The sequence below is a fragment of the Streptomyces bambusae genome (genome assembly GCF_019400985.1).
GTDB lineage: Bacteria > Actinomycetota > Actinomycetes > Streptomycetales > Streptomycetaceae > Streptomyces > Streptomyces bambusae_A.
The window spans coordinates 1-49752 of record NZ_WTFF01000015.1 but is presented as its reverse complement, the minus strand read 5'-3'; the positions used below and the strand labels follow the sequence as shown (position 1 = coordinate 49752).

Here is a 49752-nt window from a genome sequence, read left to right as displayed (position 1 = left end):
CGCTCGGACTGTGGCGGGGCGCGGCGCTCGCCGACGTCCTCGACGCCCCGTTCGCCGGGCCCGTCGCGGCCCGGCTCGACGACCTGCGGACGGCGGCGGCCGAGGACCGCTGCGATGCGGAGCTGCGGCTCGGCCGGTACGGCGAGGTGCTCGCCGACCTCGAAACCGCCGGCGCCGAGCGCCCGTTGAGTGAGCGGGTCGCCGGCCTGCGGATGCGCGCGCTGTCCGCGGCCGGACGGCAGTCCGACGCCCTCGCGGTGTACGAGGCGGTACGCGAGCGGCTCGACGACGAGCTCGGCGTCCTGCCGTCGGCCGAGCTGCGGGAGATCCACCTGGCCCTGCTGCGAGGCGAGCTGGAGACGCCCGTCGAGCGGGCCGAGGCCGCCGCGAGCCGCCTCCCGGCCAGGCTGACCAGCTTCGTCGGCCGCGACGACGAGCTGAGCCGGCTCGGCCGCCAGCTGGAGCGCGGCAGGCTCGTCACCATCGTCGGCCCCGGTGGTGCGGGCAAGACCCGGCTCTCCCTGGAAGCGGCCACCCGGGACCGCGCCCACCCGCGCGGCCGGGTCTGGTACGTGCCGCTCGCCGGTGTCGGCGCACCGGAGCAGCTGGCCGACGCCGTGCTCGGCGCCCTCAGCTCCACCGACGGCCGCCTCTACGACGCCGGCCAGGGGCAACAGGCCACCCCGGTCGAGCGCATGGCCGCACTCTTCGGCAGCGGCGACGCCCTGCTCCTGCTCGACAACTGCGAGCACCTGGTCGAGGCGGCCGCGGAACTCGCCGCCGAACTCCTCGACCAGCTCCCGGAGCTGCGGATCCTCGCCACCAGCCGCGAGGCCCTCGCCATCACCGGCGAGTCCCTGTGCCACCTCGGCCCCCTCGACGTACCGACGGGATCACCCGAGCCCGCCGAGGCCGCGCAGTCGCCCGCGGTCCGCCTCTTCGTCGACCGGGCCACCGGGGTCCGGCCCGACTTCACCCTCGACGACTCGACCCTCGACGCCGTGGTCGAGGTCTGCCGCCGGCTCGACGGGATGCCGCTCGCCCTCGAACTGGCCGCGGTGAAGCTCCGCTCGATGAGCGTCGAGCAGATCGAGCGCCGCCTCGACGACCGTTTCCGCCTGCTGGCCTCGGGCAGCCGCGCCGCCCTGCCCCGCCAGCGCACCCTGCTCGCGCTCGTCGAGTGGAGCTGGGACCTGCTCGACGAGCCGGAGCGGATCCTCGCCCGCAGACTGTCGGTGTTCCCGGGCGGCGCGACCGTCCCCGCGCTCGAAGCGGTCTGCGCCGACCCGGCGCTCCCGGCCGCCGACATCCCGTACGTCCTGGACGCCCTGGTCGAGAAGTCGCTGGTCCACACCGCCGACGAAGGGGCGGGCGAGCCGCGCTACCGGATGCTGGAGACGGTCCGCGCGTACGCGGCGCGCCAGCTCGCCGCCGCCGAGTCCGGCGACGCCGTGACCCGGCGCTACGCCGCGTACTTCCTGGCCCTCGCGGAGGAACACGAACCGCGCCTGCGTACCGGCGAACAGCTGCGTGCGATCGAGGTCTTCGACGCCGAGCACGACAACCTCGTCCTCGCGCTGCGCTCGGTGGCCGACGCGGGGGATGCGGACCTGGCCGCGCGCTTCGCCGGGGCGCTGTTCTGGTACTGGGGGATCAGGGGGATGAGCACCCGGCTCGACACGTATCTGGCCGAGGCAGCCGGGCCGGGCGGGCCGGGCGGGCCGGGCGGGTCGGCTTCCGTACCGGCAGGGGGTTCCGTACCGGCGCGGGGTCCCGTACCGGCGCGGGGTTCCGTACGGGCTGCTGCGGGTGGTGAACGTGCGGCCGCCGCCGAGGGCGAATCGGCGACGGCGCGCGAGTTCCACCCGGCCGTGCTGCTCCTGCGGATGTCCCAGGTCCCGGTCCCCGGACGCGCCGGCGGACCGGGCGCGACCCCGGACCAGGACCCCCTCGACTCGCCCGACCCATGGGTCCGGGCCAGCGCCCACCTGGCCCGCGACTTCGCCCTCACCGAGGAGGGCGACCTGGTCACCGGCGCCGGGTCCCGGCTCGCGGCCCTGCGCGGCTTCGAGGAGGTCGGCGACCGCTGGGGGCTGGTGATGAGCCTGTTCCCGATCGGCCGCGACCACTCCCTGCGCGGCGAGTACCCCCAGGCCATCGCCACCTTCGAGCGGACCGTGGCACTCAGCTCCGAACTCGGCACCGAGGACTACCTCTACCTCAGCAAGGCCCGGCTCGCCCGTGAACGCCGGCGCAGCGGCGACCTGGAAGGCGCCTTCCGCGATCTGCACGCCGCGCACCGGCAGGCCCGCGAACGCGGACAGCTGCGTCTGGAGGCCAACATCCTCGTGGGCCTGGCCAATGTGCACCGCAGGGCCGGTGACCTGGCGCAGTCCGACGCGACCCTCGACCGCCTGGAGGCGCTGAGCGCCCGGCGCCCCTCCCTCAGCGGACTGGCCCGCGACCTGGTCGTCAGCACCCGCGTGGAGAACCGTCTCGCCGAGGGCGACGCGGCCCGGGCCAGGGCCCTGCTGCCGGAGGCGGCCGGCGCCCTGTTCGGCCAGGGAGCGGGGGCCGCGCTCGCCTGGGTGGCCGAACTGCTCGGCTCACTACGGACGTTGGAGGGCGCGCCCGAGGAGGGCGCCAGGTCGCTCGGCATGAGCCAGGTGATGCGCGGCGCCTTCGATCGGGGCGAGCCGGAGTGGCGCGAGCTGATCGACCGCATCGTGGCGACGCTGGGCGAGGAGGGCTTCACCACGGCGTACGAGGAGGGGGCCGCGTACTCCCGCGAGGACGCGCTGCGGTGGCTGGAGGCGGAGACCCTGCGGGCGGCGCCGCGGACCTGAGGCCGCGAGCGGTCATACGGACGGCCGCGAGCGGTCATACGGACGGCCGGGCGGGGTCCGCTCCACCCCCGTGGGTGCGGACCCCGCCCGGCCGGGCTCGTCACCGCCGGGATCAGCCGGCGTTCTTGCGGTAGGCGCGCATGGCCAGCGGGAAGAAGACCACGAGCACCCCGGCCATCCAGGCGAAGGTGCCGGCCAGGGAGCCGGCGACCGGGCCGCCGTTCAGCAGGCCGCGGACCGCGTCGGCCACCAGGGAGACGGGGTTGACGTCGGACCAGGCCTGGAGCCAGCCGGCCATGTCGTCGCGGGGGACGAAGACGTTGCTGGCGAAGGTGAGCGGCAGGATCAGGATGGTCATCAGGCCCTGCACGGAGGCCGGGTTCTTGATCAGCATGCCGAGGTAGACCGACATCCAGGAGAAGCTGAGGGCGAAGCCGATGAGCAGGGCGAGGGCGGCGAGCGTGGCGACCGGGCCCGTTTCGACGCGGTAGCCCATGGCCAGGGCGAGGACGGCCAGGGTACCCAGGCAGACGACGTAGCGGACGATGTCGGCGAGGACGGCGCCGATCAGCGGGCTGGAGCGGGCGATCGGCATGCTGCGGAACCGGTCGAAGATTCCGGTACTGGCATCCGCGCAGAGCGAGGCACCAATCCCGACGCTGGCCTGGAAGACGGCCATGACCATGACGCCCGGGGTGACGAGCTGCAGGTAGCCGTCGGTGTCGCCGCCGGACATGGCCTCCCCGAAGAGGTAGACGAACATCAGCAGGCTGATGATCGGGGTGAGGATCACGTCGACCAGCTGGATCGGCGACTTCATGAACTTGGTGACGCCGCGGCCGGCGAGAGCCAGGCTGTGCCGGACGGTCTGCGCGAGGCCGATGCGGCCGGGGAGCTGGGCGTGGGGATGGGCGTGGAGGGTCTGGGTGCTCATGTCGGTGTCCTCTGGGGGAAGTCTGCGCGGAACGGGGAAGTCCGGGCGGAACGGGGAAGGGCCGGCCGGGGGAGGGGGCCGGGAAGGGTTCGGGGCTCAGGCGGCGACGGGCTGGTCACCGGTGACGGCGGGCGCGTGCCCGGTCAGGGCGAGGAAGACCTCGTCGAGGCTGGGCAGCCGCAGGCCGAGTTCGTCGGCGCTGATGCCCACGCTGTCCAGGCGGCGGGCGAGCGCGGCGACGATCAGCGCGTCGTCGGCCGGCACGGTCAGGACGCCGGAGTCCTGGGCGGCGGCGTGCCCGGTCAGCTCGGCGAGCATCCCGGCGACCACCGGAACATCGGCGGCCAGGGTGGGCCGGACCTGGAGGATCTGGCCGCCGATGCGGCGCTTGAGCTCACCGGGCCGGCCTTCGGCGACCTTGCGGCCCTTGTCGAAGACGGTGATGGAGTCGGCGAGCTGGTCGGCCTCCTCCAGGTACTGGGTGGTGAGCAGCGCCGTGGAACCGTCGGCGACCAGCTGCCGTACGACGTCCCAGACCTCCTGCCGGGCGTGTGGGTCCAGGCCGGTGGTGGGCTCGTCGAGGAAGAGCACCCGGGGCCGGCCGACCAGCGAGGCGGCCAGGTCCAGCCGCCGCCGCATACCGCCGGAGAAGGTGGCGATGGGCTTGCGGGCAGCCTCGGCGAGGGAGAAGTTCTCCAGGAGCTCGGCGGCCCGCGCCTTCGCGTCGCGCCGGGACAGGCCGAGCAGCCGCCCGATGAGCACCAGGTTCTCCGCGCCGGACAGGGTCTCGTCCACGGACGCGTACTGGCCGGTCAGCCCGATCAGCCGGCGGACCCTGACCGGGTCCTTGACGATGTCGTGGCCGCCGATGGTGGCGTGGCCGCCGTCGGGGCGCATCAGCGTGGCCAGGATGCGCACGGTGGTGGTCTTGCCGGCGCCGTTGGGGCCCAGGACACCGACGACCTTGCCGGCCGGGACCTCCAGGTCGACGCCTGCCAGGGCGGTGAAGTCGCCGTACTTCTTGACCAGGCCCTCGGCCCGGATCGCGTACGCCATGTTCAACATCTCCTCGTCAGGTCCCCGTCGTTCTCGATGACCGTGACGATGCCGGGCCCGCCTGACAGCGCGCGGCCAGCACCCTGACAGCGCGGGCCGGCCCCCTGACAGCGGCCGCCGACGGCTGTCAGGTGGCCGGAGGCGCAGGAAGGGCCTGATCCGCACCGGGGATCAGGCCCTTCCTGCGTGTGAGGACGGTGTCAGTGGTCGGGGGTGAGGCCGCCGAGCTTGTCGGGGTTGACCTGGAAGCGCAGGTGCTGGATGCGGCCGTCGACCAGGTCGAAGCAGAGCGCGCCGACGGGCCGGCCGCCCAGGGCGAACAGGACGGACTGCTCGCCGTTGATCTCGGCGGACTCCAGGGTCATGCCCGCCAGCTCCGGCTTGGCGAGCACGCCCATGATCCAGCGGGCGACCGGATCCAGCCCGTGCAGGGGGCGGCGGGCCGCGGTGACCTTGCCGCCGCCGTCGGACCAGCAGGTGACGTCGGGGGCGAGCAGCGCCATGACGGCGCCCAGGTCACCGCCCGCGCAGGCGGCCAGGAAACGTTCGGTGACCTGCTGCCGCTGCGCCGCGTCGGTGTCGTAGCGCGGGCGGCGGGCCTGGACGTGCGAGCGGGCGCGGTGGGCGATCTGGCGGATCGTCGCCTCGGGCCGCTCCAGGGTCTCGGCGATCTCGGCGTGCGAGTAGCCGAAGACCTCGCGCAGCAGGAAGACCGCCCGCTCGACCGGGCCGAGCGTTTCGAGGACCACCAGCATCGCCATGGAGACGCTGTCGGCCAACTCTGCCTCCTCGGCGATGTCGGGGCTGGTGAGCCAGGGCTCGGGCAGCCACGGGCCGACGTAGGACTCGCGGGTGGCCCGGGCGGAGGTCAGGCGGTTGATGGAGAGGTTGGTGACCGTACGGACCAGGTAGGCCCGCGGGTTCGAGACCTGCGACCGGTCGGCCCCGGACCAGGTGAGCCAGGCGTCCTGCAGGACGTCCTCGGCGTCGGCGACGCTGCCGAGCATCCGGTAGGCGGTGGCGAACAGCAGCCGCCGGTGCTGGGTGAAGGGGTCGGCCGGCACGTCGGACTGCCGGGCGGTCGTCGATTCGATCATGAGGCGTCAGGCTGCCAGCGGCGCGTCGGCCCCGGCAAGGGCCGGCCGGTCGGCCAGGGCGCGCAGCGCGGTGGCGCACCCCGCGTGCACGGGCACCCAGCCGAGCTCGCGCCGGGCCTTGCCGCCCGCCAGCCGCAGGTTGGTCGACATGATGGCGTACGCGAGCGGGGCGGGCTTGAGCAGCCACAGCGGTACGGTCATCGGGGCCGGCGTGGCGAACGCCTCGGCAACCGCCCGCACGTGCGAGCCGAAGCCGATCGGGGTGTCGTCCACGATGTTGTACGCCTGGCCGGCCGCGCCGGGCGTGGTCAGCGCGAGGCGGACGGCGCGCGCCGCGTCCTCGATGTCGACCCAGGCCAGAGCCCGCCCCTTGTCCGGCACCACCGGCAGCACGCGCCGGCGCAGCATCGGCAGGATGGTGGTGTCGGTGGAGCCGGCGCCGTAGAACAGGCCGAACCGCAGGCTCACCCCCTCGATGCCGTCCGCGCCGAACGTCAGCTCCTCCTTGGTCCGCAGCGCCCCGACGTGCCGCTCCAGCCACGGGTCGGCGCTCCGCGGGCCGAACCGGGCGTCCGCCTCGGTCAGCTCGGCGTCGCCGTGGTCCCCGTAGCCGTAGCCGAACACCATCGACTCCGCGACGAACCGCCGCGCGCCGGTCTCCCGGGCCGCCGCGAGCAGGTTGGCGGTGCCCTCGGTGCGCAGGAGGTCGGTGGGTGCCATGTCCTGGTGGCGCATCAGCGACTTGCCCTGCAGCGCGGTCGCCGCGTGCACGACGGCGTCGAAGCCGCGCCCGTCGACGGCGCGCAGCACCGCTTCCCGGTCCAGCAGATCGGCGCGCAACACGTTCCGCGCACCCCGCCCGAGCCCGGCCACCTCGTGCCCGGCCGCGGTCAGCTCCCGCACGATCCTCCCGCCCAGCGCACCACTCGCACCCGCCAGCAGAACCTTCATCGCCGTGCCTCCTGTCGGCTCGTCGTCTCGTCGTGTCCGTTGTCGGTCGTCCCGAGCGCGTCCGTCGTTCGTCGTTCGTCGTCCGTCGTCCCGGTGACGGTCATGGGACAGACGGGCCCGCCAGGACGTGACACCCGGCGGAGGTGACCTGGGTCACGCCGGGGACCTGTCACGTCCGGGGGAGGCCGCTTGTCCCATGGCCGTCACCGGCACCGAAGCCGATGCCCGCCCGCTCACCTGCTCACCCGCTCGCACCAGGGAGATCGAAATGACCGACAGCCGCCACATCGTCGTTCTCGGCGCCGGCTACACGGGTATGTTCAGCGCCGTCCGACTGGCCCACCGCACGCGCCGGACCGGCGTGAGGATCACCCTGGTCAACCCGTCGAGCCGGTTCGTCGAGCGGCTGCGGATGCACCAGATCGCCGCCGGGCAGAAGCTGGCCGAGCACCGGATCCCCGAGCTGCTCGCCGGTACCGGCGTCACGTTCGTCCAGGGCACCGTCACCGCCATCGACCCCGAGGCCCGGCGCATCACCGTCGACGGCGCCGGGTCCCTCGACGGCGCCGGCACCCTCGCGTACGACACGCTCGTCTACGCGCTGGGCAGCTCGACCGACACCGGCACGGTCCCCGGCGCCGACACCCACGCGTACACCCTCAACAGCCCGGAGACCGCCGGCCGGTTCGCCGCGCGGCTGACCGAGGTCGCCGCGGCCGGCGGCACGGTCACCGTCTGCGGCGGCGGCCTGACCGGCATCGAAGCCGCCACCGAGATCGCGGAGGCCCACCCGGGCCTCGACGTCACCCTGGTCAGCACGGAGGAGCCCGGCTCGATGATGGGCGAAAAGGCCCGCGCGTACCTGCACCGCGCGCTGGACCGCCTCGGCATCACCGTCGAGACCGGCGCCCGGGTCGCGAAGGTGCTGCCCGGCGCCGTCGAGCTCGCCGACGGCCGGACCATCCGCTCCGACGCCTGCCTGTGGACCGCCGGTGTCAGGGTGTCGCCGCTCGCCGCCGACGCCGGGATCGCCACCGACGACCGCGGTCTGATCCTGGTCGACGACACGCTCCGGTCGGTGTCCCACCCCCAGATCCACGCCGTCGGCGACGCCGCCGCCGTCCGCATGGACTTCGGGCAGCTCCACGGCTCCTGCCAGAGCGGGCTGCCGACCGCCCAGTACACCGCCGACACCATCGCCCGGCTGGTACGCGGCAAGTCCGTGAAGCCGTTCCGCTTCGGCTACTTCCACCAGCCGCTCAGCCTCGGCCGGCGCGACGCCGTCATCCAGTTCACCAAGGCCGACTTCACCCCGCGCGGCCTGCGCCTGACCGGCCGTACCGCGGTCCTGTACAAGGAGCTGGTCAGCGGCAGCCCGCTGATGACGTACCGCTACAGCAAGCGCATGAACCTCACCACCATCGTCTCCAGGGGCGGCCGCGCCACCCGCGCCACCCGCTAGCCGCACCGGTCACGAGAGTTGACGACGGGGCCGGGGCCGGAATGAACACGTGAGCCGCTGCCCCGGGGGTAAGGTCCGGCCCAGGGCCGGTTCGGGGACCACCGGTTCGGGGACCAGGGGAGGGGGCCGACGTGCTGGAGATCGTGGCGCTCAGCGCACTCACGGCGTTCCTCGCCGCCGTGGGGAACGGCGCGGCAGGCGAGATGGGCAAGCAGCTGCTGCTGTCGACCGGCGCGCTGGCGCGCAGGACCATGGGGCGCGAGACGCCGGCGCCCACCCGGGCGGAGGGCTGGGAGGCCCTGGCGGGTCAGATGCACGCGCGCCTGGCGCACGACCCGCAGCAGGCGAGCGAGTGGGCGGCCCTCGTACGCAGCCTTCCGGAGCACGCGACAGCCCTGTCCTCCTTGTTGGCCCCGTCCTCTCTGTCCTCCGGGACCGGACTGCCGCCGGCGACCCGGGACTTCACCAACCGCCAGAGCGTCCTGAGGCAGTTGAAGCGGGAGGCCACCCGCCCCTATGCCGGGCGGCCGCGCGTCGCACTGCTCCACGGCCGGCCGGGGATCGGCACCACCGCGGTGGCCCTCCACCTGGGCGCCGTGTGCCACGCCCACTTCCCCGACGGACAGTTCTACGTCGACCTCCGCGACGCCTCCGGGGAGAACGGACCGGCTCCGGCAGCCGTCCTGCTACGCCTGCTGCGGCAGATGGGCGTCGAGCCCGATCAGGTCCCGCCCACCGAGTCGGGCCGCGAACAGCTCTACCGCAGGCTCACCGCCGGCCGCAGGGCGCTGGTGGTGATCGACCACGCGTCCTCGGTCGCGCAGGTCCGCGCCCTCGTTCCGGCCACACCGCACGTCTTCCTCCTGGTGGTCGTGTCGGGCCCGCCCTTCCTGCTGGAGGCAGAACGCGTAGCCGTGCCTGCGCTGAGCGACCGGTACGCGCTGAAGATGGTGAGGAAGGTCGCCGGGCAGGAGCAGTTCGCGCGCGCCAAGCGGCAGATGCCGGCGCTGCTCGACCGCTGCGGGGGCAACGCCTACGCCCTGAAGGCCGCGGCGACGCGCCTACTGGCGGAGGCAGCGGCGGCCCCGGCCCCGGCGCCCGACGCATCGGGGAGCCATCCCCTACGCCTCGTGGACCTCGTAGACCCCGTAGACGCCGTAGACCCCGTACGCGGTACGGCACAGGAGGCCTGCCGCCGCCTGCGGCCGGAGACGGCGCGGCTGTGCCGGCTGACGGCTCTGGGCGGCTGGCCGTCCGTCAGTGCCCACCTCGCCGGGGCCGCCGCGGACGTCACCGAGGAGGAGGCCGCCCGGATGCTGGCCGAAGCGGCCGACGCCCAGCTGCTGGAGCCCCTCTCCGACGGCCGCTACCGGTTCCGGCCCGAGGTACGCCGCCATCTGGCGGACACCGCCGGCCCGGAGCACGGGATCCCCGAGTGCTCGGCGGCCGTCGCCCGGACCCTCGGCGCCCTGCTGAACCGGGCGCTGCACGCCGCCCACGCCGCCCTGCCGCAGAGCTGGCGGACCGAGCCGGCACCTGCGGAAGGGGAGGCGTTCCGGGACGAGGCGGAGGGCGTCGCGGTGCTGGCGGCCGAGGTGGGGAACCTGGTCCGGGCGGTGTCCGTGGCCGAGGAGTACCAGCACACCACCACGGCACTGCGCCTGGGCCGCGCACTGTGGCCGCTCCAGCTGAAGGCCGGGTACTGGGACGAGGTGCTGCCCGCCCTCCGCGTCGCGGCCCGGTGCGCCGACGAGAATCAGCCGGATTCCCGCACGGCCGGCGGACTGCACTTCCAGCTCGGCCACTGCCTGGGCGAACTGGGCCGCTGGGAAGAGGCCGACCGGGCGGCGCAGGCCGCCGTGGCGTGCGAGCGCGCGGCCGGACACGTACGGGGTGAGGCCTCGTCCGTGGAACTGCTGGGCCTGCTGAACCTGCACCGGTGGCTGTACGAGGCGGCGTACGAGCGGTTCGTCGACGCCGAAAACCTCTACCGGCGGATCTCCCCCGGCCAGGAAGGCGCGGACGACCTGCCGCGCGCCCTCGCCCTGTCGCAGCGCCACCAGGGACGTGCCCTGCGCGGCACGGGCCGGCTGGCGGAGTCACGCCGCCTGCTGGAGACCGCGGCGGACTTCTTCGCGCAGCAGGGCGAGGCGTACAACCGGGCCCGCACCCTCACGGATCTCGCCGAGACACTCCACGACATGGGCGAGAACGACGGGGCGCTGACAAAGATCACCGAGGCGGAGCGCCTGCTCACCCCGGCAGCGGCCCCGCACCTGCGGTACCTGGCCGCCCTGCGACTGCGCTGCGAGGCCACCCGGTAGCGACAGCTTCGCCCGCGACGGGTCCGACCGCGGCGGGTTCCATGGGGACAGGTTCCACCGCCATCGGGTGCACACCACCGGCTGTGTGCATCCGCAGCGTGGTCCCGCCGGGAGGCACGCTGCCGCCGGCCGCCAGCCACGCATACAGCGACGATGCGTACGCCGCGGGATCGGCGTCGGCGTCGGCGTCGGCGCCCACCCCAACTCCCGGGGACAGCCGGAACAGACCACGACGCCTGGTCCGGAGGGTACAAGTCCCCAACCCGGTCACATATACGGCGACCGAACAGTGCGGATGCCGGCGCAGGACCTCCGCGGTCCACAGCTCCGGACCGCCCAGGCGAGGGTCGTCCGGCAGCCCCTCGCGCGTGATCACATCGGCCAGTTCCAGGCTGCCGGGGTCCCGGGTGTCCTCGTGCACGGCGAGGTGGGTGACGTGGGTGAGGCGGGTATCGCCGCCGCTGTCGTACGCATGCCGTGTCGAGCGCTCGATGTCGACGTCCGACCCGCGGACCCGCGTACGCACGTGCAGCGGGGCCGTTCGCCGCGGGGGATCGTACGGCGGCAGCGGCAGCGGTTCCAGCAGGGCCGGGGCCGCGGGCTCGGGGAGGTCCATCAGGGCGTAGAAGTGCTGCCGCAGCAGGGCGGCCGAGGCACCCGGAGCCGAGGTGGTGAACTCGGCCGGACCGGCGAGCGGGCGGTGATCGGCCAGCGCCTTCTCCACCTGCTCCCGCAACGGCCCCTGCGGATCGAGCCGCGGCGCCTCCCGGACGAACGCTGCGAGCGGCGCCTCGGGGTCGAGCCTGTCGTGCGCGGCGGCGGCCAGCAGTACGGGGATGCCCAGGGCCGCGGCGTAGTAGGAGACGGCGCCGAAGTCCCCGAGGACGAGGTCCGCCGCGAGCAGGGCCTGCCGCCACGCGTGGACGGGGTCGATCAAGGTCAGCCCGCTACGGCGGGCCTGGTCCAGCCAGGCACGGACCTGACCCGGACCGTGTCCGTACCAGATGTTCGGGTGCAGAACGGCTGCCAGCCGGTAGTCGTCGGCCGGCAACTCGGCGGTGAGCCGCGGAAGCAGACTCGGCAGGACGTCCTGCCCACCCCCGTTCCCGAAGAACCCCTCAGGGTTCCAGGTGGAGTTCAGTACGACGAGCCGCTGTCCCCGACGCACCCCCAGTGCGCGCCGGAACCGTCCACGGTACGCGCGGGCGGCCAGCATCCGGTCGAAACAGGGATCCCCGCCGAGCACGGCCGCACCCTCGGCCTCGGGGCACACGCGGCGCAGCCGCTCCAACTGCTCCGGGTGAGACAGCACGAGCCCGTCCACAAACGGCTCCCCGCCCACCAGCAACCACTCGCCCGACAGCCCAAACGTAGCCTCCGGACTCCCTTGTCCCTTGTCCCTTGTCCCTTGTCCCTTGTCCCTTGTCCCTTTTGCCAGCCTTTTAGTATATCCGACCCCATGCGACAAAACACTCAACTTGCCATGCAGCCGATGCAGTTGTCCGCCAAAACTGGCAGAAACGGCAAGGTCCACAGGTGTCGAGAGCGCCTGTTCCCACGGCAACACGGGCAGGCCCAACTCCGCGAACAGCTCACGAATACCGCCCTGGAACACCGACGACTCCGTCGAGGTGACGAGCAGTTGCACCCGGAAGTCGTCATGGAACAGGGGCAGCACGTCCAGAAGGCGCCCGGCGGAGGTGACGTTGTGCACCACGAACAGCACCCGACGAGCCGTGCCCCGACTGCTCCACCGACCCGCCCCCTCCCCAACCGGCACCCGTATCGCCAGGACCTCACCAACCCCCACCCGTCACCTCCCACAACTACACGGCCTCCACAGCACCGCGCATCACCCTAACCACCCACACCCGCCCCGGCCCTGCCTCGCCGGAACCCAAAGGCTGCTCCTTCTCGGAGTAGTCGAGCAGCCGGTGCAGGTTTCCCTGCACCGGCTCTCGCCTGGTGTTTCTCTGTCGGGGTGGCGGGATTTGAACCCACGACCTCTTCGTCCCGAAGAACGTCAAACCAAGATCCGCATCAGCGTGAATGGTATTTTCGCAGGTCAGGGCGTTGGAGTAGATGGGTCTGGAGCGGTCTCGCAGGGTCTCTGGGAGAACTTCTTCTCCCAGCCCCGGTACGCCGGCCGACCCAGCCCTCCGCTGGAGGAGGCGGGAGCCTGGCTACGGAGCTCCGCTGCCGTTCTGTTTGAAGGCGGCATACGCCTGGCCGATCGCGTGGAGCTTCCCGGTGAACAGGGCGCCGAGGAACGAGCCGAGGCCGAAGACCGCCAGCGCGAGCGGGATGGCGGCCATCAGGTCCGCTCCGCCCATAGTCCCGGCCATGAACACACCAAGTGCGGCGATGCCCGCGCCGACGAAGACCTTCCGCACTCCGCGGAGGTCCGGCACCTCCGGTCCCGGCTCCGCCGGCAGTGCATCCGCGTTCAGCAGCGCCCCGTACGCGGACTGGGCCTGCCGCGTGGCCACACTCAACGCCATGGCGCCGAGGGCACGCGCGGTGGCTTCCCGATCTTCGACCAGACCGCCGAGCTTGTCGGCGAACGCTGTCCGGACCTTCTGACCGTGCTCCTTGAGACGGCCCCGGTCGCCCGCATACCTGGGGATTCCGGCTGCCCACTTCGAGCTGTCCGTCACGGCGGTCATCAGCGCCGAGGCCTTCTCGTGGACGAGGGCGAGCGCTTCTGCACGCGGTCTCCCGACTGGGGCTCCCACCACAGCGGCGAGTGCCGGCAGCACCTCAAGGGCTTCGGTCACGACCTCTTCGCCTTCTTTGGCGTATCCCTTCCCCATCTTGTTCCGGCGATCGTTGATGCCACGCCAGCTCGACGTCAGAAAGGCACCGCCCACAACGGCGATGCCGAAAAATGCCAGGTCCTTCTTCTCCTGGTGCGTGAGTCCACTGTGCGCCGCTGCGACCGCAGCTGCTCTCTGCGCAGGAGGAGCAGTCTTGGTTGCAGCCTCGGCCCGATTCTCCTTGTCGATGGCCAGCCCGGCGCCCAGCAGCATCACGACCCCGAACCCGAGAACCATCGCAACCCCGAACGCGTTGGTCACGATGCCGCCGACTACGGTCGTGTACGACTTCCAGGGCGAGCGGGGTGGCCGGGTGTAGACGGCCCGGATGTCGCCCCACGGCACGGGGCCGGTGCACCCCAGCTCAACAGCAGCGGCCTGTGCTTTCTCGATGCGTTCCTCGGCGGCTGCGGCGTAGCGAGTCCGGACGCGGTCACGGTAGCCGGGCTGGGATGTGACTGTCGGCGATAACGGAAGGGTAGGCGAGGCCGCAGGGGCGGTCGGCGCGGTCAAGGCCGTAGTCCTCTCTCCAGGGTTACCTGGGGACACGCCAGGATGTGGTCCTCCGGTTGCGTTCGCCAGCGAAAGACCAACAGGGCTCCTCCGGGCAGCTCGGGGAGCTGGTCGGCTCCCCGATGGCTCCCAGCAGGGAGTCCAACCAGGCCACCCTGCCCGTAGCGGACTTCGCGCCTCGACTGTCTCCAACAGCTGCGGATTCATCGCCCCCCGATCGACTGTGTTTCGCACGCATCCTGGAGAGATCGTATGGTCGGCCTCTTCATCTTGGCCGAGGAGAAGCACTATTGGGACCGTCTGGACGTGGGCCCACCATCAGTCGGCTCGCATCGGGACGGCCACTTCGGGTGTCATCCGAGCAGTGCGGCGACCGCGGCGTTGAGGCCCTGCAGTACGGTGACGACGGCCGCCGCTGACCCGATGGCGAGTCCGAGGTCTTCGAGGTTGTCCCTGATGCGGCGCTGGTCGGGTTGGGCACTGTTCAGCTCCTCGCCGATACGCCCGGCCGTGCGGCGTGCCAGATCGGTGTTGCTCAGCTCTGCGGCGTGCTCCTCCAGGGCCGCTTCGAGTTCCGCGAGCCTGGCCAGGGCAGCCTGCAGGCTGGTGGTGTCCTGACCGGCGCCGACGTACGATTGCTGCTGGTTCCCGCCGATCCGACCGGTGTTGACCTGGTTGCCGCTTCCTGCGATGTGAATGCCACCGCTCGTCTCACGCGCTCGCCAGATGCTCATGATCAACCCTTCGTCGGTGCGCTGTCGTTCTGGGTGGTCTGCGTCTGACCGCCGTGCATGGTTCCGGTGTTGACCTGATTGTGGTCGCCATTGATGAAGATCTTGGCGACGACTTCCTGCGCTTGGCGTCTGAAGTCGCCGGTGTAGACGCCGTGGTCGTCGAGGAAGGCACTGACAGTACTGAACATGCGCGACTGGAGGATCGAGATGTGCCGGGCCGCGTCTTCGACCTGGTGCATGTCCTCCGGCTCGTCGAGGGCGCAGTACTCACGGAGGCTGACCGGCTCGCCGATGTCCTTCTGCTCCGTCTTGTCGAGAACTGCTGCTACCTGTTGCTGCGCCGAGCGCCCGAGCAAGCCGCCTACGACCATATCCAAGCCACGGATAAGGGCGGCGTGGGACCGGCGCGCCAGGGCTGCGGTGTCGCCGAGCGCGTGTACAGGGGTGAGCAGGATCTTCTCGACCAGCTCCCGTCCCGTGGCGGACTCGGCGCGGGCCTCGTCCTTGACGGGAGCCAAAACGTGTGGCCGGGTTACGAAGTGGAGCGTCTTGCCCTCCAGTGCGGCGTGGGCGAAGACTGTGACGACGATGTCTCCCTTCCAGTCGACGACCTGCGCTGCCAGATAGCGACGCGAGTGGTGGCCTGAGGGAGCCCTCCCGCCTTCTTCGATCATTTCCTGAGCTTCCGGCCAGGTGTCATCGAGCAAATTCGCCTGGGTGGCGGCCTTGCGGCCGGGCCTGCGCGGAAGTTTCTTCCACCTGGACTGCGGAACTGCGAGAGTTTCGAAGATGTCGCAGTGAGGCAGTGAGTGGGTCTCCACAAGGACCCCGCTGAGGCGCTCCAGCTCGTCACGGACCTTGTCGAGCAACTCGTCGGCCTCGAACTTGCGGATAGCGACCGGCTCCTCGTCCCACCACGAGTCGGCATCAGCGGGTGGCCGTGGCTGGGGTACGGATCTTGCGCTGCTGCGCGCGTCGCCCTCTTCATCCTCGGCACGACGGGCTGCGGTGAGCTGGATGCGCGGTCCGGTGGCGCGCCAGGCATCGAGGCCGGCGCCGACGAAGCGGTTGATCCCGTCTTCCTTCCGGTACGGGATGCTCTGCCACCTCTGGCTCACCTCGCATTCAGCGATCCGGGCCGAGGCTCGTGGGGCCAGACGCGGCCGGGCTGCCGGGGTTCGGTGCCAGGGGCCCAAGGAGGCCAGGTAGGCGAGGCAGGTCCACCGGTCCACCGTGTAGGCGATCGTGAGCAGGAGCGTCATCCACACGGCGCCGGCGACGGAATCCTGCACCGCGAACGCCAGGACCGGAGTGTGGGGACGCAGTCGTGACCAGGCCATATATCCTCCGGCGATCACGAGCAGCAGGGGAACGATGGAGCTGAAGCCCCAGCGCACCAGGGCACGGAGGAGACCCGCCGTGAGGAGGTAGTGGCGGAGCAGTGCCAGCACCACCAGTGCCATCGCGCCCAACGGGTGGCGCACGGTCACCAGACCCACCATTCCTACGATCACAGCACCGCGGAATCGCAGCTGCCGACGGGCGGCGACGCTGTGCGTCAGGACGAGTGGAAGACTGAAGCCGAATGAGGGGGCGGGGCGTCTGCGTGCGTTGAGCACGTTGTCCAGCGTCCACCGAACGAGTTCTTCGCCGGCGAGCGGTCCGAGGTGCCGGATGTCCCGTTCCTTGCGGCCTCGTACTCGGTCCTGCCATTGGCCCATGAGGTCGCGTGCCTGGCCGATACGGCTCACGCGCCCGTGCATGGTTCCCGCGAGCATGCGTGTGGCCGCGTTCGTGGGAGGCGGCTCGTCGCGCCTCGCGTACGTCGTGCGCAGGGCTTGGTGGCCATTGACCTGAGGGGTCTTGTCAGGACTTTTCAGGAGCGGAACACCCGGAACCGCTTCGGCGTGACCTGGCTCGGCGGCGATATTGCGGGGTGAAGCGCTCTGCACAAAGGCACGCCAAGGCAACAGGGACATAGGCCACCTCCCCCGAGACCCCCTGCTCTTCGGGGGCCCATCCTGCCCACGAACGATTGGATCAGTCAGCGAAAGTTGCAGACGCGCCACCAGGACGGTCGACAACGTGGCGAGAACCTTCATCTGGCGGATCGACATCACCCCAGGTGAAAGCGCACGCATCCGCAGAACGGAGCTATTCCCCGTTGTGTCATCTTGACCGGTTCCCGCTCCTGGCTGCCGTTTCGGCGCCGGCAACGCGAACGGGCTGAGAGGAAGACGCGAGGCGTCGACTATCTGAGGTGCTGGCCGGTCGTGGTCTTGGTTGTCGCCGCCGTGCAATGCGCACACGCGCAGAGGCACTGGCAAACCGGACCGCCGGGTGATGGCGTGCCCCGAATCTCACTCAAAGCAGCGGAGAGCGTCATATGGCTGGCCCCCCGGTCGCGCCGTGGCGATGTCCGCGTACCTCATGAACGACTGCGGCTTGCGTCGGTGGGATCGGCAGTCGTTCTCGCCCTGGCAGGAGCCTCGCTGGCGGGTCTTCCCGAGGCAGCTCTCGTTGCTCTCCTCCCGGTGGTTGTGATCGGTGCCGCGATCGTGATCAACCGGGGGAAGGTCCCGACTCCAGGGCAGTTGACTGACTTGATCATCCCTCGCTGATCTCGCGGTCCCCTGGCCCCCAGGCGTCTCCCTTGCGGATGTTGCAGACCCAGTGGGAGGCCTGGAGGTTCTCTGCCGTGTGTTCGCCAGCCTGCGAGACCGGCTTGATGTGGTCGAGGGTCGCCGACCACGGATCGGGCCATTCGGCGGCCGGGTCGATCGCCTTGTGGCACAGCTGGCAGGCCCACTGGTCGCGCTCGTATATGTCGAGTGGATCCACCTGTGCGGCGGTGGCGTCGAGGACGCCGTAACCGCGCATGCGGGCTTGGTAGCTGTTACGGGCACGGGTGGAGCGCCGCTGCTTCTCGGAGCGGGCGGAGTAGGCAGGCGTCCAAAGGGTCGGAGTGGGCTAGGCTACGCAGACCCAGGCTTCCCAGTCGTAGGTCTTACCGTTCTCGTCCACGTCGCGGATGATCTCGTTCTGCCACGTCCACTGCCTCCCGTCGTCATCCCGGAACGACTGCTGCTGGACGAGCGAGTGCTCCTGGCCCGGCACGCTGGTCCACCACAGGGTGCGGCCCGTGTAGGCGAGGAGTGCGCCGGTCTGCTCGTGGATCGCGAGGACCGGCTCCGCGTCCTCTTGGGAATTGGACCGCACCAGGTCCACGAGCCAGTCTGCGCCCAGGGAGGCAGCGGTGGCGTACGTCGTGACCGAGCCATGCCGCTCGATGACATCTCCCGGCAGCGGGCCCAGACCGTAGAACTCGTAGGGGGAGTCAGCTTCGGCGCTTCGGGTCCGGAAGACATGCGGCTGGCGCTCCTGACCGAAGTGAGCGCGCTGTTCCTCATCTGCGGCGCCACGGGTCCCCACGCCAGGGATGGAGTGGAGATCGATCTCGCCGCGTCGGATCCTGGCCGCTGTGCGGCGCTTGAGTGTCTCGTTGCATCGGTGGGAACACACGTGGCGGTCCCGGTACGACCACGGCGTCCTTGCGGCAATGGGTTCGGCGCAGACCCGGCAGGGCTCACCGCCGGTGGCACGATCGGCGGCAGCGAGGATGGGGCCCCAGTACGGATCGCCAGGCACCTCGCGGGTCCGGGCAGGGTCGGGCACGGGCGGGGTCCCCGGCGTCATCGTCGGCTTGGGACGGCATGTCCTCGGCGCGTCCTTCGGACGATCGGTCCGCTGCTTCTTGGCGGCGGCTGCGCGGCATGGATCAGAGCAGTACTTCTGACTCCGCGGGCGCCAGGACTCCATCGCCGTACCGCAGACCGCGCAGGGGCGCCACGCCGGCTCCGAGGGGGCGTCGTTGGCGTCGTCGGTGGTGGTCAAGGCGTGATCCACGAGCTTTCCTCGGTCGGGGGTCGAATCGGCGGCTGGAGTTCGCGAAGGTGCAGCTGTGCGCCTCCGCAGGCGAGGCGCGCCGCACCGGTTCGGCAAACACGTACTGGGAGAAGCCGACCAAGATCTTCTCCCGGATTTCTCCCCAACGATCTCCGGAAACCACTCAGGGGCCTGATCCACTGAGTGGATCAGGCCCCTGACCTGGTCTTACGAAGTCGGGGTGGCGGGATTTGAACCCACGACCTCTTCGTCCCGAAGCATTCCCGTGGGTCTCGCTACCTGGCCTCGGATGCCCTCTGACCTGCGGTGACAGTCCATAGGAGTCCGTGCTCGTCCGGCCGTGTGCGGTGCGGTTGTAGCGCAGTTAGACACGCAGGCGAGTGCTGTCGCTCGACAGTTATGTCTCCGACCTGCACCAAACCTTCGTGCAGGTAGGGGCCCCGGCAATCTCGCCTGCCGTTCCGCCGTACTCACGGCCGGATGGGCTCTTGAAGGTGAATTCGTGGATGCCAGTGTCCAAGGCGGTGGACGACGCAACCTCCGTGAGGACTGCACTCGGTTCGGCGTAGTGCAGTTCGATGTGTGTGCGGACTAGCTCGGCAGCCTGTGCGCGATCGATCGGTTGGCTGGGGAACGTGTCCCGGATACGGCCCTTGACTTTGGCAACGAGGTACCCAATGCCCGCGACGATCCCCACCCCGGACGCGCCGCCTAGGGCCTCGTTCGACAGGTCAAGGATGAACTCCCCAAAGGAACCGGATGCTCCCCAGTTCGTCTCCCGGGTCCGTACCGACAGCGAGTTGGACACAGGGAAGTCGTGCTTGCCGTCGAGAGTCGTGAGGGCAGTGAGGTCCTCCTTGATCCCTTCAACCGGTACCTCGATCTCTATCAGGGACAAAGTCCAGGCCTCGCGGGGTAGCTGGTGTAGACCCGGTGCAAATCTGATCGCGATGCGAGAACTGAGAACTTCCACAGGGGCTCCTTGCGCATGTAGATCGGGTGTCCGCAGGCTACTGCCGCCGTCGTTCGGCGACTGCCTCTTTGTGCAGGCGACGTCCGGCTGCCGCAGCCACAGCGCGCCCCTGCTGTCATCCCGTCTGCCGTCGACCCACACGGAGTGATAGCGGGGCAGGCTCCTGGGGCCCAGGTGGAGCGCCCTGCTGGACGAACGACCTGGGCCCCAGGAGCCTGGTCTGCTATGGCTTGCCCTGGGTTGACGGCAGACGGGATGACAGCTCCCCACCCGCACCACAAACCCACCTGCACCCGCACGACGGCCCCGTGCATCCCGGAGCCGGAGCGCCCCCGCCGGAGGCATCGTTCTGACCTGGACGTCTGCTCGGGCCGCGGCTCGATTGCGGGCATGGGGAAGCCCGCAGTTCACACGGACTGGCCCGCAGGCGGCGGCGTACACGCCGCAGCGCATCGAGTGGGACCGTGGCCCGCCTCGATGACAGGGCTCCGGCCGCGTTGGTACAGCCACGGCCCAGAAGATCTCAGCTGCTGAGGGTTCGCCACCCATCAACCCTTCGCCGGTCTCTACGGCGTGCGGCCGGCGCCCGGGCCGGAGCGGGGCGCAGACAGGAGCGCAGGCCCGGGCGACGGGCCGCGCGCGCCGCGCCGTGCGCGGCGGGTGCCTTGATGAGGTAGAGAAACCTGTAACAGCCCTGCTGGTCAGGCCTTCGGGCCGCTGGAGTCGTAGCTCCAAGTACGGCCGGTCCCTCGGTACTCGGAGACGGAGATCGGGTCCACTCCTGGGCGCATGCGAGCGGTGTACAGGATGCCGTCGACGTGGTCGATCTCGTGGGCGACGAGACGGGCGACCCCGTGCTCAAAGATCGTAATGCGCTGCTCGCCGCTGATGTCCGTGTGCTCGACCGTGATGCTCAACGGCCTGGGGACCTTTCCGCGCACGTCGAAGAAGCTCCAGCACCCTTCGTACTGCTCGTCCGCCTCCGCCGACTCCTCGATCACCCGAGGGTTGAGAAGAGTGATGGTCTCCCCGTCCGGCGTCCGGACGATCGCGGCTGCTCGGTCGATCCCGATCTGCGGTGCCGCGCACCCCATGCCCTTGCTGAACAAGTGGATGCCTGCGGCTCGTTCCGCTGCCGAGTTCAGCTCGGCCACCACCCGCCGCGCGTCTTCGGCCTCCGTCGGCAGATCGAACGGCCGGGCCTGCCCGGTCAGGATCGGGTCTCCAGCCTGGACGATGCCGATGGATCGCATCTTCTCGCTGGCGCTCTGGGGCATGGCCGGACTGCTCTCTTCCTGGTTGCTGCGGGCTCGGAACTTCCACTCCAGCCGGTATCGGGCGTGAAGCGGCGGGTCATCGGTGCTCCAGGAGAAGATCCGTCGATCGTCGGCCGCCTCCTGGCGGATCGCTGTGCGGAAGGGGAAGGCAGCGGCGGTCATCGTCGTCTCGGTGCCCCACACCGCAGGGTCAAGCTCCGCCGGGAAGTTCAGGCGGACGCTGAGCCGCTCAGTGGGAAGTCGGACTGCTCGCTGAAACCACGTTCCCCACTTCTCGTCGCCGACCGTGTATGAGTACTCGATCCAGGTCGTCTCACCGGGGTACAGCGGGTATCGCCCGTACTCGTTCTCGAACAGGAGCCACAGCTCCTTGAAGGCGTCGCGGTCATGCTGGACGCGCCATCCGACCGGCTCGTTCCCGACCTGGGCATTGAGACCGATCTCTTCCCAGGTGAGCGGGTTCTCACGGTAGAGCTGGTTCGACCGCTCAGGGCTTCCCGGGTGGCGATCCACTGAGATCCGGATCAGGTACTGCGTAACCGGGTTGGGGCTGGCGTTGTAGATCTGTCGGCGCTGAGTGGCTCGGTACGTCCGGCCGTCGTAGTACAGCTCCGCGTCATCGTGCTTCACGATCAGGCTGTGTGTCTGAGACTCGGGTCCGGGCTGATCGGGTGCGTGCTGGTGCGGGATGGCGGGCTCCGGCCGGCCGTTCGCCTCCAGCTCGGCAAAGGCTCGCCGTAAGGCACCGCCCGCCGAAAGCGCCCGGTCGGCTTGCTCCGCGAAGGCCTGGCTGGGGCGCTGCTGTCCGCCTTCGACCTTGGAGACGTAGGAAGGGGTGTAACCCACCTGCTTCGCCAGCGCTGACTGGGACATGCCCCGCACGTCGCGCCAACGCTTCAAGTCCGCGATGAACGCTTCTGCCGTGTGACCTTCGCTTGCCATCCCGACTCCCCGTGTGACTGTGCCTGTGAGTGAGCTGTGAGTGATCGGCTCTCAGGCTGTAGTCATTGCCCTGACCTGCGGTGTGCTCTCCGTGCTGGATCGGAAGCTACAGGAGCGGAGGCACTTCGGTGGCCCTCACATCGGATGAACTGGCAGAAGTCCTGAACCAGTTGGCTGAAATCACGGCCCGGGTCCAAGACCTCTCCCGAGACGTGGACCGGGTTGCGGTCAGGCTGGGCCCTGAGCCTTCGACTGCTCTTCGAGCTGGGCGAGTCGTTCCGCGAGACTCTCGACCGTCGAACTGAGTTCGCTGAGTCGCTGGGTGAGAGCGATGAACTCGGCTGAAGGTGCGGCCTCGCTGGGAGCCTCGACCTGGTCGCGGACGAAGCTGCCTCTGCCCGGACTCGTGTAGATCAGCCCGTCTCCACGGAGGATCTCTACCGCGCTCTGTGCCGTCATGACAGCTACGGAGTACTGCTTCGCCAGGTCACGCACGGACGGCACCTTGGCTCCCGGCGCCAGGGCTCCCGAAAGGATCTCGGCTCGGATGGCGTCCGCCACCTGTCGAGAAGCGGGCCGGGGGTCCTCAGCGCTCAGCGTCATGGAGCGAGGGTATCGCCGAATCTGTCCTAGGTCACCCAAGACTCTTGACGCAGCACTTCCAGGCTGTACTGTGACACCTAAGACACCCAATATGGACGTGTCGGGGGCGACGCCCTACCGCCAAGCAGATCGCCGCCCCCGGTCCCTCGAAGGGAGCTCCCATCATGCCCGTGAAGCTGGTCGTTTCGCGCCCCCGTCCGCTGTCGGCTCCGCTGTCCCGCAAGGACGATGCGGAGATCATCCCCTCTTCCTGTCAGGCCTGCGGCGCTGCCTGCGGTGCCGACTGGGCCAAGCGTGACGGTGTCGGTGTCCTGGTGCACCGGACTGGTGAGCCGTGCCCGGTGGCGGTGCCGTTCGTCTGGGAGACCGGCGCCCCGGTGACTTCCGTGGCGGTGGCCGCGTGACCTCGTTCCCCGTTCCCCCGGCCGCCGTCGCACCCATGGCGGCGGCTGTGGGGACTGACCCGCTGACCTTGGCTGACCTCCTGCGGGTCGCCTCCACCCCCGGGTTCGATCGCTGGCAGGAGCAGATCCGCCGAACCGGTGGCTGTTCGGACCCGATCCACCTGTCCGGGTCCACGGTCACCCGCGACCGCCGGACCGGGGACGTTCTCTACTCGTACTCGACCGCTGGTGAGCCCGGTGGCCGGTTACGAGTCGCGTGTGGCAACCGCCGGGCCTCCCGGTGCCCGTCCTGTGCCTGGACGTACGCGGGGGACACCTACCACCTGATCAGGGCGGGGATCATCGGGGATGAACGCAAGGACATCCCGGCCACAGTCCGGGACCACCCGAGGGTGTTCGCCACGCTGACGGCTCCGTCCTTCGGCCCGGTCCACAACCGGCCCTCCTCCGGCTCCTGCCGCTGCGGCGCCCAGCATCCCGAGCAGGACCCCGTGCTCGGCACCGCCCTGGACCCTGGCCGGTACGACTACGCCGGTGCGGTGCTGTGGAACAACCACGCCGGGCAGCTGTGGCAGCGGTTCACGATCTACCTGCGGCGGGAGATCGCCGCCCGGGCCGGGATCACCCAAGTCGCGCTGAAGGAGTCCTGCCGCGTCTCCTTCGGCAAGGTCGCCGAGTTCCAAAAGCGCGGGGCGGTCCACTTCCATGCGGTCGTCCGCCTCGACGGACCCGACGGCCCCGACACCGCTCCGCCGTCGTGGGCGTCGGTCGGACTGCTCGATGACGCGATCCGGGCCGCTGCTGGCCGAGTCGCCGTCACGCTGCCCGCCGCGGGTGACTTCCCCGCCCGCACGCTGACGTGGGGGACGCAGATCGACGTGCAGCCCATCGGCGGGCTCGGGCATGAGGAGCTGACCGAACAGGCGGTGGCCTCCTACGTCGCCAAGTACGCCACCAAGGCCGCAGAGACCACCGGCACCGCCGACCGCCGCATCGGAGAACTTGCCGAGCTGGACAAGCTCACCCTGCCCCCGCACACCCGGCGCTTGATCGAAGCCTGCTGGGCCCTGGACGGCGCCTACCCGGACCGGATGCTGGCGCGCTGGTCTCACATGCTCGGCTTCCGGGGCCACTTCTCCACCAAGTCCCGCCAGTACTCCACCACCCTGGGCGCCCTGCGGCAGACCCGCGCCGACTACCGCGCCGCCCAGGAGCGACGCGAACGGGGCCTGCCCGACCCGGACGACTCTGAGGAGGGCTCCACGCTCGTGATCGCCCACTGGACCTACGCCGGACACGGCCACACCCCCGGCGAGTCCTGGCTCGCCGCCAGCATCGCCTGCGACATCAAGACCAACCGCGACACCGCCCGCGAAGCACTCGCCGACCTGACCGAAGACCTTGAGGGGGCACGATGACAGTGATGGACCACGGCAGGACCGGGCTTGTGGTGCCGGTGCTCTACCGCGTTGCCGACGCCACGCGGGTCTTGGGGATCAGCCGTAGCGTCATCTACGGCTTGATTCGCACGGGCCGACTGCGGACGGTCAAAGAAGGGCGCACGCGCCTCGTGCCCGCAGCTGCCATCTCGGAGTACGTCCAGCTGCTGGAGTCCGAAGCGGGGGCTCAGCAGTGACCAAGCGCCGGAGTAGGGGAGACGGCGGTCTTCACTGGGACGAGAAGCGACAGCGATGGATTGCCACCGCGCACCTCGGCTTCGACGCCAGCGGGAAGCGCATCGTCCGGCGGGGGAGTGGCAAGACCAAGACCGAAGCCAAGACCAAGCTCAAGCAGGTGCTCCGGGACCACGAGGACGGGCTGGCCGTCGCGCCCACCAACTACACGGTGGAGAACGCGGTGAACGATTGGCTCATGTACGGGCTCGCCGGACGGGACACGAACACCGTGGCCACCTGTACTTCGCTCAGCCGGACCCACGTCATCCCCGCCCTGGGCGCCCGCAAGCTGCGTGAGCTGAGTGGCGAGGACGTCGACAAGTGGCTGGTGGACAAGTCCAAGACGCTCAGTACCCGCACCCTGCAAGCCATCCACTCGTGCTTGAACCGCGCGGTGAAGCGCGCCATGGTTCGCGACAAGGTGAAGCGGAACATCGTGGAGCTGTGCTCCATCCCGACCGGGCAGCCCGGCCGGCCGTCGAAGGCGCTCAACCTGGCCCAGGCCGGAGCCGTGCTCAAGGCCGCCGAGGGGACCTCCGCCTACGCGTACATCGTGCTTGCTCTGCTCACCGGGGCGCGTACGGAGGAGCTGCGTGCCCTCACCTGGGATCACGTCTTCCTGAAGGGGGACCCCGAGGCTGATCCGCCTGTGCCGCCCCACATCGCTGTGTGGAGGTCGGTGCGGTCTACCGGGGACACCAAGACCAAGAAGTCCCGCCGGACCATCGCTTTGCCCGCCCGCTGTGTGGATGCCCTCTGGCAGCACTTCGAAGATCAGGGATGGGACCGGCTGGCCGCTGGCGATCAGTGGACGGAGAAGGGGTTGGTCTTCTCGTCCGCCGTTGGGACCGAGCTGGACTCCACCAACGTGCGGCGGGCCTTCCGGCAAGCCATCGCCGACGCTGAAGGGATCGACGCAAAGGAGTGGACCCCGCGTGAGCTACGGCACAGCTTCGTGTCGCTGCTCTCCGACAAGGGAGTGCCGCTCGAAGAGATCTCCCGGTTGGTCGGCCATTCGGGGACAGCTGTCACTGAGGCGGTCTACCGGAAGCAGATCCGGCCCGTGATCCAGACGGGGGCGACGGTGATGGACGGCATCTTCAAGGAAGATCCAAAGCCGTAGTCACGCAGTTAGACACGCAGAACGAGGAAGAGCCAGTACCTCACGTGAGGTACTGGCTCTGACCTGCTACTACACAGTCGGGGTGGCGGGATTTGAACCCACGACCTCTTCGTCCCGAACGAAGCGCGCTGCCAAGCTGCGCTACACCCCGATCGCCGCCCTTGCAGTCTGTGCTGCCCTGGCGACATCGATTACTTTAGCGGACCGTCGGCCCAGGACGAAATCCGGTTCTCGTCGGGCGGGGAACGATCACGTCCGCGGGGTCAGCGTGAGCAGTGTGGCCTCCGGGGGGCAGGCGAAGCGGACCGGGGTGTAGCGGTTGGTGCCGCAGCCGGCCGAGACGTGGAGGTACGCCCGGTTGCCGTTCGCCTCGTGCGTCGACAGGCCCTTGACCCGGTCGGTGTCCAGGTCGCAGTTGGTGACCAGGGCCCCGTAGAAGGGGATGCACAGCTGGCCGCCGTGGGTGTGGCCGGCCAGGATCAGGGGGTAGCGGTCGGCGGTGAAGGACTCCAGGACCCGCAGGTACGGGGCGTGCACGATCGCCATGGAGAAGTCCGCGTCCGCCTCGGGGCCGCCCGCCACCCGCTCGTAGCGGTCCCGCTTGATGTGCGGGTCGTCCAGGCCCGTGAAGGCGAGGTCCAGGTCGGGCAGCTTCAGCCGGCCGCGGGTGTTCGTCAGGTTCACCCAGCCGGCCGCGTCGAAGGCGTCCCGGATGTCCTCCCACGGGTTGTGCACGGCGCCGACCACCGGCGGGTTCCCGTTCAGGCCGTGCCGGCCCTGGACCTTCTCCAGCAGGTAGCGGGCGGGGTTGCGCAGCCGGGGCCCGTAGTAGTCGTTGGAGCCGAAGACGTACACGCCGGGGAACGACATCAGCGGGCCCAGCGCGTCCAGCAGCTCGGGCACGCCCTGCGTGTCGGAGAGGTTGTCGCCGGTGTTGACGACGAAGTCGGGGCGCAGCCCGGCCAGCGACTGGAGCCAGGCGCGCTTCTTGTGCTGCCCGCTGACCATGTGGATGTCCGAGACCTGCAGGACGCGCAGGGGGCGCATGCCGCGCGGGAGGACGGGAACGGTGACCCGGCGGAGCCGGAAGGACCGTGCCTCGAAGCCGGCGGCGTAGGCCACTCCTGCGGCCCCCACCGCCGCGAGTCCAGCAGTGACCTTGAGCGGGATTCCGTAACGCGCGCGCATGGACACATGGTCGCAGACGGTGAAAACGAGTGGGCGGCACCCGGGCCCCACCTGGCAGACTCAAGGCATGACCACGCTCAAGGCCAAGCTCCAGGAAGACCTCACCACCGCCATCAAGGCGCGCGACGAGCTGCGCTCGTCCACCCTCCGGCTGACCCTCTCCGCCATCACCAAGGAGGAGGTCGCGGGCAAGGTTGCGCGCGAGCTCACCGACGAGGAAGTCCTCAAGGTGATCGCCAAGGAGGCGAAGAAGCGCCGCGAGGCCGCCGACGCGTTCGCCCAGGGCGGCCGTCCCGAGCAGGCGGAGCGGGAGAACGCGGAGGGCGAGATCCTCGCCGTCTACCTGCCCAAGCAGCTCAGCGACGAGGAGCTCGCCGCGATCGTGGCGCAGGCCGTCGAGGAGGCGAAGGCGGCCGGGGCCGAGGGGCCGCGCGCGATGGGCGCCGTCATGAAGATCGTGAACCCGAAGGTGGCCGGGCTGGCGGAGGGCGGCCGCGTCGCCGCCGTCGTCAAGCAGCACCTGTCGTAGCGCAGCCGCCACCTTCGTCGTCCAGCAGCTCCTGCTCGCGAACAAGCCGCGAGCAGCACCTGCCGTAAGCGAGCCGCTCCTGTCGTCAGCGAGCAGCTCGTGTCGTAGCAGCTGTAGCGGCAGCCGCACGCCGAGGCCCCCTGCCGGGAAGAATCCCGACAGGGGGCCTCGCTGTGTCCGCGTGTCCGTTACGGCTCAGCGACCGCCGCCTCGCTACGGCCGGCCGCCCCCGTCGGTGTTGCCGTCCCTCGGGCCGCCGATCACGCCGCCCGGGCCGAGGGTGATCCCCGGGAACGGGGTCGTGGTCCCGCCGCCCGTGGTCGTGCCGCCGCCACCGGTCAGGGTGCCGCCGGTCACGCCGCCGGGCTTGTTGTCGCCCGGCTTGTTCGGCTTGCCCGGGCGGTTGGGCCGGGTCGGGGACTGGCCGGGGCGGCTGCCGCCCACGGGGGCGCCGCCGTCCGGGATGAAGACGGTCTGGAAGGGCAGCACCTCTTCGCCGGCCAGGGCCCCGGTGACCGCCTGCTTCCAGATCGGGCCGGGCAGGCAGCCGCCGCAGACCTCGGCGTAGTACTGGCCGCCGATCGTGATGTTCTCCATCGACACCTGCCGGGTGCCGCCCGAGCCGACCCAGGTCGCGCCCGAGATGTTCGGCGTGTAGCCGACGAACCAGGCGTTGTAGCGCTCGTCCGTCGTACCCGTCTTGCCCGCGCTCTGCCGGTCGGTGAGCCCCGCCTGGGCACCCGTACCGGAGTCGATCACGCCGAGCAGCAGCGTGTTGATGGTGTCGGCGGTCTTCTCCGACAGCACCCGCTCGCACTTCGACTTCGGCACCTGCATCGCCTTGCCGTGCGCGTCGGTGATCGACTCGATGGCGACCGGCGTGCAGTACGTGCCCCGGTTGGCGAACGTCGCGTACGCGTTGGCCATGGTCAGCGGCGACATGCCCTCGCTGCCCAGCGCGATGGAGGGCACCTCCTTGAGCTTGGTGCCGTCGGCCGGGATGACGCCGAGCTTGGTGGTGAGCTGGGTCAGCGGGCACAGGCCGACCTCGGAGATCATCTCCACGAAGTAGGTGTTGACCGACATCGCCATGGCGTCCTTCATGGCGTACGGGCCGACCTCGGAGGCCTTCTCGTTCTCGACGCGTTCCCTGCTGCTGTTGACCCAGGTGCCGTTGCAGGTCTGCACCGGGCTCGGGTAGTCCATCTCGTACGGCGACAGGTACGCCTTCGTCGGCGGGATGCCCCGCTCGATCGCGGCGGCCGCCACGAACGGCTTGAAGGTCGAGCCGGTCGGGAAGCCGTAGTTCGAGCCGCCCATCCGCTTGTCGACCGAGTAGTTGATCTGGGTCTCGTTCTTGCCGAAGCCGTACGGCTTGGACTGGCCCATGCCCAGGACCTTGCCGGTGCCCGGCTGGACGAGGGTCACGGCGGTGGCGACCTTGTCCTCCTGGTCGACGTGGTCCTTGATCGACTCGTTGACCGAGTCCTGGGCCTGCGGGTCCAGGGTGGTACGGATCGTCAGTCCGCCCTGGTTCCACAGCTTGGCCCGCTCCTCGCGGGTCTTGCCGAAGACCGGGTCGGACAGGAACGTGGCGCGCACGTAGTCGCAGAAGAAGCCGGCGCCCTTCACGGCGGTGATGCAGCCGTTCTTGGGGCGGGTGACCTTGAGCTGGATCGGCCGCTTCTTCGCCTCGTCGGCCTCGGCCTGCGAGATGTCCCGGACGTCGGCCATCCGCTGGAGCACGGTGTTGCGCCGCTTCATGGCCTCGGCGGAGTCGTTGACCGGGTCGTACCGGCTCGGCGACTGCACGACGCCGGCCAGCAGCGCGGCCTCCTCCAGGCTCAGGTCCTTGGCGGGCTTGCTGAAGTAGCGCATGGAGGCGGACTCGATGCCGTACGCCTGCTGGCCGAAGTAGGTGATGTTGAGGTAGTTCTCGAGGATCTTCTTCTTCCCGAGTTCCTCCTCGACCTGGATCGAGTACTTCAGCTCGCGGATCTTGCGCCCCAGGCTCTTCTCCTGCGCCTCGCGCACCTTGCTCTCGTCGTCGCCCGCCTCCTCGACGAAGACGTTCTTGACGTACTGCTGGGTGAGGGTGGAGGCGCCCTGCGCGGCGCTGCCCTCCTGCGCGTTGCGGTTGACCGCGCGCAGGATGCCCTTGAGGTCGACGGCGCCGTGCTCGTAGAAGCGCGAGTCCTCGATCGCGACGATCGCCTTCTGCATGTAGGGAGAGATGGCGGTCAGCGGGACCACCTGCCGGTCCCGCGAATAGACGGTGGCGATCAAGCCACCCTCGGCGTCCAGGATCGTGGTGCGCTGGCTCAGCGGCGGGGTCTTGAGATTGGCCGGGATCTCGTCGAATCCCTCGACGGTTCCCTTGGCTGCCAGGCCGAAGGCGCCCGCAGCGGGGATGGCGATGCCGGCGAGGACGACCCCGGAGAGGACGGACACCCCGAGGAACTTGGCGGCCTGCTGGCTCGCCGAGAGCCCTCCGCCCGAGCGCTTCTTTCCCATGGAGGGCAGCCTACGTTCTCATTCGCCGGACACACGTATATGCCTTGGCCTAAGCTGCTGCCAACTGTCACAGCAGTGAGGTGCGACATCAACCCCTCGGCTTGATTTTCACCCTTCCCGAATGGGGTGGACTCATGTCCGAATCTCGTCGCCCCCGCTGTCGGCCTAGCGGCGATTCCACCCGAATTGCCGGAATGGTCGGGCATGTCGCCGGATCACTCCGTCGGGTGATCTGCCGCTTACCCATAGTCCGTTCGGACCATTCAAGATTGGGCCCGTCGGGGGTGTTGCACTCTGCCTCCCTTCCGTAACGTCCTCAACTGGCAGCGGTGAATATGCCGCTACCGCCGTGGGGGAGCCTCGATTCGGGAGAGGACGGCGCCGGGATGGGCTGGGTAACCGACTGGAGTGCGCAGGCAGCCTGCCGCACTACCGATCCGGATGAACTGTTCGTTCAAGGAGCGGCACAGAACAGGGCCAAGGCGGTGTGCACCGGATGTCCGGTGCGGACAGAATGCCTGGCCGACGCGCTCGACAACCGCGTCGAGTTCGGAGTATGGGGCGGAATGACCGAGCGGGAGCGACGCGCACTGCTGCGCAGGCGCCCCACCGTCACCTCGTGGCGACGGCTGCTCGAAACCGCCCGCACGGAGTACGAGCGCAGTACGGGCATCCTCACCGTGGACGTCGACGCGGAAGTTGACGTTCCGTACGAGACGTACGCGGCCGCCGGGTAAGGGCGGCGGCGGACGAACACGCGGACGTAGCAGCGGACGGACGGGCGGACGTAGCAGGCGGATGGACGGGCGGACGTAGCAGGACGTCCCGAGGACGCACGCACACGTCCCGAGGACGCACGCACACGTCCCGAGGGCGCACGCACACGTCCGACGTACGTCACCCCGTGGCGAGCCGGACCCCGATGGCCCGCAGCCCGGCGAGGTCGTGCACATCGCCGGGCAGGGCCGCCACCTCGGCCACCGCCACCTCGGGGTGCAGTGAGGTGAAGCGATCGCGGTTGCGCTGTTCGCGCGCGATCACCTGCATGCGCTCGGCGTGCAGGCGCAGCAGGCCGGCGGTGATCTCGTCGGCCGTGATGCCGTCGGTCACGCCCTCGTCGGTCGCGCCCTCGTCGGGCTCGGTCACGGTCACGGTCGCGGTCGCAGTCACGGTCGCGTTTTCGTCTGCGCGTGTGGGCTCCTCCGCGAGCGGGGGAGTGGCCGCGTCGGAGTCACGAAGTCCAGCTTTCCCGGACTCCTGATCGACAATGCCGCCCTCTTCAAGATTCTCTGCGGCGGCGAGCGCCCGCTCCGCGGACAGCTGGTCGGCGCCGCTGCCGTGCACCCGGTTGAGCACCAGCCCGGCGAGCGGCATCCGGTCCGCCGCGAGCCGCTCCACGAAGTACGCCGCCTCGCGCAGCGCGTCCGCCTCGGGCGCCGCGACCACCAGGAAGGCCGTACCCGGGGCCTGGAGCAGCCGGTACGTCGCGTCCGCGCGCGTGCGGAAGCCGCCGAACATGGTGTCCATCGCGGCCACGAACGTCTGCACGTCCTTCAGCAGTGAGGCCCCCATCAGCTTGCTGAGCGTGCCCGTCATCATCGACATGCCGACGTTCAGGAACTTCATCCCCGCCCGGCCGCCCACCTTCGCCGGAGCCATCAGCACCCGGATGAACTTCCCGTCCAGGAAGGACCCCAGCCGCGTCGGCGCGTCCAGGAAGTCCAGCGCCGACCGGCTCGGCGGGGTGTCCACGACGATCAGGTCCCAGTCGTCCCGGGCGCGCAGCTGCCCGAGCTTCTCCATCGCCATGTACTCCTGCGTACCCGCGAACCCGGCGGACAGCGACTGGTAGAAGGGGTTGTCCAGGATCGCCCGGGCCCGCTCGGCGTCCGCGTGCGCCTCGACGATCTCGTCGAAGGTCCGCTTCATGTCGAGCATCATGGCGTGCAGTTCCCCGCCGCCCGCCACGCCCGCCACCTGGCGGGGGGTGTTGTCCAGGGAGTCGATGCCCAGCGACTGGGCCAGCCGCCGCGCCGGGTCGATGGTCAGCACGACCACCTTGCGCCCCCGCTCGGCCGCCCGTACGCCCAGGGCCGCCGCCGTGGTCGTCTTGCCGACCCCGCCCGCCCCGCAGCACACGATGATCCGGGTCCCCGGATCGTCCAGCAGCGCGTCCACCGCCAGCCTCGGCGGGGTGTCCATGGCGGGGGCGGCCGTGCTCTCGGTCATCCCGGCCGACACCGTCATCCCGGCCGACACTCCGGCGGTCACCTGGTCATCCCTCCGGCCACCCTTCCGACCATCCCTCCGACCACGCCTCCGGCCGCCCTTCCGGTCGCTCCCGCCGTTTCCGCCGTTTCCGCCGTTCCCGCCGTCATTCCTCGTCGCCCTGCTTCCGCAGCTCCGTCGCCAGTTCGTACAGCCCCGCCAGGTCCATGCCCGCCCCGAGCAGCGGCAGTTCGTACGTCGGCAGCCCGAGGCCCTCCAGTACGCCGCGCTGCTCGCGCTCCAGCTCCACCCGGCCGGCGTGCTCGGCGGCCTGCGTCAGCAGCGGCTCCACCAGCCGCTCCGCCAGCCCGCCGCGGCGCGCCCCGCCCAGGCCCGCGCGGGACAGCGCCCGGGCCACCTCGGCGCGCCGCTCGCCGGCCGCGGCCCGCAGCGCCTCCTCGTCCAGGTGGTGCGGGCGGACCATGTTCACCACGACCCGGCCCACCGGAAGCCCGGCCGCCACCAGTTCCTCGATGCCGTCGGCGGTCTCCTGGACCGGCATCTCCTCCAGCAGCGTCACCAGGTGGACGGCGGTCTGCGGGGACTTCAGGACGCTCATGACGGCCTGCGCCTGGTTGTGGATCGGCCCGAACCGGGCCAGCCCCGCCACCTCGTCGTTCACGTTCAGGAACCGGGTGATCCGCCCGGTCGGCGGCGCGTCCATCACCACGTGGTCGTACACGAACCGGCCGGCCTTGTCCTTGCGCCGCACCGCCTCGCACGCCTTGCCGGTCAGCAGGACGTCCCGCAGCCCGGGCGCGATGGTCGTCGCGAAGTCGATGGCGCCGAGCTTCTTGAGCGCCCGGCCGGCCGAACCGAGCTTGTAGAACATCTGGAGGTAGTCCAGCAACGCCCGTTCCGCGTCGATCGCGAGGGCGAAGACCTCGCCGCCGCCCGGAGCGACGGCGATCTTGCGCTCCTCGTAGGGGAGCGCCTCCGTACCGAAGAGCTGCGCGATGCCCTGCCTGCCCTCGACCTCCACCAGAAGCGTCCGCCGACCCTCGCGCGCGAGGGCCAGCGCGAGTGCCGCGGCGACCGTGGTCTTCCCGGTTCCGCCCTTGCCGCTGACCACCTGGAGCCTGCTCACAGCCAACGAGCCTAACCACTCGGCCTCCGGGGCGCGCACGAGCCTCCCCCGCGGCAGGCACTACGCTCGCCCCCATGAGCAAGAAGTTCGAATACGTGACGGTCCCGCTGCTCGTCCACGCCACCAAGCAGATCCTGGACACCTGGGGCGACGAGGGCTATGAGCTCGTCCAGGTCGTGCCCGGCCCGAACAACCCCGAGCAGCTCGTGGCCTACATGAAGCGCGAGAAGAAGGGGGACAAGGAGTGAGCGGCGCGGTCGAGGCGAAGCTGGCCGAGCTCGGCCTGACCCTGCCCGAGGTCGTCCCGCCGCTGGCCGCGTACCAGCCGGCCGTGCGCACGGGCCTGTACGTCTACACCGCGGGCCAGCTGCCGATGGTGCAGGGCAAGCTGCCGGTCACCGGCAAGGTCGGCGCGGAGGTGACGCCGGAGCAGGCCAAGGAGCTCGCCGCGACCTGTGCGCTGAACGCCCTGGCCGCCGTGAAGTCCGTGGCCGGCGACCTCGACCGGATCGCCCGCGTGGTCAAGGTGGTCGGCTTCGTGGCCTCCGCGCCCGACTTCACCGGCCAGCCGGGTGTCCTCAACGGCGCGAGCGAGCTGCTCGGCGCGGTCCTCGGCGACAAGGGCGTCCACGCGCGCAGCGCGGTCGGCGTCGCGGTCCTGCCGCTGGACGCGCCGGTCGAGGTCGAGATCCAGGTCGAGCTCACCGAGGCCTGAGAGACACCTCGCGGTCTCACCGAGGCCTGAGGTCACCTCGCGACGCACCTCGCGACGCACCTCGCGCACCTCGTGCACCTCGCGCCTCCTCCCGTACCTCCCGTACCTCCCGTACTCGCGTACGGGAGGTACGGGCGAAGGCGGCGTACGGGCGTATGCGCGGGTCGGCGCCGGAAGGGTCCTGCCCCGGAAGGGTCTGCGCCGGCCTCCGGCGGCGTGCTCTCGAACATCGGGACGGATGGTCGTAGCATCCGCCCCATGGCGAACGGGCAGACGCAGTCACACGAGCAGGACGGGCCGCAGGGCCACCAGGCCGGACCCGGCCACCGCGCACCCGCGGGCGGCCAGTGGTACCCGCCGGAGTGGCCCGACCGGATCCGCGCGCTCGCGGACGGCTCGCTCACCCCGGTCGCGCCCAGGCGGGCGGCCACCGTGATGCTCCTGCGCGATACCGCCGACGGGCCCGCGGTGCACATGCTGCGCCGCCGCGCCTCCATGGCCTTCGCCGGGGGTGCGTACGCGTACCCGGGCGGCGGGGTCGATCCCCGCGACGAGGACCACCGCATCGGCTGGGCCGGGCCGTCCCTGGAGGACTGGGCCGACCGGCTCGGTACGGACACCGCGACCGCCCAGGCCATCGTGTGCGGCGCGGTGCGCGAGACGTACGAGGAGGCCGGCGTGCTGCTCGCCGGGCCCGCCGACGGCTCCGGCACGGTCGTTTCCGACCTCACCGGCGACGACTGGGAGGCCGACCGGCAGGCGCTGGTCGGCCGGGAGCTGTCCTTCGCCCAGTTCCTGGAGCGGCGCGGGCTGGTACTGCGGTCCGACCTGCTCGGCGCGTGGGCGCGCTGGATCACCCCCGAGTTCGAGCCGCGCCGCTACGACACCTGGTTCTTCGTGGCCGCGCTCCCCGAGGGGCAGCGCACGCGCAACGCCTCCACGGAGGCCGACCGGACGGTGTGGATCCGCCTGGCGGACGCCGCCGACGGCTACGACAAGGGCGAGCTGCTGATGATGCCGCCGACCATCTCCACACTGCGCTCGCTGGAGCCGTACGGCACCGCCGCCGAGGCCCTCGGGGCCGCCCCGGGACAGGACCTGGAGCCGGTGCTGGCGCAGGCCACGCTGGAGGACGGCGAGCTGGTGCTGAGCTGGCCGGGCCACGACGAGTTCACCAAGCGGGTGCGGCCGGCGGCCGGCACCGTGGGCGACGCGGCGACCGGCACCGCGGGCGACGTGGCGGCCGGCACCGCGGGCGACGTGGGGGGCGACGCCGTATGACCGACGCGGCCGCCCTGCCCGGCCAGCCCCGAGGGGTCGTCACCTCCGGGCCGGCCACCGCCCGCGCCGTGAACGTGCTGGCCCCCAACCCGTCCGCCATGACCCTGGACGGCACCAACACCTGGCTGGTCGGCGAACCGGACTCCGAGCTCGCGGTCGTCGTCGACCCGGGCCCGCTGGACGAGGGCCACCTGCGGGCGGTCGTCGCGGCCGCCGAGCAGGCCGGCAAGCGGATCGCGCTGACCCTGCTGACCCACGGGCATCCGGACCACGCGGCGGGCGCCGGGCGGTTCGCGGAGCTCACCGGCACCAAGGTGCGCGCCCTGGACCCGGCGATGCGGCTCGGCGACGAGGGCCTGGCCGCCGGGAAGGCGGTCCGGGTCGGCGGCCTGGAGCTGCGGGTCGTGCCGACGCCGGGCCACACGGCGGACTCCCTCTGCTTCCACCTGCCCGCCGACCGGGCGGTGCTGACCGGCGACACGATCCTGGGGCGCGGCACGACCGTGGTGGCCCACCCGGACGGGCGGCTGGGCGACTACCTGGACTCCCTGCGCCGGCTGCGCTCGCTGACGGTCGACGACGGCGTCCACACGGTCCTGCCCGGGCACGGTCCGGTCCTGGACGACGCACAGGGAGCGGTCGAGTTCTACCTGGCCCACCGCGCGCACCGGCTCGCGCAGGTCGAGACGGCTGTGGAGAACGGTTTCACCACCCCGGAGCAGGTCGTCGCCCACGTCTACGCGGACGTGGACCGCTCCCTGTGGCCGGCGGCGGAATGGTCGGTCCGCGCCCAGCTGGAGTACTTGCGCGAGCACGGCCTGATCCCGGGCGCGGAGCCGTTCTGACGGGACGGGATGTGGCGCGACGGGACGCGGCCCGGCCCGACCTGACCTGACGCGCCCCGCCGGCCGGCCCGGCCTGACCGGACCATGACGGGCCCCGCCCGGCCGGCCCGGCCACCCGCCCAGACACGCCCAGAGGGCCCAGGCGCGCCCAGACCCGCCCAGGCGCGCCTCTACGCGCCCACCGGACGCGTCTTCCGGCCGTGGACGCGCGTGTACTCCGCGGCCAGCCAGGGGCCCAGGTCCTCCGTGTACGCGTACAGGGCCGCCGGGTCGGTGCCCGGGGCCAGCGCGTCGTCGGCGGCGGCGCGCAGCTCCGCGGCCCGCTGCGGGTAGCAGTGCCCGAAGATCTCCGCCGACTCGGCCAGGTCGCTGGTCCAGCCGCCCCACCGCGGCATGACCAGCGTGAAGGCCGTCCGTACGAGCTTGCGCGCGCAGGCCCGGCGCAGCCGCCGTACCGCCTCGGGGTCCCCGGCCGCATCGGCCGCCCGCTCGCGCCACCGGGGGAGTACGTCGGCCAGGTCGCCGTTGGTCTCCCGGGCGAGCAGGCTGTCGGGGCGGTAGCGCGGCAGGTGCTCGGCGAGGTCGGCGCCGAGCAGCGGCGTGCACAGGCAGGCCAGGAACCAGCCCAGGTCGTAACGTTCCTGCTCGCTCAGCAGGCGGTCCTTGCCGTACAGCAGCACGCCCACGCCGTCGACCACACCGAAGTCCTCGTCCAGCCCGCGGGCCAGCGCGTCGGCCGTCTGCCGGTCCTCCTGCGCGGGCTCGGCGTGCAGGGCGAGCAGCAGGTCGAGGTCGGAGCGGCCGGGGCGGGCCGTGCCGCGGGGCACGGAACCGTACAGGTAGGCGCTGTGCAGCCGGCGCCCGTACGCCTCGGCGGTCCGGCCGCGCGCGGTGGCGACCAGCTCCGCGAAGGCGGGCTGCACCAGCCCCAGCGAGCCCTCCCGCTCCAGCCAGCCGCTCGCGTCCAGCCCTCGGTGCGCAGCCTGTGTCCCCATGGGACCACTGTGCCTCTTGTGGCGCGCGAGCCGGGAGGGGATGCACGAAGGGCCCCACCCGGTGGGTGGGGCCCTTCAGCGGCCGTTCAGGGGCACCTCGGCGCCCTGGGCGCCCAGGGGTGCCGGGGCACCCTCGGCGCCGTGGCACCTCGGTGCGCGGGCGCGCGGTGCACAGTGCTCCCGCGCGGGGTCAGCGGCTGCGCTTCGCCAGGCGCTCGACGTCCAGCAGGATCACCGCGCGCGCCTCCAGCCGCAGCCAGCCGCGGCCGGCGAAGTCGGCGAGGGCCTTGTTGACCGTCTCGCGGGAGGCGCCGACGAGCTGCGCCAGCTCCTCCTGGGTGAGGTCGTGGACGACGTGGATGCCTTCCTCGGACTGCACGCCGAAGCGGCGCGACAGGTCCAGGAGGGCGCGGGCGACGCGGCCCGGCACGTCGGAGAAGACCAGGTCGGACATCTGGTCGTTGGTCTTGCGCAGGCGGCGCGCGACGGCGCGCAGCAGCGCGGTGGCCACCTCGGGGCGGGCGTTCAGCCACGGCTGGAGGTCGCCGTGGCCCAGGCCGAGCAGCTTGACCTCGGTCAGCGCGGTCGCGGTCGCGGTGCGCGGGCCCGGGTCGAAGAGCGACAGCTCGCCGATGAGCTCGCCGGGACCGAGGACGGCCAGCATGTTCTCGCGGCCGTCGGGGGAGGTGCGGTGCAGCTTCACCTTGCCCTCGGTGACGACGTACAGCCGGTCACCGGGGTCGCCCTCGTGGAACAGGGCGTCACCGCGTGCGAGGGTCACCTCGCCCATGGAGGCGCGGAGCTCCGCGGCCTGCTCGTCATCGAGCGCCGCGAAGAGCGGGGCGCGCCGCAGAACGTCGTCCACGAGTCTCTCTCCTATGTCGACCGGTTCAGGGGAGCCTGTTCCCCATTTTGCCGGACGCATCAAACAGTGCGATCAGTCACAAGGATGCCGGACGTACGGGTGTGCTGGGTGGTGTTACCGGAGGTCCGGGCGGGTGTCAGTCGGCCGCCGTAGGCTGGCCGGGTGTCCAATAAGCCGGTGAGAGCACAGGCCAAGGGGTCCACGGGAGTGACCGGGGCCCGGAATTCAGCTGTGGGCGAACAGGGTGCCACACGGGCACCCGAACCGTCCACGGCCCGACCAAAGGGCAAAGCTTCGGTCAAGAAGTCCGCCGCGAAACCCGCCGCGAAACCCGCCGCGAAGCCCGAGTCGCGGCTGGCCATGGTCCGCCGCGCTCGGCGGATCAACCGTGAGCTGGCCGAGATCTATTCGTACGCGCACCCCGAGCTGGACTTCCGCAATCCCTTCGAGCTGCTGGTCGCGACGGTGCTGTCGGCACAGACCACCGACCTGCGGGTGAACCAGACCACCCCGGCCCTCTTCGCGAAGTACCCCACCCCCGAGGACATGGCCGCGGCCGCACCGGAGGATCTGGAGGAGCTGATCCGGCCGACCGGGTTCTTCCGGATGAAGGCGAAATCACTGCTGGGGCTCTCTGCGGCCCTGCGGGACCGGTTCGGGGGCGAAGTACCGGGGCGACTGGAGGATCTCGTCACGCTGCCCGGTGTGGGCCGCAAGACGGCCAATGTGGTCCTCGGCAACGCCTTCGGTGTCCCCGGCATCACGGTCGACACGCACTTCGGCCGGCTGGTGCGCCGCTGGAAGTGGACCGAGCAGACCGACCCGGAGAAGGTCGAGGCGGAGATCTGCGCGATCTTCCCCAAGAGCGAGTGGACGATGCTGTCGCACCGGGTGGTCTTCCACGGCCGCCGGGTCTGCCACGCCCAGCGGCCGGCCTGCGGTGCCTGCGGCATCGCCCCGCTCTGCCCGGCGTACGGGGAGGGCGAGACGGACCCGGAGAAGGCGCGCAAGCTGCTGAAGTACGAAATGGGCGGCCAGCCGGGCCAGCGGCTGAACCCGCCGCCGGACTACCCGGGCCGCCCGGCGCCGCCGCTCGGCGCGAACGGCAAGGACGCCAGGAACGGCGCGAACGGCAAGGCCGGCAAGGCCGCCGCGGACCGCAAGGGCGGCGAGGACGCGGACTAGGTACGACCGGCGCGGCGCGCCCGGGCGCGACCGGGTACGGCGCGCCCAGGAACGAACGGGTACCCGGCGCGCGTTGGGGCCGGTACGGGACGTACCAGACGACGACAGGCAAGCACGACGGCAAGCACGACTGGCAAGCACGGCAAGCACGGCACGCACGGAGGCAGGGCGCCCATGACGCGGGGAACGCGGGGAACGCGGGACGAAAGCACCACCGGGGACGGGCCGGCCGTCACCACGCACGGCCTGCCCGCGTGGCTGGACCCCGTCGTCGAGGCCGCCCGGACCGTCCGGCCGCCCCAGCTCAGCCGGTTCCTGCCGCCCGCGGACGGCCGCGGGCGGCAGTCGGCCGTGCTGATCCTCTTCGGCGAGGGGGAGCGCGGGCCCGAGCTGCTGCTGATGGAGCGGGCGGGCTCGCTGCGCTCGCACGCAGGGCAGCCGTCCTTCCCCGGCGGCGCACTGGACCCGGAGGACGGTGATCCGCAGACCACCGGCCCGCTGCGCGCGGCGCTGCGCGAGGCCGAGGAGGAGACCGGGCTGGACCCGGCAGGCGTGCAGCTCTTCGGGGTGCTGCCCCGGCTCTACATCCCGGTGAGCGAGTTCGTCGTGACCCCGGTGCTCGGCTGGTGGCGCGAGCCCAGCCCGGTCGGCGCCGTGGACCCCGCCGAGACGGCCCGCGTCTTCACGGTTCCGGTGGCGGACCTCACGGATCCCGCCCACCGCGCCATGGCCGTGCATCCCAGCGGCCACCAGGGGCCGGCGTTCATGGTCGCTTCCGCCCTGGTCTGGGGTTTTACCGCCGGGGTGATCGACCGGCTGATCCACTTCGCCGGGTGGGAGCTGCCGTGGGACAGATCACGGCAGGTCCCGCTCGACTGGCGCTCGTGAGACGGTGGCCCACGTGAACGTGCTGGACTACCTGTTGCTGATCGCCGCCGTATGGTTCGCGATCGTCGGCTACCGCCAGGGGTTCGTCGTCGGCATCCTGTCGGTGATCGGCTTCCTCGGCGGCGGCCTCTTCGCCGTGTTCCTGCTCCCGCTGGTGTGGGGCTGGGTGACCGACGAGAACGCCCAGGTGTCCACCACGGTCGTGGTCATCGCCGTGGTCGTCGTGATCATCTGCGCCTCCGTCGGCCAGGCCTTCACCACCCACCTGGGCAGCCGGCTGCGCCGCCAGATCACGTGGTCGCCGGCGCGCGCGCTCGACGCGACCGGCGGCGCCCTGGTCCACGTCATGGCCATGCTGCTGGTGGCCTGGCTGATCGGTTCGGCACTGGCCGGCACGTCACTTCCCACCCTGGGCAAGGAGGTCCGGAACTCCAAGGTGCTGCTCGGCGTGTCGCGCGTCCTGCCCGAGGAGGCCAACACGTGGTTCTCGGACTTCAGTTCCGCCCTCGCGCAGAACGGCTTCCCGCAGGTCTTCACCCCCTTCTCCGACGAGCGCATCAACCAGGTCAAGGCGCCCGACCCGGCGCTCGCCGCCAGCCCGGTCGCCGAGCGCGCCAAGCAGTCCATCGTCAAGGTGGTCGGCACGGCACCCAGTTGCAGCAAGGTGCTGGAGGGCACCGGCTTCGTCTTCGCGCCCGGCAAGGTGATGACCAACGCCCACGTGGTGGGCGGGGTCAGCGAGCCCACCGTGCAGGTCGGCGGCGAGGGCAGGCTCTACGACGGCAAGGTCGTCCTCTACGACTGGGAGCGCGACATCGCGGTCCTGGACGTGCCCAAGCTGAAGGCGCCCGCGCTGGAGTTCACCGAGAGGGACGAGACCGGCGGCAACGACGCCATCGTGGCCGGCTTCCCGGAGAACGGCTCGTACGACGTCCGCGCGGCACGCGTGCGCAGCCGTATCGACGCCAACGGCCCGGACATCTACCACCGAGGCACCGTGCGCCGCGACGTGTACTCGCTGTACGCGACGGTCCGCCAGGGCAACTCCGGCGGCCCGCTGCTCACGCCCGACGGCAAGGTGTCCGGGGTCGTCTTCGCCAAGTCCCTGGACGACCCGAACACCGGCTACGCGCTGACGGTCGACGAGGTCCGAGACGACATCCGGATCGGCCGGACGGCGCAGGTGCGGGTCGGCACGGACGGCTGCGCCCTCTGACCTGCGGCGCCCTTTGACCTGCGGCGGCAGGCTGCCTGACCTGCGGCGGCTGGCCGCCTGACACGGGGCGCCGGCGGCCGACGTACGCCGCTACGTACGTGGATGACGCAGGCGGGCCGAGACCCAGCGGGCCCGGCGGCGCAGGATGCGGGGGATCCCGAGTCGGGGGTCGTGGCCTCGCCGGCCCGCCCTCTCGTGGGTGCCGGCCGGCGTGGCGGCCGAGCGGCCTTCGCGTGTGGAGTCACCGTAGTCGTGCGTCCAGCCCATACTTCGACGTCTGCCCGGTGCCCAAGGTCGGTAACCGCCTGGGGGACGGCCAATTGGCCTATGCGCCGGGCATGTGAGCGTTCGACGTCCGGACGGATGGCCGACGCGAAGACCCCGACAACGAGGCCTCCGCGTCCGGCGATCGTGCTGTCGGACCGGGCCCAGGGCCTGTCCGGCGGATCAGGGCCGGACAGGCCTAGCGGTCGGGCTCGGGGTCGCCGAGCCAGTTGAGGAGCTCGGTGGAGAACGCGACCGGGTCCTCCTCGTGCGGGAAGTGCCCGAGGCCGTCGAAGAGCCGCCAGCGGTAGGGGGCTTCGACGTACTCGCCCGATCCGGCGGCGCTGCGCGTGCGCATCACCGGGTCGAGCGAGCCGTGCAGGTGCAGTGTCGGGACGCGGACCGGCCGCTTCATCCGGCGGTTGAACTGCACGCCGTCCGGCCGGGCCATCGACCGCATCAGCCACCGGTACGGCTCGATCGAGCAGTGCGCGGTGGAGGGGATGCACATGGCCCGCCGGTAGACGGACAGCGCGTCCTCGCCGGCGGCCGCGGGGTTGTCGAGGTCCTCCTGCATACGCGGCCCCGACCACTCCCGGATCAGCTCGCCCACCAGCGCGCCGTCGTCGGCGACCAGCCGCCGCTCGGGGATCCAGGGCCGCTGGAAGCCCCAGATGTGCGAACCCGCCCGGGTCTGGGCGAAGTCCGACAGCATGGCGGCGCGCCAGCGGCGCGGATGCGGCATGGAGCAGACCGCCAGGCGGCGGACGAGCTTGGGCCGCATCACGGCCGCCGTCCAGGCCAGGTAGCCGCCCAGGTCGTGCCCGACGAGGGCGGCGTCCGGCTCGCCGAGGGAGCGGATGACCCCGGTGACGTCGAGGGCCAGGTTGGCCGGGTCGTAGCCGCGCGGGGTGCGGTCGCTGCCGCCGACCCCGCGCAGGTCCATCGCGACGGCCCGGTAGCCGGCGTCGGCGAGCGCGACCAGCTGGTGCCGCCAGGTCCACCAGAACTGGGGGAACCCGTGGAGCAGCAGGACCAGCGGGCCGTCGCCGAGCTCGGCGACGTGGAAGCGGGCGCCGTTGGCGGCCACGTCCCGGTGCGTCACCTCACGCCCGCCCGGGAGGTCGAGCCGTACCGCCGAGGTGGCGGTGGGAGGTGTGCCGGCATCCGGCGCGGTCGCTGTCATGAGGACGAGCGTGCCACACCCACCGCCTTGTCACTCAACGGCCGCGGGTGCGGCTTGACGGTGCTGACCACCGCAGCGGTCTGCTTGACGGAGGCGATGGTCATCTCCGGCGGCTTGACCTTCTTGAACTTGGCGACGGCGAGCATCGCGAGCAGGCCCGCCAGCAGCAGGAACGCCGAGCCCACGATCAGGAACGACCAGGCGAGGCCGAGCCCGAGGTTGTGGATGCCGTACGCCGCCGCGAAGCTCAGCACCGGCAGCGAGAACAGTGCTAGTACGCCGGCGACGGCGAACGCGGTGCCGCCGATGCCCACGCGCTTGACGTCCTGGCGGAGCTCCGCCTTGGCGAGGGCGATCTCGTCGTGCACCAGGGCGGACATCTCGGCGGTGGCCGAGGCGACCAGCTGGCCGAGTGTGCGCTCGGCTCCCTGCGCCCCTTGGTCCACTGCGCTCATCGCTCTCTCCCTTTGGTCGTCTTGGTCGTCTTGGCCGTCAGTGTCCTGTCGTCACTCAGATCATGCCGGACGGTCGCTCCCGTCGCGGGACCCGGCCGCTGCTTCGGCCTTGCGCCGGTGCTCGGCGGCCTTCTCCTCGTAGATCCTCGCCATCCGCAGGTGGTACTCCGGGTTCTGCTCCTCGTAGATGTCCGGGATGCCGTCGGCGTCCTCGTCGCGCTCCTCCTCGGCGGTCAGCGCGCGGTACTTGCGGTCCCGGAGCTTGAGCAGGACGCAGGCCAGGACCGCGGCGACGAGCGAGCCGATCAGGACCGCGGCCTTGATCTCCTCGGTGAGCACCGGGTCCTCGGTGAAGGCGAGTTCACCGATCAGCAGGGAGACGGTGAAGCCGATGCCGGCGAGCGAGGCGACGGCGAAGACGTCGGGCCAGGCGAGGTCCTCGCTGAGTTCGGCCTGGGTGAAGCGGGCGGCCAGCCAGGTGCCGCCGAAGATGCCGACCGCCTTGCCGACCACCAGACCGAGGACCACGCCGAGGGTCTCGGGGCGGCTGAAGACCTGCGCGATCGCCTCGTCGGAGAGGGAGACGCCCGCGGAGAACAGCGCGAACAGCGGTACGGCGAGGCCGGCCGACAGGGGCCGGACCAGGTGCTCGATGTGTTCGCCGGGCGACTGCTCCTCGCCCTCCTCGCGGTGGCAGCGCAGCATCAGGCCCATGGCGACGCCGGCGATGGTCGCGTGGACGCCGCTGTTGTACATCAGGGCCCAGACGACCACGGCGAGCGGGACGTAGACGTACCAGCCGCGCACGCCCTTGCGGAGCAGGAACCAGAACAGCACCAGGCCGACGAAGGCGCCGCCGAGCTGCGGGAAGCTGATCTCCTCGGTGAAGAAGACGGCGATGATGATGATCGCGAACAGGTCGTCCACGACGGCCAGGGTCAGCAGGAACGCGCGCAGGGCGGACGGCAGCGAGGTGCCGATGACCGCGAGGACGGCGAGCGCGAAGGCGATGTCGGTGGCGGTGGGGACCGCCCAGCCGGCCAGGGATCCGTCGCCGACGGTGTTGACCAGGGTGTAGACGAGGGCGGGCATGGCCATGCCGCAGACGGCGGCGATGACGGGGAGGGCCGCCGCCTTGGGGTCGCGCAGGTCGCCGGCGACCAGCTCGCGCTTGAGCTCGATGCCGGCGACGAAGAAGAAGACCGCGAGCAGGCCCTCGGAAGCCCAGTGCTGGAGCGAAAGGTTCAGGCCGAGGGCGGCGGGGCCGATGTGGAAGTCGCGGACGGCGACGTAGCTGGCGGTCAGCGGGGGAGTGTTCACCCAGATGAGGGCGGCTACGGCGGCCACGAGGAGGAGGATGCCGCCGACCGTCTCGGTGCGCAGGGCGTCGGCCACGAAGCGGCGCTCGGGGAGCGAGAGCCGGCCGAGCAGCTTGCGGCGGGAGCGGGGCGTGGCCACGGCGGGGGACCTCCGGGGTGGGTTGGACGGCATGGCGAAGCTCGTGCCGACCAGACTTCCCGGCGCACCCGTGCATATTTTTACGCTTTCACTACTTTACAGGGAGCGCGCGAGGGCATATCCGGCGATCTTCACCATAAACGCGAAAGGGGCATCCGGCGCGGTCGCGCCGGATGCCCCCTCCCGTGGAGACGGGTCGGTCCCGGTCCCACCGTGGAGACGGGTCGGTCCCCTGTGGGGACGGGTCGGTCCCCCGTGGGGACGGTCAGCCCTCCGCGTGGGGCCGGTCAGTCCTCGCCGGTCGCCGTCGGCAGCTTGGTCTGGATCAGGTCCATGACCGAGGAGTCGGTCAGCGTGGTGACGTCGCCCAGCTCGCGGTTCTCGGCCACGTCGCGCAGCAGCCGGCGCATGATCTTGCCGGAGCGGGTCTTGGGCAGCTCCGCGACCGGCAGGATCCGCTTGGGCTTGGCGATAGGGCCGAGGGTGGCGCCGACGTGGTTGCGCAGCTCCGCGACCAGGCCGTCGTGCTCGGAGGCGGTCCCGCGCAGGATCACGAACGCCACGATCGCCTGGCCGGTGGTCTCGTCCGCGGCGCCGACGACGGCCGCCTCGGCGACCGACGGGTGCGAGACCAGTGCCGACTCGACCTCGGTGGTCGAGATGTTGTGGCCGGACACCAGCATCACGTCGTCCACCCGGCCCAGCAGCCAGATGTCGCCGTCCTCGTCCTTCTTGGCGCCGTCGCCGGCGAAGTACTTGCTGTCGAAGCGCGACCAGTAGGTGTCGATGAAGCGCTGGTCGTCGCCCCAGATGGTGCGCAGCATCGACGGCCACGGCTCGGTCAGGACCAGGTAGCCGCCTCCGCCGTTCGGGACCTCCTGCGCCTCGTCGTCGACGACGGTGGCGCAGATGCCGGGCAGCGGGCGCTGGGCGGAGCCGGGCTTGGTCTCCGTGACGCCGGGCAGCGGCGAGATCATCATGGCGCCGGTCTCGGTCTGCCACCAGGTGTCCACGATCGGGCAGCGGTCGCCGCCGATGTGCTTGCGGTACCAGACCCAGGCCTCGGGGTTGATCGGCTCGCCGACCGAGCCCAGCACGCGCAGCGACGACAGGTCGAACTTGGCGGGGATGTCGTCGCCCCACTTCATGAACGTACGGATGGCGGTGGGCGCCGTGTAGAGGATCGTGACGCCGTACTTCTGCACGACCTCCCAGAACCGGCCCTGGTGCGGGGTGTCCGGGGTGCCCTCGTACATGACCTGCGTGGCGCCGTTGGCGAGCGGGCCGTAGACGATGTACGAGTGCCCGGTGACCCAGCCGATGTCGGCGGTGCACCAGAAGACGTCGCTCTCGGGCTTGAGGTCGAACACCGCGTGGTGGGTGTACGCGGCCTGCGTGAGGTATCCGCCCGAGGTGTGCAGGATGCCCTTGGGCTTACCCGTCGTGCCCGAGGTGTAGAGGATGAAGAGCGGGTGCTCCGCCTCGAAGGCCTCCGGCGTGTGCTCCTTCGACTGGCGGCCGACCAGCTCGTGCCACCAGACGTCGCGGCCGGCGGTGAAGGGGGTCTCCTGGCCGGTGCGCTGCACCACCAGCACGTTCTTGACCTGCGGGCACTTGGCGACGGCCTCGTCGATGGCCGGCTTGAGCGCGGAGGGCTTGCCGCGGCGGTAGCCGCCGTCGGCGGTGATGACCAGCTTGGCGTCGGCGTCCTGGATGCGGGAGGCGACGGCGTCGGCGGAGAAACCGCCGAAGACCACGGAGTGGGCGGCGCCGACCCGGGCGCACGCGAGCATCGCGACGACGGCCTCGGGGATCATCGGCAGGTAGACGGCGACCCGGTCGCCGGCCTGGACGCCCAGCTCGGCCAGGGCGTTGGCGGCCTTGGAGACCTCGTCCTTCAGCTCGGCGTACGTGATTGCGCGGCCGTCGCCGGGCTCGCCCTCGAAGTGGATCGCGACGCGGTCGCCGAGGCCGGCCTCGACGTGGCGGTCGACGCAGTTGTAGGCGACGTTCAGCTTGCCGTCCGCGAACCACTTCGCGAAGGGCGGGTTGGACCAGTCGAGCGTCTCGGTCGGCTCGGTGGCCCAGGTCAGCCGCCGGGCCTGCGCGGCCCAGAAGCCCAGCCTGTCGGCGTCCGCCTCCTCGTAGGCGCGTGCCGTGACGTTCGCGGCGGCGGCCAGATCGGCGGGCGGTGCGAACCGCCGCTCCTCCTTGAGCAGGTTCGCCAGGCTTTCGTTGCTCACCGACATCTCCCTTTCCCAGGGTGTCCGTTGTGTCCCCGGGCATAGCTCATCAGCAGACCGGCCAGGTGGCAAGGCCTTGTCCCGAAATTGGTGTAGACCTATAGAGGATCGGCCGGGGCGGTCCCTCCCCACTGCAGGGTGCGGGAAGGGGCCGTACGTATCCACGGTTTCGACGGCGTGTCGGTTCACCGGGCGTCCCACCGGGAGCCCCACCGGGCGTCCCATCGGGATCCTCGCCGGAAGTCCCTGGTCGGCGGGGTGTCACGGGTGCCACCGGGAGGGAGGGCCCGGGCCTCACAGGGAGACCCGGACCGGCGGCCGCACGGTGTCGAAGACGCGGGGGTCGAAGTGGTCCTCCCCTCCGGTCAGCAGGTACGCCTGGGCCTCGCCGACGTGGAAGTACATGCCGTGCAGCTCCAGGGTGCCCTCGGAGAGCCGGCGGGCCACCGAGTCGTGCGCCCGCAGGTGCTCCAGCTGCTGCACCACGTTGGTCAGGCACAACTGCTCCACCGCGTCGGCCGGGAGCCGGCCCGCGATCCGCGCCCAGGGGTGGTGGCGGCTGGCCATCCGCTCCAGGCTCGGCCGGCCGTGCTGCAGCCAGCGGCGCAGGGGGGTCGTCGGCTCGTGGGACTTTCCGGGGTCCCCGGGCTCGGTGGGGTCGCCGGAGGTGTTCAGCAGAGCCTGCATCGCCCCGCAGCCCGAGTGGCCGCACACCGTGATGCTGTCCACCTCCAGCACGTCCACGGCGTACTCGATGGCCGCGGCGACCGAGTCGTCCCCGGACTCCGCGCCCGGCAGCGGGACGAGGTTCCCCACGTTGCGCACGGTGAACAGGTCCCCGGGGCCGCTGGCGGTGATCATGCTGGTGACCAGCCGGGAGTCCGCACAGGTCAGGAACAGCTGCGCCGGGCTCTGGCCCTCGCGCGCCAGCCGGGCCAGCTCGTCCCGGACGTGCGGGGCCGTGTCGCGCTGGAATGCGGTGATCCCGCTGGCCAGCTGACCGGCGCCGCGGCGCGGGGCGGCCGTCGCCGCGAGGGAGCGGTGGTCGCAGTGGTTGGCCCAGGGGGTCCATGGCCGGCAGCACTGGTGGCCGCGCTGGCCGCCGCGTCCGTGCTGAACCCGCGGCGCGGGCTGCTTCCCCTGCCCGGAAGGCGCGTCCTGTGCGTCCTGCGTGTGCTGTGCGTGCTGTCCGTGCTGCGCGTCCTGCGCGTCCCACAAGTCCCGCCTGTCCCGTCCGGCCTCCCTGTCCCGCCCGTCCCGCACGCTTCGTGCATCCCGCCCGTCCCACGCAGCCCGCCGATGCTGCCCATCCCACCCATCCCATCCGTCCCACCCGTCCCGCCAGGCCTGCCGGGTCTCGGCGAGCCGGGCGTCCTGCGCGCGCAAGGCGTCCCCGGCCGGTCCGGCCGGATCGGCGGTCGTGGCGGGGTCGGCGGTCGAGTCCGGCTCGGCGGTCGCGGCCGGGGTGCGGCCGGTGACTTCCACCGAGCCGCCGTGCGCCCGGTGGGAGTCCTGCCAGTCGTGGAGGGTCTCGTACGCGGCGTGGTCCATGAACGAGCCGTCCAGCTCGATCACCGCGTGGCCCCGGTGCGGCACCAGGGCCAGGACCCGGCTGAGCCGGGGTACCGCGAGGAACGTCAACTGCCCGCGCGCCCGCACCCGGTGGACGCCGTCGGCCGCCTCCAGCGTGATCCGGGTCCGGGTCAGCCGGTACAGCGCGACGGCCACCGCCACGGCGATGCCGATGGCGACGCCCTCCAGCACCCCGCCGAAGACCACGCCCGTGAGCGTCGCGGCGTAGACGAGGATCTCCCGGTGCCGGGTGACGGTGCGCATGTGCGTGATGCTGACCATCTGCACGCCCACGGCCATCACCAGCGCGGCGAGGGCCGCCAGCGGGATCAGGTCCAGGACGGGTACGAGCACCGCGGCCGCGAGCACCACCCAGCAGCCGTGCAGGACCGACGAGGTCCGGCTGACCGCGCCGGACTTGACGTTCGCCACGCTGCGGACCGCCACGCCCGTGACGGGCAGGCCGCCGAGCGCGCCGGAGACGATGTTGGCCCCGCCCTGCCCGCGAAGCTCCTTGTCGAGGTCGGCCCGCGGCGGACGGTCGACCGTGTCCCGGCCGGAGGCGATCAGCTTGTCGGTGGCCACCGCCGAGAGCAGCGACTCGACGCTGCCCACCAGGGTGATGGTCAGCACCGCGGCCACGATCCCCAGGAGCGGGCCCTGGGGCAGTTCGGGCAGTGCGTGGCTGCGCCAGGACGGCAGGTCCACCCGGGGCAGGGAGAGCCCGGCCGCCGCCGCGAAGGCGGTGGCCGAGGCCACGGCGGCCAGCGCGGCCGGGACCTTGCGCAGGGCGGCTCCGGCCCGCCCGGGCAGCCGCGGCCAGGCGAGCAGCACCCCGAGGACGAGGGCGCTGACGGCGAGGGCTGCGGGGTGGAGGTCGGCCAACTGCTGGGGCAGTCCGAGGACGTTGGCCACGGCGGAGCTCTGCGGGGTGCCGCCGAGCACGATGTGCAGCTGGGCGAGGGCGATCGTCACGCCGATGCCGCCGAGCATGCCGTGCACCACGGCGGGGCTCACCATCAGTGCGGACCGGGCCGTGCGCAGCAGGGCGAGGCCGAGCTGACAGAAGCCGGCCAGCACCGTGATGGCGCAGGTGGTGCGCCAGCCGTAGTGCTGGATCAACTCGGCGGTGACGACGGTGAGTCCGGCGGCGGGCCCGCCCACCTGGGGGGGGGGCCCCCCGAGACGGCCGGGGACGACTCCGCCCGGCGCCGCGGGCACCCGGCCGGGCCGCCGGGGGGGGCCGGTGGGCCGGGGGGTGGCCAGGGGGAGCGGCCAGGGGATCAAGGAGACCGGGGTGGGGGCGGTGCAGGATGGGGGGGAGGGGGGGGTGTGGTGGGGCATGTGGCGGCTTCTTTGGG

The 49752-nt window shown here is 71.3% G+C and carries 40 protein-coding genes and 1 tRNA gene; 16 read left to right on the top strand and 25 right to left on the bottom strand.

What is annotated here, in order from left to right:
- The coding region (locus GPJ59_RS04665) for an ATP-binding protein (RefSeq protein WP_219665077.1) at positions 1–2846 on the top strand (2846 nt) is incomplete at its 5' end.
- A 112-nt stretch (positions 2847–2958) separates the two neighbouring features.
- On the opposite strand, the gene GPJ59_RS04660 is transcribed toward GPJ59_RS04665, so the two are convergent.
- From GPJ59_RS04660 to GPJ59_RS04645, 4 genes are all read right to left on the bottom strand, one after another.
- Positions 2959–3780: an ABC transporter permease gene (locus GPJ59_RS04660; protein ID WP_219665076.1), complete on the bottom strand. Its 822-nt coding sequence runs from the start codon at positions 3778–3780 to the stop codon at positions 2959–2961.
- Positions 3781–3876: 96 nt separating this feature from the next.
- Positions 3877–4836 carry an ATP-binding cassette domain-containing protein gene (locus GPJ59_RS04655; protein ID WP_219665075.1) on the bottom strand — a complete coding sequence of 320 codons (960 nt, stop codon included), beginning with the start codon at positions 4834–4836 and terminating at the stop codon, positions 3877–3879.
- A 200-nt stretch (positions 4837–5036) separates the two neighbouring features.
- On the bottom strand, positions 5037–5933 hold the full coding sequence (locus GPJ59_RS04650; protein WP_219665074.1) for an RNA polymerase sigma-70 factor: 897 nt from the start codon (positions 5931–5933) through the stop codon (positions 5037–5039).
- Positions 5934–5939: 6 nt separating this feature from the next.
- Positions 5940–6884: an NAD-dependent epimerase/dehydratase family protein gene (locus tag GPJ59_RS04645; RefSeq protein ID WP_219665073.1), complete on the bottom strand. Its 945-nt coding sequence runs from the start codon at positions 6882–6884 to the stop codon at positions 5940–5942.
- A 268-nt stretch (positions 6885–7152) separates the two neighbouring features.
- On the opposite strand from GPJ59_RS04645, the gene GPJ59_RS04640 reads away from it, so the two are divergent.
- Both GPJ59_RS04640 and GPJ59_RS04635 read left to right on the top strand, forming a co-directional pair.
- Positions 7153–8346 carry an NAD(P)/FAD-dependent oxidoreductase gene (locus GPJ59_RS04640; protein WP_258023870.1) on the top strand — a complete coding sequence of 398 codons (1194 nt, stop codon included), beginning with the start codon at positions 7153–7155 and terminating at the stop codon, positions 8344–8346.
- A 131-nt stretch (positions 8347–8477) separates the two neighbouring features.
- Positions 8478–10670, top strand: a complete 2193-nt coding sequence (locus tag GPJ59_RS04635) for an ATP-binding protein (protein WP_219665071.1) — start codon at positions 8478–8480, stop codon at positions 10668–10670.
- On the opposite strand, the gene GPJ59_RS04630 is transcribed toward GPJ59_RS04635, so the two are convergent.
- The 9 genes from GPJ59_RS04630 to GPJ59_RS04590 all read right to left on the bottom strand — a co-directional run bounded on the left by GPJ59_RS04630 (position 10600) and on the right by GPJ59_RS04590 (position 22434).
- Positions 10600–12396 (bottom strand): hypothetical protein, encoded by a 1797-nt coding sequence (locus GPJ59_RS04630; RefSeq protein WP_308120131.1) that lies wholly within the window; start codon positions 12394–12396, stop codon positions 10600–10602. The genes GPJ59_RS04635 and GPJ59_RS04630 overlap by 71 nt on opposite strands.
- 457 nt (positions 12397–12853) lie before the next feature.
- Positions 12854–13999: a hypothetical protein gene (locus GPJ59_RS04625; RefSeq protein ID WP_219665070.1), complete on the bottom strand. Its 1146-nt coding sequence runs from the start codon at positions 13997–13999 to the stop codon at positions 12854–12856.
- Between the two features lie 353 nt (positions 14000–14352).
- Positions 14353–14733 (bottom strand): hypothetical protein, encoded by a 381-nt coding sequence (locus tag GPJ59_RS04620; RefSeq protein WP_219665069.1) that lies wholly within the window; start codon positions 14731–14733, stop codon positions 14353–14355.
- Between the two features lie 2 nt (positions 14734–14735).
- Positions 14736–16712, bottom strand: a complete 1977-nt coding sequence (locus tag GPJ59_RS04615; protein WP_258023869.1) for a hypothetical protein — start codon at positions 16710–16712, stop codon at positions 14736–14738.
- A 628-nt stretch (positions 16713–17340) separates the two neighbouring features.
- Positions 17341–17613: an HNH endonuclease gene (locus GPJ59_RS04610; RefSeq protein WP_219665068.1), complete on the bottom strand. Its 273-nt coding sequence runs from the start codon at positions 17611–17613 to the stop codon at positions 17341–17343.
- Between the two features lie 90 nt (positions 17614–17703).
- Positions 17704–18165 carry a hypothetical protein gene (locus GPJ59_RS04605; RefSeq protein WP_219665067.1) on the bottom strand — a complete coding sequence of 154 codons (462 nt, stop codon included), beginning with the start codon at positions 18163–18165 and terminating at the stop codon, positions 17704–17706.
- A gap of 871 nt (positions 18166–19036) precedes the next feature.
- Positions 19037–19612: a hypothetical protein gene (locus tag GPJ59_RS04600; protein ID WP_219665066.1), complete on the bottom strand. Its 576-nt coding sequence runs from the start codon at positions 19610–19612 to the stop codon at positions 19037–19039.
- A 701-nt stretch (positions 19613–20313) separates the two neighbouring features.
- Complete coding sequence (locus GPJ59_RS04595) at positions 20314–21831, bottom strand: peptide deformylase (protein ID WP_219665065.1); 1518 nt, start codon at positions 21829–21831, stop codon at positions 20314–20316.
- A 228-nt stretch (positions 21832–22059) separates the two neighbouring features.
- Complete coding sequence (locus GPJ59_RS04590) at positions 22060–22434, bottom strand: GntR family transcriptional regulator (protein ID WP_219665064.1); 375 nt, start codon at positions 22432–22434, stop codon at positions 22060–22062.
- Between the two features lie 164 nt (positions 22435–22598).
- Between GPJ59_RS04590 and GPJ59_RS04585 the strand changes: the two genes are divergently transcribed.
- The 4 genes from GPJ59_RS04585 to GPJ59_RS04570 are packed head-to-tail and all read left to right on the top strand — an operon-like array spanning position 22599 to position 25637.
- On the top strand, positions 22599–22838 hold the full coding sequence (locus tag GPJ59_RS04585; RefSeq protein ID WP_219665063.1) for a hypothetical protein: 240 nt from the start codon (positions 22599–22601) through the stop codon (positions 22836–22838).
- A gap of 35 nt (positions 22839–22873) precedes the next feature.
- Positions 22874–24256, top strand: a complete 1383-nt coding sequence (repSA, locus tag GPJ59_RS04580) for a replication initiator protein RepSA (protein ID WP_219665080.1) — start codon at positions 22874–22876, stop codon at positions 24254–24256.
- Positions 24253–24474 carry a helix-turn-helix domain-containing protein gene (locus GPJ59_RS04575; RefSeq protein WP_258023868.1) on the top strand — a complete coding sequence of 74 codons (222 nt, stop codon included), beginning with the start codon at positions 24253–24255 and terminating at the stop codon, positions 24472–24474. The genes repSA and GPJ59_RS04575 overlap by 4 nt, the downstream gene beginning before the upstream one ends.
- On the top strand, positions 24471–25637 hold the full coding sequence (locus GPJ59_RS04570) for a tyrosine-type recombinase/integrase (RefSeq protein ID WP_219665062.1): 1167 nt from the start codon (positions 24471–24473) through the stop codon (positions 25635–25637). The genes GPJ59_RS04575 and GPJ59_RS04570 overlap by 4 nt, the downstream gene beginning before the upstream one ends.
- 77 nt (positions 25638–25714) lie before the next feature.
- Here GPJ59_RS04570 and GPJ59_RS04565 read toward each other — a convergent pair.
- Positions 25715–25788 (bottom strand) — tRNA-Pro (locus GPJ59_RS04565).
- Positions 25789–25886: 98 nt separating this feature from the next.
- Entirely contained in the window at positions 25887–26825 is a 939-nt protein-coding gene (locus tag GPJ59_RS04560; RefSeq protein ID WP_219665061.1) for a metallophosphoesterase, read from the bottom strand.
- A gap of 67 nt (positions 26826–26892) precedes the next feature.
- On the opposite strand from GPJ59_RS04560, the gene GPJ59_RS04555 reads away from it, so the two are divergent.
- Entirely contained in the window at positions 26893–27354 is a 462-nt protein-coding gene (locus GPJ59_RS04555) for a GatB/YqeY domain-containing protein (RefSeq protein WP_219665060.1), read from the top strand.
- 213 nt (positions 27355–27567) lie between these two features.
- Here the strand turns inward: GPJ59_RS04555 and GPJ59_RS04550 are convergent, their stop codons facing one another.
- A complete protein-coding gene (locus GPJ59_RS04550; RefSeq protein ID WP_219665059.1) occupies positions 27568–29868 on the bottom strand; it encodes a transglycosylase domain-containing protein in 2301 nt (766 codons plus the stop codon).
- A 386-nt stretch (positions 29869–30254) separates the two neighbouring features.
- On the opposite strand from GPJ59_RS04550, the gene GPJ59_RS04545 reads away from it, so the two are divergent.
- Positions 30255–30605 carry a WhiB family transcriptional regulator gene (locus GPJ59_RS04545; RefSeq protein WP_214934658.1) on the top strand — a complete coding sequence of 117 codons (351 nt, stop codon included), beginning with the start codon at positions 30255–30257 and terminating at the stop codon, positions 30603–30605.
- A gap of 160 nt (positions 30606–30765) precedes the next feature.
- On the opposite strand, the gene GPJ59_RS04540 is transcribed toward GPJ59_RS04545, so the two are convergent.
- Together GPJ59_RS04540 and GPJ59_RS04535 are read right to left on the bottom strand one after the other, a co-directional pair.
- Positions 30766–32097: an ArsA family ATPase gene (locus tag GPJ59_RS04540; protein ID WP_219665078.1), complete on the bottom strand. Its 1332-nt coding sequence runs from the start codon at positions 32095–32097 to the stop codon at positions 30766–30768.
- Between the two features lie 145 nt (positions 32098–32242).
- Positions 32243–33223, bottom strand: coding sequence for an ArsA family ATPase (locus GPJ59_RS04535; RefSeq protein WP_219665058.1), 981 nt, complete (start codon positions 33221–33223; stop codon positions 32243–32245).
- Between the two features lie 74 nt (positions 33224–33297).
- Between GPJ59_RS04535 and GPJ59_RS04530 the strand changes: the two genes are divergently transcribed.
- The 4 genes from GPJ59_RS04530 (at position 33298) to GPJ59_RS04515 (ending at position 36064) form a co-directional block, all read left to right on the top strand.
- Positions 33298–33471 carry a hypothetical protein gene (locus GPJ59_RS04530; protein WP_219665057.1) on the top strand — a complete coding sequence of 58 codons (174 nt, stop codon included), beginning with the start codon at positions 33298–33300 and terminating at the stop codon, positions 33469–33471.
- Complete coding sequence (locus GPJ59_RS04525; protein ID WP_219665056.1) at positions 33468–33938, top strand: RidA family protein; 471 nt, start codon at positions 33468–33470, stop codon at positions 33936–33938. Before GPJ59_RS04530 ends, GPJ59_RS04525 begins: the two co-directional genes overlap by 4 nt.
- Before the next feature lie 258 nt (positions 33939–34196).
- Positions 34197–35219, top strand: a complete 1023-nt coding sequence (locus GPJ59_RS04520; RefSeq protein ID WP_258023867.1) for an NUDIX hydrolase — start codon at positions 34197–34199, stop codon at positions 35217–35219.
- Positions 35216–36064: an MBL fold metallo-hydrolase gene (locus GPJ59_RS04515; RefSeq protein WP_219665055.1), complete on the top strand. Its 849-nt coding sequence runs from the start codon at positions 35216–35218 to the stop codon at positions 36062–36064. The genes GPJ59_RS04520 and GPJ59_RS04515 overlap by 4 nt, the downstream gene beginning before the upstream one ends.
- A 170-nt stretch (positions 36065–36234) precedes the next feature.
- Here GPJ59_RS04515 and GPJ59_RS04510 read toward each other — a convergent pair whose 3' ends face one another.
- Positions 36235–37059, bottom strand: a complete 825-nt coding sequence (locus GPJ59_RS04510; RefSeq protein WP_219665054.1) for a nucleotidyltransferase domain-containing protein — start codon at positions 37057–37059, stop codon at positions 36235–36237.
- Between the two features lie 190 nt (positions 37060–37249).
- Positions 37250–37924, bottom strand: a complete 675-nt coding sequence (locus tag GPJ59_RS04505; RefSeq protein WP_003981529.1) for a Crp/Fnr family transcriptional regulator — start codon at positions 37922–37924, stop codon at positions 37250–37252.
- A 231-nt stretch (positions 37925–38155) separates the two neighbouring features.
- On the opposite strand from GPJ59_RS04505, the gene nth reads away from it, so the two are divergent.
- The 3 genes from nth to GPJ59_RS04490 all read left to right on the top strand — a co-directional run bounded on the left by nth (position 38156) and on the right by GPJ59_RS04490 (position 41213).
- Positions 38156–39109: an endonuclease III gene (gene nth, locus GPJ59_RS04500; protein ID WP_374200782.1), complete on the top strand. Its 954-nt coding sequence runs from the start codon at positions 38156–38158 to the stop codon at positions 39107–39109.
- 174 nt (positions 39110–39283) lie between these two features.
- Positions 39284–39997: an NUDIX hydrolase gene (locus GPJ59_RS04495; RefSeq protein WP_219665053.1), complete on the top strand. Its 714-nt coding sequence runs from the start codon at positions 39284–39286 to the stop codon at positions 39995–39997.
- A gap of 13 nt (positions 39998–40010) precedes the next feature.
- The gene (locus GPJ59_RS04490) at positions 40011–41213 is read left to right on the top strand and encodes a MarP family serine protease (RefSeq protein WP_219665052.1); all 1203 of its coding nucleotides are present in this window, start codon (positions 40011–40013) and stop codon (positions 41211–41213) included.
- 463 nt (positions 41214–41676) lie between these two features.
- On the opposite strand, the gene GPJ59_RS04485 is transcribed toward GPJ59_RS04490, so the two are convergent.
- From GPJ59_RS04485 to GPJ59_RS04465, 5 genes are all read right to left on the bottom strand, one after another.
- Positions 41677–42663, bottom strand: coding sequence for an alpha/beta fold hydrolase (locus GPJ59_RS04485; RefSeq protein WP_219665051.1), 987 nt, complete (start codon positions 42661–42663; stop codon positions 41677–41679).
- On the bottom strand, positions 42660–43118 hold the full coding sequence (locus tag GPJ59_RS04480) for a phage holin family protein (RefSeq protein ID WP_219665049.1): 459 nt from the start codon (positions 43116–43118) through the stop codon (positions 42660–42662). The genes GPJ59_RS04485 and GPJ59_RS04480 overlap by 4 nt, the downstream gene beginning before the upstream one ends.
- Before the next feature lie 60 nt (positions 43119–43178).
- Entirely contained in the window at positions 43179–44609 is a 1431-nt protein-coding gene (gene nhaA, locus GPJ59_RS04475) for a Na+/H+ antiporter NhaA (RefSeq protein ID WP_219665048.1), read from the bottom strand.
- A gap of 254 nt (positions 44610–44863) precedes the next feature.
- Positions 44864–46819 carry an acetate--CoA ligase gene (acs, locus tag GPJ59_RS04470; RefSeq protein ID WP_219665047.1) on the bottom strand — a complete coding sequence of 652 codons (1956 nt, stop codon included), beginning with the start codon at positions 46817–46819 and terminating at the stop codon, positions 44864–44866.
- A 294-nt stretch (positions 46820–47113) separates the two neighbouring features.
- Positions 47114–49735 carry a bifunctional SulP family inorganic anion transporter/carbonic anhydrase gene (locus GPJ59_RS04465; RefSeq protein ID WP_219665045.1) on the bottom strand — a complete coding sequence of 874 codons (2622 nt, stop codon included), beginning with the start codon at positions 49733–49735 and terminating at the stop codon, positions 47114–47116.
- Between the last annotated feature and the right edge of the window lie 17 nt (positions 49736–49752).

Bases quoted from the DNA above. Each gene is read 5' to 3' on its own strand.
- GPJ59_RS04660 (WP_219665076.1), bottom strand. From the start codon at position 3,780: ATGAGCACCCAGACCCTCCACGCCCATCCCCACGCCCAGCTCCCCGGC.
- GPJ59_RS04655 (WP_219665075.1), bottom strand. From the start codon at position 4,836: ATGGCGTACGCGATCCGGGCCGAGGGCCTGGTCAAGAAGTACGGCGAC.
- GPJ59_RS04650 (WP_219665074.1), bottom strand. From the start codon at position 5,933: ATGATCGAATCGACGACCGCCCGGCAGTCCGACGTGCCGGCCGACCCC.
- GPJ59_RS04645 (WP_219665073.1), bottom strand. From the start codon at position 6,884: ATGAAGGTTCTGCTGGCGGGTGCGAGTGGTGCGCTGGGCGGGAGGATC.
- GPJ59_RS04640 (WP_258023870.1), top strand. From the start codon at position 7,153: ATGACCGACAGCCGCCACATCGTCGTTCTCGGCGCCGGCTACACGGGT.
- GPJ59_RS04620 (WP_219665069.1), bottom strand. From the start codon at position 14,733: ATGAGCATCTGGCGAGCGCGTGAGACGAGCGGTGGCATTCACATCGCA.
- GPJ59_RS04615 (WP_258023869.1), bottom strand. From the start codon at position 16,712: ATGTCCCTGTTGCCTTGGCGTGCCTTTGTGCAGAGCGCTTCACCCCGC.
- GPJ59_RS04610 (WP_219665068.1), bottom strand. From the start codon at position 17,613: ATGCGCGGTTACGGCGTCCTCGACGCCACCGCCGCACAGGTGGATCCA.
- GPJ59_RS04595 (WP_219665065.1), bottom strand. From the start codon at position 21,831: ATGGCAAGCGAAGGTCACACGGCAGAAGCGTTCATCGCGGACTTGAAG.
- GPJ59_RS04590 (WP_219665064.1), bottom strand. From the start codon at position 22,434: ATGACGCTGAGCGCTGAGGACCCCCGGCCCGCTTCTCGACAGGTGGCG.
- GPJ59_RS04585 (WP_219665063.1), top strand. From the start codon at position 22,599: ATGCCCGTGAAGCTGGTCGTTTCGCGCCCCCGTCCGCTGTCGGCTCCG.
- repSA (WP_219665080.1), top strand. From the start codon at position 22,874: ATGGCGGCGGCTGTGGGGACTGACCCGCTGACCTTGGCTGACCTCCTG.
- GPJ59_RS04575 (WP_258023868.1), top strand. From the start codon at position 24,253: ATGACAGTGATGGACCACGGCAGGACCGGGCTTGTGGTGCCGGTGCTC.
- GPJ59_RS04560 (WP_219665061.1), bottom strand. From the start codon at position 26,825: ATGCGCGCGCGTTACGGAATCCCGCTCAAGGTCACTGCTGGACTCGCG.
- GPJ59_RS04555 (WP_219665060.1), top strand. From the start codon at position 26,893: ATGACCACGCTCAAGGCCAAGCTCCAGGAAGACCTCACCACCGCCATC.
- GPJ59_RS04550 (WP_219665059.1), bottom strand. From the start codon at position 29,868: ATGGGAAAGAAGCGCTCGGGCGGAGGGCTCTCGGCGAGCCAGCAGGCC.
- GPJ59_RS04545 (WP_214934658.1), top strand. From the start codon at position 30,255: ATGGGCTGGGTAACCGACTGGAGTGCGCAGGCAGCCTGCCGCACTACC.
- GPJ59_RS04540 (WP_219665078.1), bottom strand. From the start codon at position 32,097: ATGACCGAGAGCACGGCCGCCCCCGCCATGGACACCCCGCCGAGGCTG.
- GPJ59_RS04530 (WP_219665057.1), top strand. From the start codon at position 33,298: ATGAGCAAGAAGTTCGAATACGTGACGGTCCCGCTGCTCGTCCACGCC.
- GPJ59_RS04520 (WP_258023867.1), top strand. From the start codon at position 34,197: ATGGCGAACGGGCAGACGCAGTCACACGAGCAGGACGGGCCGCAGGGC.
- GPJ59_RS04515 (WP_219665055.1), top strand. From the start codon at position 35,216: ATGACCGACGCGGCCGCCCTGCCCGGCCAGCCCCGAGGGGTCGTCACC.
- GPJ59_RS04510 (WP_219665054.1), bottom strand. From the start codon at position 37,059: ATGGGGACACAGGCTGCGCACCGAGGGCTGGACGCGAGCGGCTGGCTG.
- GPJ59_RS04495 (WP_219665053.1), top strand. From the start codon at position 39,284: ATGACGCGGGGAACGCGGGGAACGCGGGACGAAAGCACCACCGGGGAC.
- GPJ59_RS04485 (WP_219665051.1), bottom strand. From the start codon at position 42,663: ATGACAGCGACCGCGCCGGATGCCGGCACACCTCCCACCGCCACCTCG.
- GPJ59_RS04480 (WP_219665049.1), bottom strand. From the start codon at position 43,118: ATGAGCGCAGTGGACCAAGGGGCGCAGGGAGCCGAGCGCACACTCGGC.
- nhaA (WP_219665048.1), bottom strand. From the start codon at position 44,609: ATGCCGTCCAACCCACCCCGGAGGTCCCCCGCCGTGGCCACGCCCCGC.
- GPJ59_RS04465 (WP_219665045.1), bottom strand. From the start codon at position 49,735: ATGCCCCACCACACCCCCCCCTCCCCCCCATCCTGCACCGCCCCCACC.